At 73.3% G+C, this 53,808-nt stretch carries 61 protein-coding genes and 1 pseudogene (1 of these 62 running past the window's edge); 35 read left to right on the top strand and 27 right to left on the bottom strand.

The genetic code is table 11. From position 1 onward, the window contains the following. The 12 genes from A6F73_RS37805 to A6F73_RS37750 form a co-directional block, all read left to right on the top strand. Positions 1-530, top strand: the 3' portion of a protein-coding gene (locus tag A6F73_RS37805; protein ID WP_063352987.1) for a beta-ketoacyl-[acyl-carrier-protein] synthase family protein. 709 nt of this gene lie to the left of the window's left edge; only the last 530 of its 1,239 coding nucleotides appear in the window; its start codon lies beyond the left edge, outside the window; its stop codon occupies positions 528-530. Continuing rightward, a complete protein-coding gene (locus A6F73_RS37800) occupies positions 527-1,384 on the top strand; it encodes a MaoC family dehydratase (protein ID WP_063352986.1) in 858 nt (285 codons plus the stop codon). Before A6F73_RS37805 ends, A6F73_RS37800 begins: the two co-directional genes overlap by 4 nt. A gap of 7 nt (positions 1,385-1,391) precedes the next feature. After that, on the top strand, positions 1,392-2,939 hold the full coding sequence (locus A6F73_RS37795) for an AMP-binding protein (protein WP_079136662.1): 1,548 nt from the start codon (positions 1,392-1,394) through the stop codon (positions 2,937-2,939). 67 nt (positions 2,940-3,006) lie between these two features. Further along, positions 3,007-3,279 carry a phosphopantetheine-binding protein gene (locus A6F73_RS37790; RefSeq protein WP_063352985.1) on the top strand — a complete coding sequence of 91 codons (273 nt, stop codon included), beginning with the start codon at positions 3,007-3,009 and terminating at the stop codon, positions 3,277-3,279. A 3-nt stretch (positions 3,280-3,282) separates the two neighbouring features. Further along, positions 3,283-4,314, top strand: coding sequence for a hypothetical protein (locus A6F73_RS37785; RefSeq protein ID WP_063352984.1), 1,032 nt, complete (start codon positions 3,283-3,285; stop codon positions 4,312-4,314). Next, positions 4,307-5,212 (top strand): tryptophan synthase subunit alpha, encoded by a 906-nt coding sequence (trpA, locus tag A6F73_RS37780; RefSeq protein ID WP_063352983.1) that lies wholly within the window; start codon positions 4,307-4,309, stop codon positions 5,210-5,212. Before A6F73_RS37785 ends, trpA begins: the two co-directional genes overlap by 8 nt. A gap of 19 nt (positions 5,213-5,231) precedes the next feature. Further along, positions 5,232-5,606 (top strand): ectoine synthase, encoded by a 375-nt coding sequence (locus A6F73_RS37775; RefSeq protein ID WP_063352982.1) that lies wholly within the window; start codon positions 5,232-5,234, stop codon positions 5,604-5,606. Between the two features lie 96 nt (positions 5,607-5,702). Next, positions 5,703-6,848, top strand: coding sequence for an acyl-CoA dehydrogenase family protein (locus A6F73_RS37770; RefSeq protein WP_063352981.1), 1,146 nt, complete (start codon positions 5,703-5,705; stop codon positions 6,846-6,848). After that, positions 6,845-7,570, top strand: coding sequence for a hypothetical protein (locus A6F73_RS37765; protein ID WP_079136661.1), 726 nt, complete (start codon positions 6,845-6,847; stop codon positions 7,568-7,570). The genes A6F73_RS37770 and A6F73_RS37765 overlap by 4 nt, the downstream gene beginning before the upstream one ends. Beyond that, complete coding sequence (locus tag A6F73_RS37760; protein WP_063352980.1) at positions 7,567-8,301, top strand: indole-3-glycerol phosphate synthase; 735 nt, start codon at positions 7,567-7,569, stop codon at positions 8,299-8,301. The genes A6F73_RS37765 and A6F73_RS37760 overlap by 4 nt, the downstream gene beginning before the upstream one ends. Beyond that, positions 8,298-9,230 carry an alpha/beta hydrolase gene (locus tag A6F73_RS37755; protein WP_063352979.1) on the top strand — a complete coding sequence of 311 codons (933 nt, stop codon included), beginning with the start codon at positions 8,298-8,300 and terminating at the stop codon, positions 9,228-9,230. Before A6F73_RS37760 ends, A6F73_RS37755 begins: the two co-directional genes overlap by 4 nt. A 21-nt stretch (positions 9,231-9,251) precedes the next feature. After that, entirely contained in the window at positions 9,252-9,500 is a 249-nt protein-coding gene (locus A6F73_RS37750) for a hypothetical protein (protein WP_063352978.1), read from the top strand. 134 nt (positions 9,501-9,634) lie between these two features. Here A6F73_RS37750 and A6F73_RS37745 read toward each other — a convergent pair whose 3' ends face one another. The 3 genes from A6F73_RS37745 to A6F73_RS37735 form a co-directional block, all read right to left on the bottom strand. Further along, complete coding sequence (locus A6F73_RS37745; protein ID WP_063352977.1) at positions 9,635-11,227, bottom strand: pentapeptide repeat-containing protein; 1,593 nt, start codon at positions 11,225-11,227, stop codon at positions 9,635-9,637. Between the two features lie 88 nt (positions 11,228-11,315). Next, entirely contained in the window at positions 11,316-11,522 is a 207-nt protein-coding gene (locus tag A6F73_RS37740; protein ID WP_063352976.1) for a DUF397 domain-containing protein, read from the bottom strand. Further along, on the bottom strand, positions 11,507-12,346 hold the full coding sequence (locus tag A6F73_RS37735) for a helix-turn-helix transcriptional regulator (RefSeq protein ID WP_063352975.1): 840 nt from the start codon (positions 12,344-12,346) through the stop codon (positions 11,507-11,509). Before A6F73_RS37735 ends, A6F73_RS37740 begins: the two co-directional genes overlap by 16 nt. 118 nt (positions 12,347-12,464) lie before the next feature. Here A6F73_RS37735 and A6F73_RS37730 point away from each other — a divergent pair, with 118 nt between their 5' ends. Then, positions 12,465-12,662, top strand: coding sequence for a hypothetical protein (locus A6F73_RS37730; protein WP_063352974.1), 198 nt, complete (start codon positions 12,465-12,467; stop codon positions 12,660-12,662). A gap of 97 nt (positions 12,663-12,759) precedes the next feature. Continuing rightward, complete coding sequence (locus A6F73_RS37725; protein WP_063352973.1) at positions 12,760-13,227, top strand: NUDIX domain-containing protein; 468 nt, start codon at positions 12,760-12,762, stop codon at positions 13,225-13,227. A 29-nt stretch (positions 13,228-13,256) separates the two neighbouring features. Here A6F73_RS37725 and A6F73_RS37720 read toward each other — a convergent pair whose 3' ends face one another. The 5 genes from A6F73_RS37720 to A6F73_RS37700 form a co-directional block, all read right to left on the bottom strand. Then, the gene (locus tag A6F73_RS37720) at positions 13,257-14,165 is read right to left on the bottom strand and encodes an aminoglycoside phosphotransferase family protein (RefSeq protein ID WP_063353021.1); all 909 of its coding nucleotides are present in this window, start codon (positions 14,163-14,165) and stop codon (positions 13,257-13,259) included. Between the two features lie 110 nt (positions 14,166-14,275). Continuing rightward, the gene (locus tag A6F73_RS37715) at positions 14,276-14,815 is read right to left on the bottom strand and encodes an NUDIX hydrolase (protein ID WP_063352972.1); all 540 of its coding nucleotides are present in this window, start codon (positions 14,813-14,815) and stop codon (positions 14,276-14,278) included. 312 nt (positions 14,816-15,127) lie between these two features. Next, entirely contained in the window at positions 15,128-15,859 is a 732-nt protein-coding gene (locus tag A6F73_RS37710; RefSeq protein ID WP_244293873.1) for a DUF6875 domain-containing protein, read from the bottom strand. Beyond that, entirely contained in the window at positions 15,856-16,521 is a 666-nt protein-coding gene (locus tag A6F73_RS37705; protein WP_063352971.1) for a GNAT family N-acetyltransferase, read from the bottom strand. Before A6F73_RS37705 ends, A6F73_RS37710 begins: the two co-directional genes overlap by 4 nt. A gap of 89 nt (positions 16,522-16,610) precedes the next feature. Next, entirely contained in the window at positions 16,611-17,990 is a 1,380-nt protein-coding gene (locus A6F73_RS37700) for an aminotransferase class I/II-fold pyridoxal phosphate-dependent enzyme (RefSeq protein ID WP_063352970.1), read from the bottom strand. Between the two features lie 258 nt (positions 17,991-18,248). On the opposite strand from A6F73_RS37700, the gene A6F73_RS37695 reads away from it, so the two are divergent. Beyond that, positions 18,249-19,757: a multicopper oxidase domain-containing protein gene (locus tag A6F73_RS37695; RefSeq protein ID WP_063352969.1), complete on the top strand. Its 1,509-nt coding sequence runs from the start codon at positions 18,249-18,251 to the stop codon at positions 19,755-19,757. Positions 19,758-19,821: 64 nt separating this feature from the next. On the opposite strand, the gene A6F73_RS44310 is transcribed toward A6F73_RS37695, so the two are convergent. Both A6F73_RS44310 and A6F73_RS37685 read right to left on the bottom strand, forming a co-directional pair. Then, entirely contained in the window at positions 19,822-21,312 is a 1,491-nt protein-coding gene (locus A6F73_RS44310; RefSeq protein WP_063352968.1) for an FAD-binding protein, read from the bottom strand. Positions 21,313-21,375: 63 nt separating this feature from the next. Further along, complete coding sequence (locus A6F73_RS37685) at positions 21,376-21,756, bottom strand: hypothetical protein (protein WP_063352967.1); 381 nt, start codon at positions 21,754-21,756, stop codon at positions 21,376-21,378. A gap of 279 nt (positions 21,757-22,035) precedes the next feature. Between A6F73_RS37685 and A6F73_RS37680 the strand changes: the two genes are divergently transcribed. Together A6F73_RS37680 and pgm are read left to right on the top strand one after the other, a co-directional pair. Continuing rightward, on the top strand, positions 22,036-22,335 hold the full coding sequence (locus A6F73_RS37680; protein ID WP_063352966.1) for a YciI family protein: 300 nt from the start codon (positions 22,036-22,038) through the stop codon (positions 22,333-22,335). A gap of 128 nt (positions 22,336-22,463) precedes the next feature. Then, a complete protein-coding gene (gene pgm, locus A6F73_RS37675) occupies positions 22,464-24,104 on the top strand; it encodes a phosphoglucomutase (alpha-D-glucose-1,6-bisphosphate-dependent) (RefSeq protein WP_063352965.1) in 1,641 nt (546 codons plus the stop codon). Positions 24,105-24,267: 163 nt separating this feature from the next. Here pgm and A6F73_RS37670 read toward each other — a convergent pair whose 3' ends face one another. Continuing rightward, positions 24,268-24,744: a MarR family winged helix-turn-helix transcriptional regulator gene (locus A6F73_RS37670; RefSeq protein ID WP_063353019.1), complete on the bottom strand. Its 477-nt coding sequence runs from the start codon at positions 24,742-24,744 to the stop codon at positions 24,268-24,270. A 119-nt stretch (positions 24,745-24,863) separates the two neighbouring features. Between A6F73_RS37670 and A6F73_RS37665 the strand changes: the two genes are divergently transcribed. After that, positions 24,864-25,268 carry a nuclear transport factor 2 family protein gene (locus A6F73_RS37665; RefSeq protein ID WP_063352964.1) on the top strand — a complete coding sequence of 135 codons (405 nt, stop codon included), beginning with the start codon at positions 24,864-24,866 and terminating at the stop codon, positions 25,266-25,268. A gap of 37 nt (positions 25,269-25,305) precedes the next feature. On the opposite strand, the gene A6F73_RS37660 is transcribed toward A6F73_RS37665, so the two are convergent. Next, positions 25,306-26,505, bottom strand: a complete 1,200-nt coding sequence (locus A6F73_RS37660; protein WP_063352963.1) for an MFS transporter — start codon at positions 26,503-26,505, stop codon at positions 25,306-25,308. 111 nt (positions 26,506-26,616) lie between these two features. On the opposite strand from A6F73_RS37660, the gene A6F73_RS37655 reads away from it, so the two are divergent. Both A6F73_RS37655 and A6F73_RS37650 read left to right on the top strand, forming a co-directional pair. After that, positions 26,617-26,952, top strand: a complete 336-nt coding sequence (locus A6F73_RS37655; protein ID WP_063352962.1) for a helix-turn-helix domain-containing protein — start codon at positions 26,617-26,619, stop codon at positions 26,950-26,952. A 136-nt stretch (positions 26,953-27,088) separates the two neighbouring features. Further along, positions 27,089-27,802, top strand: coding sequence for an HAD family hydrolase (locus tag A6F73_RS37650; protein ID WP_063352961.1), 714 nt, complete (start codon positions 27,089-27,091; stop codon positions 27,800-27,802). A gap of 145 nt (positions 27,803-27,947) precedes the next feature. Here A6F73_RS37650 and A6F73_RS37645 read toward each other — a convergent pair whose 3' ends face one another. Further along, the gene (locus tag A6F73_RS37645; protein ID WP_063352960.1) at positions 27,948-28,370 is read right to left on the bottom strand and encodes a tautomerase family protein; all 423 of its coding nucleotides are present in this window, start codon (positions 28,368-28,370) and stop codon (positions 27,948-27,950) included. 75 nt (positions 28,371-28,445) lie between these two features. After that, positions 28,446-29,147 (bottom strand): SDR family oxidoreductase, encoded by a 702-nt coding sequence (locus tag A6F73_RS37640; protein ID WP_063352959.1) that lies wholly within the window; start codon positions 29,145-29,147, stop codon positions 28,446-28,448. 145 nt (positions 29,148-29,292) lie between these two features. Here A6F73_RS37640 and A6F73_RS37635 point away from each other — a divergent pair, with 145 nt between their 5' ends. The 3 genes from A6F73_RS37635 (at position 29,293) to A6F73_RS37625 (ending at position 31,174) form a co-directional block, all read left to right on the top strand. Continuing rightward, positions 29,293-29,919, top strand: coding sequence for a TetR/AcrR family transcriptional regulator (locus A6F73_RS37635; protein ID WP_063352958.1), 627 nt, complete (start codon positions 29,293-29,295; stop codon positions 29,917-29,919). 192 nt (positions 29,920-30,111) lie between these two features. Next, positions 30,112-30,600, top strand: coding sequence for a hemerythrin domain-containing protein (locus A6F73_RS37630; RefSeq protein WP_063352957.1), 489 nt, complete (start codon positions 30,112-30,114; stop codon positions 30,598-30,600). Positions 30,601-30,673: 73 nt separating this feature from the next. Further along, on the top strand, positions 30,674-31,174 hold the full coding sequence (locus A6F73_RS37625; protein WP_063352956.1) for a hypothetical protein: 501 nt from the start codon (positions 30,674-30,676) through the stop codon (positions 31,172-31,174). Positions 31,175-31,227: 53 nt separating this feature from the next. Here the strand turns inward: A6F73_RS37625 and A6F73_RS37620 are convergent, their stop codons facing one another. From A6F73_RS37620 to A6F73_RS37600, 5 genes are all read right to left on the bottom strand, one after another. Then, positions 31,228-31,419 carry a DUF397 domain-containing protein gene (locus A6F73_RS37620; RefSeq protein ID WP_063352955.1) on the bottom strand — a complete coding sequence of 64 codons (192 nt, stop codon included), beginning with the start codon at positions 31,417-31,419 and terminating at the stop codon, positions 31,228-31,230. 77 nt (positions 31,420-31,496) lie between these two features. Beyond that, positions 31,497-32,087: a DUF5919 domain-containing protein gene (locus A6F73_RS37615; RefSeq protein WP_063352954.1), complete on the bottom strand. Its 591-nt coding sequence runs from the start codon at positions 32,085-32,087 to the stop codon at positions 31,497-31,499. A 102-nt stretch (positions 32,088-32,189) separates the two neighbouring features. Beyond that, complete coding sequence (locus tag A6F73_RS37610) at positions 32,190-32,381, bottom strand: DUF397 domain-containing protein (RefSeq protein ID WP_063352953.1); 192 nt, start codon at positions 32,379-32,381, stop codon at positions 32,190-32,192. 68 nt (positions 32,382-32,449) lie between these two features. Continuing rightward, a complete protein-coding gene (locus A6F73_RS37605; protein WP_107453209.1) occupies positions 32,450-32,662 on the bottom strand; it encodes a DUF397 domain-containing protein in 213 nt (70 codons plus the stop codon). Beyond that, positions 32,646-33,482: a helix-turn-helix transcriptional regulator gene (locus tag A6F73_RS37600; protein ID WP_159398755.1), complete on the bottom strand. Its 837-nt coding sequence runs from the start codon at positions 33,480-33,482 to the stop codon at positions 32,646-32,648. Before A6F73_RS37600 ends, A6F73_RS37605 begins: the two co-directional genes overlap by 17 nt. A 118-nt stretch (positions 33,483-33,600) precedes the next feature. Between A6F73_RS37600 and A6F73_RS37595 the strand changes: the two genes are divergently transcribed. From A6F73_RS37595 to A6F73_RS37585, 3 genes are all read left to right on the top strand, one after another. After that, positions 33,601-33,801, top strand: coding sequence for a hypothetical protein (locus A6F73_RS37595; RefSeq protein WP_063352951.1), 201 nt, complete (start codon positions 33,601-33,603; stop codon positions 33,799-33,801). Further along, positions 33,801-34,049, top strand: coding sequence for a hypothetical protein (locus A6F73_RS37590; protein ID WP_063352950.1), 249 nt, complete (start codon positions 33,801-33,803; stop codon positions 34,047-34,049). The genes A6F73_RS37595 and A6F73_RS37590 overlap by 1 nt, the downstream gene beginning before the upstream one ends. Positions 34,050-34,124: 75 nt before the next feature. Then, entirely contained in the window at positions 34,125-34,625 is a 501-nt protein-coding gene (locus A6F73_RS37585; protein WP_063352949.1) for an NUDIX domain-containing protein, read from the top strand. A 19-nt stretch (positions 34,626-34,644) separates the two neighbouring features. On the opposite strand, the gene A6F73_RS37580 is transcribed toward A6F73_RS37585, so the two are convergent. The 5 genes from A6F73_RS37580 to A6F73_RS37560 form a co-directional block, all read right to left on the bottom strand. Next, positions 34,645-35,121, bottom strand: a complete 477-nt coding sequence (locus A6F73_RS37580; RefSeq protein ID WP_063352948.1) for a hypothetical protein — start codon at positions 35,119-35,121, stop codon at positions 34,645-34,647. Between the two features lie 259 nt (positions 35,122-35,380). Then, positions 35,381-38,668, bottom strand: a complete 3,288-nt coding sequence (locus A6F73_RS37575) for an LPXTG cell wall anchor domain-containing protein (protein WP_159398754.1) — start codon at positions 38,666-38,668, stop codon at positions 35,381-35,383. A 547-nt stretch (positions 38,669-39,215) separates the two neighbouring features. Next, positions 39,216-39,740: an AAA family ATPase gene (locus A6F73_RS37570; RefSeq protein WP_208869275.1), complete on the bottom strand. Its 525-nt coding sequence runs from the start codon at positions 39,738-39,740 to the stop codon at positions 39,216-39,218. A 36-nt stretch (positions 39,741-39,776) separates the two neighbouring features. After that, positions 39,777-40,439 carry an AAA family ATPase gene (locus A6F73_RS37565; protein ID WP_063352946.1) on the bottom strand — a complete coding sequence of 221 codons (663 nt, stop codon included), beginning with the start codon at positions 40,437-40,439 and terminating at the stop codon, positions 39,777-39,779. Positions 40,440-40,843: 404 nt separating this feature from the next. Further along, the gene (locus tag A6F73_RS37560) at positions 40,844-41,365 is read right to left on the bottom strand and encodes a DUF6328 family protein (protein WP_063352945.1); all 522 of its coding nucleotides are present in this window, start codon (positions 41,363-41,365) and stop codon (positions 40,844-40,846) included. A 225-nt stretch (positions 41,366-41,590) separates the two neighbouring features. Here A6F73_RS37560 and A6F73_RS43785 point away from each other — a divergent pair. Further along, positions 41,591-41,788 (top strand): annotated as a pseudogene (locus A6F73_RS43785) (RNA-guided endonuclease TnpB family protein); the annotation flags it as partial. 38 nt (positions 41,789-41,826) lie between these two features. Here the strand turns inward: A6F73_RS43785 and A6F73_RS37555 are convergent. Next, complete coding sequence (locus A6F73_RS37555) at positions 41,827-42,420, bottom strand: MarR family transcriptional regulator (protein WP_063352944.1); 594 nt, start codon at positions 42,418-42,420, stop codon at positions 41,827-41,829. A gap of 48 nt (positions 42,421-42,468) precedes the next feature. Between A6F73_RS37555 and A6F73_RS37550 the strand changes: the two genes are divergently transcribed. The 6 genes from A6F73_RS37550 (at position 42,469) to A6F73_RS37525 (ending at position 48,639) form a co-directional block, all read left to right on the top strand. Further along, a complete protein-coding gene (locus tag A6F73_RS37550) occupies positions 42,469-43,371 on the top strand; it encodes an EamA family transporter (protein WP_063352943.1) in 903 nt (300 codons plus the stop codon). Between the two features lie 254 nt (positions 43,372-43,625). Then, entirely contained in the window at positions 43,626-44,522 is an 897-nt protein-coding gene (locus A6F73_RS37545; protein WP_063352942.1) for a neutral zinc metallopeptidase, read from the top strand. Positions 44,523-44,698: 176 nt separating this feature from the next. Next, a complete protein-coding gene (locus A6F73_RS37540) occupies positions 44,699-45,073 on the top strand; it encodes a hypothetical protein (RefSeq protein ID WP_063352941.1) in 375 nt (124 codons plus the stop codon). Between the two features lie 341 nt (positions 45,074-45,414). Next, a complete protein-coding gene (locus A6F73_RS37535; protein ID WP_063352940.1) occupies positions 45,415-46,509 on the top strand; it encodes a substrate-binding domain-containing protein in 1,095 nt (364 codons plus the stop codon). An 85-nt stretch (positions 46,510-46,594) separates the two neighbouring features. Further along, entirely contained in the window at positions 46,595-47,380 is a 786-nt protein-coding gene (locus A6F73_RS37530) for an ATP-binding cassette domain-containing protein (RefSeq protein ID WP_063352939.1), read from the top strand. Further along, entirely contained in the window at positions 47,377-48,639 is a 1,263-nt protein-coding gene (locus A6F73_RS37525) for an ABC transporter permease (protein ID WP_063352938.1), read from the top strand. The genes A6F73_RS37530 and A6F73_RS37525 overlap by 4 nt, the downstream gene beginning before the upstream one ends. Before the next feature lie 201 nt (positions 48,640-48,840). Here A6F73_RS37525 and A6F73_RS37520 read toward each other — a convergent pair whose 3' ends face one another. Next, a complete protein-coding gene (locus A6F73_RS37520; protein ID WP_063352937.1) occupies positions 48,841-49,377 on the bottom strand; it encodes a DUF6879 family protein in 537 nt (178 codons plus the stop codon). A 723-nt stretch (positions 49,378-50,100) separates the two neighbouring features. Between A6F73_RS37520 and A6F73_RS37515 the strand changes: the two genes are divergently transcribed. Continuing rightward, positions 50,101-50,982 (top strand): S41 family peptidase, encoded by an 882-nt coding sequence (locus tag A6F73_RS37515; protein ID WP_063352936.1) that lies wholly within the window; start codon positions 50,101-50,103, stop codon positions 50,980-50,982. Between the two features lie 138 nt (positions 50,983-51,120). Here the strand turns inward: A6F73_RS37515 and A6F73_RS37510 are convergent, their stop codons facing one another. Continuing rightward, positions 51,121-52,758 carry an alkaline phosphatase D family protein gene (locus A6F73_RS37510; protein ID WP_063352935.1) on the bottom strand — a complete coding sequence of 546 codons (1,638 nt, stop codon included), beginning with the start codon at positions 52,756-52,758 and terminating at the stop codon, positions 51,121-51,123. Positions 52,759-53,270: 512 nt separating this feature from the next. Between A6F73_RS37510 and A6F73_RS37505 the strand changes: the two genes are divergently transcribed. After that, the gene (locus A6F73_RS37505) at positions 53,271-53,720 is read left to right on the top strand and encodes a hypothetical protein (RefSeq protein WP_159398753.1); all 450 of its coding nucleotides are present in this window, start codon (positions 53,271-53,273) and stop codon (positions 53,718-53,720) included. Positions 53,721-53,808 lie beyond the last annotated feature (88 nt).

Here is a 53,808-nt window from a genome sequence, read left to right as displayed (position 1 = left end):
GCGCCGGCTTCCTCGTCCTCGAACGCCTCGCCGACGCCCGCGCCCGCCACCGCACCCCCTACGCCCTCCTCGCCGGCTACGGCTCCAGCGCCGACGCCTACCACCTCTCCAACCCCCGCCCCGACGGCGCCGGCGCCGTCGCCGCCATGCGCGCCGCCCTCACCGACGCCGGCCTCACCCCCGCCGACATCGCCCACGTCAACGCCCACGGCACCTCCACCGTGCACAACGACCGCGCCGAAGCCGCCGCGCTGCGCACCGTCTTCGGCCCGCACGGCGTGCCCGTCACCTCCACCAAGGGCGCCATCGGCCACCTCATCGGCGCCGCCGGCGCCGTCGAGCTGATCGCCGCCGTGCAGGCCATGAACAGCCGCCTCGCCCCTCCCACCGCCAACCACGAGCACACCGAACAGGGCCTGGACCTCGACGTCGTCCACGGCACCGCCCGCCCCATCCGCGCGGGCGCGGCCCTGTCCAACTCGTTCGGCTTCGGCGGCCACAACTCGACCCTGGTGGTGACCCCGCTATGACCACGACCACACCCGCGACCGCTACGGCGACCGGGCCCGCCCACCGCACCGCCCGCACCAGCACCACCGTGACCGCCGACGCCCTGGCCGCCTACCGCACCGCCGCCCGCACCGGCCTGCCCCCCGCCCCGGACGGCGCCGCCGCCCCCGCCCACCCCTTCGTCCTCGCCCACACCCTCGCCCAGCACACCGTCACCACCCTGACCACGGGCGACACCGGCTTCACCGGCGTGGTCCACCTCGCCCAGGAGATCCACACCCACCACCCCCTCACCGCCGGCACCCACGTCGACATCGACGTCACCGTCACCGCCGCCCGCCGCGAAGCCCGCGGCACCCGCCTGGCCCTCACCACCCACCTCACCGACGGCACCCGCACCCTGGCCCACCTGACCACCTCCGCCCTGCTCGTCGGCGCCACCACCATCGAACCCTTCGGCACCCTGGGCCCCGCCGCCCACCCCGGCACCACCCCCGACACCGAACCCCTCACCCTCACCCACACCCTCACCCCCGCCGACGTCACCGCCTACGCCCACGCCGCCGGCGACCTCAACCCCCTGCACCTCGACGACGACGCCGCCCGCGCCGCCGGATTCCCCGCCGCCATCGCCCACGGCATGCACCTGGTCGCCCTCGCCACCGAGGAGATCACCGACCGCCACGCCGACGGCGACCCCACCCGCCTCACCGCCCTGGGCGCCCGCTTCGCCGCCCCCACCACCCCCGGCACCCCGCTGCGCCTGACCCTGCAGCCCTACGACCGGGGCACGGTGGTGCGCTTCACCGTCGCCACCCAGGCCGGCACCGCCGTCAAGGCCGGCTGGGCCGCCCTCACCCCGGCGGGGGAGTGAGACCCCGATGACCACACCCGCCGAACCCGCCGCGCCCGCCGCGTCCACCGCACTCGCCGCGCCCGCCGTGCAGGCCCCGCCGCCGCTGTCGCTGCCCGACGCGTTCACCGCCCACGCCCGCACCCGGCCCGACGCCGTCGCCCTCCTGTGGCACGAGCGCGCCGTCACCTACCGCGAACTCGCCGAAACCGCCGAACGCGAACGGCTGCGCCTGCACACGCTGGACCTCGCCCCCGGCGAGCCGGTGGGCCTGCCCGCCGCCAAGTCCCCCGAGCAGATCGCCCTCGTCCTGGCCTGCCTGATCGAGCGCCGCCCCTTCCTGCTGCCCTCCCCGCAGCTGGCCCCCGCCCTGCTCGCGGCCCTGTTCGCCCAGGCCGGCGCCCGCCACCTGCTCGCCCCCCTCGGCCAGGACGCCCCCGCCCTGCCCACCCTGGCCCGCCCCGCTCCCGTGCCCACCCTCGCCGCCGGCACCTCCTTCCTGCTCACCACCTCCGGCTCCACCGACCTGCCCAAGATCGTCCCCCTCGCGCAGGCCGCCGTCGACCGCTTCACCGCCTGGGCCCACGACACCTTCGACCTCGGGCCCGGCCGCGTCGTCGCCAACTACGCCCCCCTCAACTTCGACCTGTGCCTGCTCGACGTGTGGGCCACCCTCGCCGCCGGCGGCACCGTCCTGCTCATCGACCCCGCCCACGCGCTCAACGCCCGCCACCTGCTCGCCCAGCTCACCCGCCACCGCCCGCACGTCCTCCAGGCCGTCCCCCTCGCCTACGCCCTCCTCGCCCAGGCCGCCGCCGCCCAGACGGCAGGCCCGGCGGTGCTGGACAGCGTCGAGCACGCCGCGTTCACCGGCGACGCCATCGACGCCCGCACCCTGGCCGCACTGCCCGCCCTGCTGCCCGGCGCCGCGCTCTACAACATCTACGGCTGCACCGAGACCAACGACAGCTTCCTGCACCGCCTGGACCGCCTGGACGCCACCGCCGCCCTGCCGGTGCCCATCGGCACCCCCCTGCCCGGGGTGCGCACCCTGCTCGCCGCCCCCGACGGCACCCCCGTCACCGGCCCCGGCCACGGCGAACTGTACGTCTCCACCCCCTTCCAGGCCGCCGGCTACCTGGACCGCTCCCGCGATACCGGCCGCTTCACCACCCAGCCCGAAGGCGCCGGGCCCGGACGGCGCTGGTTCCGCACCGGAGACCTGGCCGTCCGCGACGAACACGGCCGCCTGCACCTGACCGGACGCGCCGACTTCCAGGTCAAGGTCCGCGGCGTCGCCGTCAACACCGCCGAGGTCGAACGCGTCCTGCTCGCCCACCCCGAGGTCCGCGAGGCCGCCGTCGCCGCCGCCCCGGACCCGCTGACCGGCAAACGCCTGCACGCCGCCGTCCAACGCGCCGCCGGCTCCGCCCTCAACAGCCTCACCCTGCGCGAACACCTCGCCCGCAACCTGCCGCGCGCCGCCGTGCCCGAACGCCTGGCCATCCACGACACCCCGCTGCCCAAGACCGCCACCGGCAAGGTCGACCGCAAGGCCGTCCTGCCCACCGCCTGACCAAGCCACCCGGCCCATCACCTGATTACGCCACCAAAACCCCACACACCCAAGGGAGTTGCGAGCCATGAGCAACATCGCCCAGATCAAGCGGTTCCTCATCGAGGAGTTCCTGCCCGACGTCACCCCCGAGCAACTCGCCGACGACCACGACCTGCTCTCCGACGGCGTCATCGACAGCCTGGGCGTCCTCAAGCTCATCGCCTGGGTCGAGGACCACTTCGCCCTGCCCGTCGACGACACCGACCTCGACCCCAACAACTTCCGCTCCGTCACCGCCATCGACGCCTTCATCACCCAGCGCCGCGCCGTCCCGGCCAGCGCCGTGGCAGGCGGCTGACCCGTGCACCCGGCCCTCACCGCCCTACTCGCCGGGCACGACGTCGACCTGGACACCTGGCGCTCGTGGTGGGACCAGCTGGAGCAGCGCACCCCGGGCCCGGCCCGCGACAGCGACCGGGCCCAGGCCGCGGCCCTGCTGGCCGCCCTCACCACCCGCCTGCCCGCCCCCGACACCCTCGCCGCCTTCACCACCTCCCTGACCGAACGCAGCCCCCACCCCGGCCCCGCCCACCCCGCCAGCGTCAACATCGTCGGCACCGGCGGCGGCCCGGCCACCTTCAACCTCTCCACCGCCGCCGCCCTGACCGCCGCCGCCATGGGCGTACCCGTCGTCAAGACCGGCTCCCGCGCCTACACCAGCAGCGCCGGCTCCATCGACCTGCTGGAGCGCCTCGGCATCACCCTCACCTCCTCCCACACCGCCACCGCCGACCACCTCGCCCGCCACGGCATCGCCTTCGCCGGCCCCCACGTCTACCCGCCCGCCCTCACCCGCCTGGCCCGCCTCCTCTTCCCACTCACCCTCAAACCCTTCGGACGCCTCCTCAACACCCTCGGCCCGCTGCTCGCCACCGTGCCCGTCACCGCCCAGCTCACCGGCACCAGCGCCACCACCGACCTGCCCGCCCTGCGCCACCTCGCCCCCCGCACCCTGGGGCGCGCCGTGTGGCTGGCCACCAACACCGCCGGCGCCGACGAACTCCTGCCCTTCGCCGACAACACCCTGCACACCCCCGACACCACCCTCCACCTGCCCGCCGGCTCCATCGCCCCCGCCGACGGCACCCTGGCCGACCTCGCCCCCCACCCCGAGGACCTCACCGGCCACTTCCTGCAAGCCCTCGCCGGCCGCGCCGGCCCCACCGCCACCCACACCATCGCCCTCAACGCCGCCGCCCTCGCCCTCGCCTCGGGCCGTCACACCCGCTGGCACACCGCCCACACCGCCGCCCTGGACGCCCTGGCCGACGGCGCCCCCCGCGCCCTGGCCGCCCGCCTGCGCGCCGACCACAAGGCCCCCGCCCATGCCTGACACCACGTTCTTCGCCGCCCGCGCCGACGGCCGCCCGCACCTGGCCCTGTTCCTCAACGCCGGAGACCCGCCCGCCCGCCTCACCGACCTGGCCCTCGTGCTGGAGGAGGAAGGCGTCGACGTCCTCGAACTCGCCGTCCCCTTCCCCAACTCGCCCACCGACGGCCCCGTCATCCGCCGCTCCGCCGACCGGGCCCTGGCCGCCGGCACCACCCTGGACACCGTCCTGGACGAACTCGCCACCCTGCGGCCCCAGTTGAAGAACATGAAGATCGCACTGCTCGCCGACTGGAGCCACAGCCTGCGCGCCGCCGACCCCGCCACCTGCGCCCGCGCCATCGCCCAGGCCGGCGCCGACGCCCTGCTCGTCCACGCCCTGCCGCCCCGCCTGCGCCCCGCCTGGCGCCAGGCCCTGCGCGAGGCCGCCCTGCCGCAGGTCGCCACCTGCTACCCGACCTCCACCCCCGAGGTCCTCGCCGCCGCCGCCCGCGACGCCCACGACGCCTACGTCTACCTCGTCGCCCACTACGGCCGCTCCGGCACCACCCCCGCGGCAGGCCACCACACCCTGGCCGCCACCGTCGCCACCCTGCGCGCCGCCGCCCCCGCCACCCCGGTCGCCATCGGCTTCGGCGTCAAAAGCGCCGCCGACCTGGACGCGGTCGCCGCCGCCGGAGCCGACGCCGCGATCGTCGGCTCCGCCGCCGTCGCCCGCATCGAGACCGCCCTCACCGAGGGCCGCGACGCCGCCCAGGCGCTGCGCGCCCTCCTCCACGACCTCCGCCCGCCCGGGCCACCCCAGCCCGCCACGGCCGGACGCACCACCACCAGCACCACCGCCGTACCGCGCACCACCAGCACGAGCACCACCCCCGGCACCACCACCCTCGCCCGCTGACACGAAAGGCAGAACCAGCATGCTGATCCGCGACCTTGACGACGTCCAGACCGTCGAGTGGGGCAACGGCCTGTCCCGCCGCTTCCTGGTGGCCGGCGACAACCTCGGCTACACCCTCACCGACACCATCGTCAACGCCGGCACCAAGTCCCGCCTGGAGTACCGCAACCACCTGGAGGCGTGCTACTGCATCGCCGGCTCCGGCGAGGTCATCGCCATGGACGGCACCTCCCACCCCATCACCCCCGGCCGCCTCTACGCCCTCGACCAGCACGACGCCCACTACCTGGTCGCCAGCCCCCACGAGGACCTGCGCCTGGTCTGCGTCTTCTCCCCGGCCCTGCGCGGCGACGAGGTCCACCAGCTCGACGCCTCCTCCTCCTCCGCCTACTAGGCGAAGACCCCCCCTTCGAGTCACGCGCCGGCGCCCCGCGCGCCGGCCTGCCACCCCGGGCCCCGCACGCGGGCCCGGGAGGAAGGCGGCACGTCCATGATCCGCTGGAACGCCGACCAGCACGCCCTGCGCGAGGGCCTGGCCCGCTTCGGCGACGACCTGAGCGCCGGCCACATCGAAGGCGACGAACAGGCCGCCTTCTCCCACGACAAGTGGCGCCTCGTCCAGAAGACCGGAATCCTGTCCCTGCCCTTCGAGGAACGCTACGGCGGGCTGGGCCAGTCCCTGCTCACCACCATGTACGTCCTGGAGGGCCTGGGGCAGACCTGCCGCGACGGCGGCCTCAACTTCTCCGTCACCACCTCCCTCGCCTCCACCGGCGTCCCCCTCCAGGCCTTCGGCTCACCCGCCCTCAAAGAGGCCTACCTGCCGCGCATCGCCTCCGGCGAGGCCATCGGCGCCCACGCCATCACCGAGTCCGAGGGCGGCTCGGACGCCATGCAGATGCGCACCCGCGCGATCCGCGACGGCGACCACTTCGTCCTCAACGGCGCCAAGACCTTCGTCAGCAACGGCCCCGTCGCCGACGTCATCGTCGTCTACGCCCGCACCCACCCCCAGGGCGGGGCGCTCGGCGTCACCGCGTTCCTCCTGGACCGCGACATGCCCGGCATCAGCACCGGAAACCCCATCAAGAAGATGGGCCTGCGCACCTCACCGCTGTCCGAGGTCTACCTCGACGACGTCAAGGTGCCCGCCTCCCGGGTCCTGGGCCGCGTCGGCGGCGGCTTCCTCGTCCTGGACCACGTCATGAAACGCGAGATCCTCTACTCCTTCATCGTCAACACCGGCGAGATGCAGCACCGCCTGGCCCGCTGCCTCGACTACGCCAAGACCCGCATGTCCTTCGGCAAGCCCATCGGCTCCTATCAGTCGGTCGCCAACAAGATCGTCGACACCAAGATCCGCCTGGAGACCGCCCGCAAGTGGCTCTACGACACGGCCCAGCGCCTGGAGGCCGGCGAGAACGTCACCGTCGACATGGCGATCGCCAAACTCCTCACCAGCGAATCCAACCTCGCCACCTCGCTGGCCGCCGTCCAGGTCTTCGGCGGCAACGGCTACATGTCCGAATACGGGCTGGAGAAGGACGTGCGCAACGCCGTCGCCGGCACCATCTACTCCGGCAGCAACGAGATCCAGTACAACCGCATCGCCGCCATGCTCGGACTCGGCAAGTGAGCGCCCCCGCCCCGCCCCGCCCGCTGCCGCCCGCGCGGCCCCGCCACCTCAAGGTGTGCGGGGCCCGCACCCGCGCCGACCTCACCCTCCTCGCCGAATCCGGCCCCACCCTGGTGGGCCTGTGGCACGGCGTGCCCGGCGGCCCCGCCGAACTCTCCGAACAACACCTCGCCCACCTCGCCGCCACCGCCATCCGCCTGGGCCTGGAACCCGTCCTGGTCACCTTCCTCGACGACGCCGACCAACTCGCCCGCCTCGCCCGCGCCACCGGCATCCGCTGGATCCAGCTCCACGCCTACCAGAACCCCGCCCTCGTCACCGAACTGCGCCACCACCTGCCCTACGCCGTCCTCGTCAAAGTCCTCCACCTCTCCCGCGGCCGCTGCCTGGAACGCCCCTTCATCGGCGCCTTCGAACGCGCCGGCTGCGACCTGTTCCTCCTCGACACCGTCACCGACGACGGCCGCGTCGGCTCCACCGGCCACCCCCTGGCCCCCGCCGACGTCCACACCCTGCTGCCCCGCCTCACCATCCCCTTCCTCCTCGCCGGCGGCCTGAACGCCGCCAACCGCGACACCTACCGCACCGTCACCGACCACCCCCTGTACGCCGGCGCCGACATCGACACCGCCGCCCGCAACCGGGCCGGCGACTTCACCCACGAAGCCGTCACCGCCCTCGCCCACGCCTGGCACCCCCGCCCCAAGGAGGCTCACGTATGAGCGCCCCGCGGTTCCTCGACGCCCTGCTGGCCGCGAGACGCCCCCTGATCATGGAAGTCAAACTCCGCGACCCGCACGGCACCGACCTGCTGGGCCCGCGCACCGTCACCGACCTCGTCACCCGCTACGAACAGGCCGGCGCGCCCTGCCTGTCCGTGGTCACCGGCCGCTGGTTCGGCGGCACCCCCCGCCTGCTGCGCGAGGTCACCGACGCCACCGACCTGCCCGTCCTGCAGAAGGACTTCCTCACCCGCCCCGCCCAACTGGAGGCCGCCGCCGCCCTCGGCGCCTCCGCCGTCCTGCTCACCGCCGCCCTGCTGCCCGCCACCTCCCTGCACCGCCTGGTCACCACCGCCCTCGCCCTGGGCCTGACCCCGTTCGTCGAGATCACCGGCGAACACGAACTCGCCCACCTGCCCCAGCCCGAACACTGCGTCATCGCCGTCAACAACAAGGACATCCGCACCCGCGAACGCGACCGCGGCGACCTCGGACGCAGCCTGCGCCTGCTGCCCGCCCTGCACGCCACCGGCACCCGCGCCCCCGTCTCCGCCTCCGCCATCACCGAACCCGCCGACGCCGCCCGCCTCCTGGACGCCGGCTACGCGGGACTGCTCATCGGCACCACGCTGATGCGCCAGAGCGACCTCACCGGCTGGCTCACCGACCTCGACACCGCCCGGGCTACCACCGCCCGCGCCACCACCGTCCGGGCCGGGGCCGCCGTATGAACCCCCGCCCGAACCCGCGGCCCAACCCCCGGCTCGCCACCCGCTCCCTGGTCCTGGACGCCGGCGGCATCCCCGTCTCCGCCCTCGTCGCCGAACCCCAGGACCGCGCCCCCAAGGCCGTCCTCCTCGCCATCCACGGCCGCGGCATGCGCGCCGCCTACTTCGCCGGCCCCGCCCACCCCGACACCAGCCTGCTCACCCTGGCCGCCGACCTCGGCTACACCGTCCTGGCCCTGGACCGCCCCGGCCACGGCGCCTCCGCCCACCGCCTGCCCGACGGCCAGCTCATCGCCGACCAGGCCGCCACCCTGCACGCCGCCCTCACCGACTACGCCCGCGCCCACCCCGTCGGCGCCGGCGTCCAGCTCCTCGCCCACTCCTTCGGCGGCAAGATCGCCCTCCACCTCGCCGCCCACTGGCCCGCCGACCCCCGCCTGCCCCTGCTCGGCGCCGACATCTCCGGCCTCGCCCAGCACTACGCCCCCGGCGCGTGGGAGCGCCCCGACGACCTCGCCGGCGGCGGCCGCCTCAACTGGGGCCCCCTCGGCCTCTACCCGCCCGGCACCTTCCACGCCGCCCGCACCCTGCTCACCCCCGTCCCCGCCCTCGAATCCCGCGAACTGGCCACCTGGCCCGCCCGCTACAGCGCCCTGGCCGCCCGCGTACGCGTGCCCGTGCGCCTCACCCTCGCCGACCACGAGGCCTGGTGGCGCCTGGAACCCTCCCACCGCACCGCCCTCACCGCCGCCTTCCCCCCGGGCCTGGCCCACCTCGTCACCGCCCACCGCGCCGGCCACAACCTCTCCCTGGGCCACGCCGCCCGCCCCTACCACCTGCGCGCCCTCGCCTTCACCGACGAATGCCTCACCCGCCCCCGGCCCCAGCCCGCCACAGCCGCCCCCGAGCCGGCCCTGGCCGCCGCCGGCTGACCGCAGGACGGGTGGGAGATCGTGGCCACCGCCCGCGGCGCGGTGGCCCTGGACAACCTCGCCCCCATCGCGCTGCTGCTCACCCAGTGGCGCCACAGCGCCGAGGTCCACGCCGACCCCGCCCTGCTCGCCCTGATCACCCGCGAGCCCGACGGCGACCTCGGGCCGGCCGCCATGCCCGAGGCCGCCGAGCGAGCCGCTTCGCCATCGCCCGCGCCCATCGCCCGCGTCCGTCGCCCGCGCCCATCGGCGCGCCGCCGGGGCGCGTGAAGCGGACTGCCCTGGTGCCGCGACGACTTGGCCATCTTCGTGATCAGGGCCTTCTTGCGAGAGATCGCGGCCTGGTTCGACAGCCTCCAGATCCAGCCGCCGGCCTGGTGCCGGTCGACGGCTGACGGACTGACTCAGACAGTCACCTCGGCCGACCGCGCCCGAATTTGCTGGAGGGTCTCGTCGGCGCTTCTCTGTCCGGCCCAGCCCTCGGTGAGGGCGGCGCCGGCGGTGCGGCATTCGCCGTGGAACGTGGCGTATCCGCCGCCGCCCGGCAGCATGAAGTGCGCCTTGAACGCGCTTCGCTCCAAGTTGGTGGTCCCGTGGAACTGAGTGCCCATGAAGTCCGCACGCGCGAACCGGCAGTCACTGAGGTCGAAGTCGATCAGAGTGGCGGCGGAAAGGCTGAGATCGACTCCGTCCCAGAACTGTTCGCGCGGCGGGGAATCCGGCGCCGCCCCGGGGTCGTGAGAGCGGAGGTGGTCGGTGAGGATCTGCTGCGCGGTCCGCCGCAGTCTCAGTTCGGCCACCTGCTCCGCGGTGAGCGCGGCTTCATCGCCGGCCTCGAACGCCAGCGGCGCCCTCAGGAATCCGCAGACCGCGTCGACGATTCCGGCCCGCTGGTCGGCGCGGGCCTGGCCGAGCGCGTCGAGCACGTGCAGTCCGGACAGCCGCACCGCCGGGTCGGCGTCGGCGAGCTGGTGGGCGTAGGGCGCCACGGACTCGTCCGTCACCAGCCGGCCCGGCCCGTTGTCCTCGGGACGCAGCACCCAGCCGAAGGGCCATTGCTGAGGGCTGAACGACTCTTCCGCGTCGTCGACTTCCGAAGCGTCGTCTTCCTCGGCGACAGCGTCCGCGGTCGCGCCGGTGAGATCCACACTCGGCTGGTCGAGATGGACCTGATCGCCGAACCAGGCGTCGCCGAACTCCGCATCCGCCCCGAACCGTGCCTTCCAGAACCAGGCCGGACCGTGGAATCGCGCGCCGTGGAAGGACACCCGATCCCGGAAGCAGGTGCCGTCGCTGCCCTCGTACCAGGTCTGGTAGTCCTCTTGAAGCACGGCGCTCGGCCAGCCGGGATCGGCCTCGTTCGGCTCGCGCCAGGGGATCTGCACGCCGAACGGATCCGGCTTGCCAGAGGGCAGGTCGCCGTCCTCGTCGAACTCTTCGAATCGGGGGTCGTCCTCCTGGACGGACTCCTCACCACGGCCGAACCAGGCCAGATGGTCGAACCGGGCGCCGGCGAAGCCGGCCGGGGAGTGGAACCGCGCCAGCCCGAAGTGGGCGTCTGCGCCGAACCTGACGTCGGCGAACGACGCCTCGCCTTCGAACACGGCCCGCGCGAAGATCGCGTCGTCGCGGAAGTGAGCGCCGTCGAAGACGCAGCGGCCGCGGAAGTGGGCGTCTGCGAAGACCGTCGGCCCGAAGGAGCAGCCGCTGAAGTCGACGTCCGGCAAGACGGCGCCCTCTAGGGCGAAGGCGAGGTGGTCTCCGCCCCGCGCCAGCGCGACAAGAACCGCGACAGCACTGTCGACAGCTTCCACAACGGTGCCGCGCAGGTAGCGGCACACGGCGTCGGCGGCAGGCTGGCGTAGCGCGGGATGTGCCCGGGCGAGTGTCTCAAGCTCCTGCAAGCCGGCGTGGTGCGCGTCGGCACCCGGCCCCGCCAAGCAGTCGGCTATCCGCTGGAACTCCCCGGAGGCGTCCGGTTCCGTCGGTGATCCCATGCCGTCAGACCCTAGCGCAGCACCGCGTTGATCCTTCGGGGGTTCATGTGGCTTCGAGCGGGGAGCCGTCGTAGGTCCAGCGGTAGGCCTAGTCGGTGCCGAATTCGCCTGCGCGGATGGCGGTGACGAAGGCCTGCCAGGCGGGGGTGGGGAAGAGGAGGGCCGGGCCGTGGGGGTCTTTGGAGTCGCGGACGGGTGTCACGTTGGCGAAACCCTCGGCCACCTCGATGCACTGGCCGCCGCCACTGCTGTATGAGCTCTTTTTCCAGCAGGCGTCAGTCAGTTCGACATCCATTCGAGCTTCCTCCGTACCGAGCTGATCGTTGCGAGTGAGTCGGCCTGGTTCATGGCCTCGACTACAAGGCGATCGTAGCTCCTGTCCAGTTCCCTGGTCGGCTGAGAATCCCGGTCGATGTAGCCACGCTGCTCAGTTTCCAGGTAGGCGAGCATTTTGTGGTTCGGCATGGTAAGCAGCGTCACCGGACGAATGAACGGCCGGTTCTCGCCCAGGGAGTACGGCGCCACCTGGATCACCACGTTCGGTCGGCGGGCGAACGCTTCGAGGTGGGTCAGCTGTTCGAGCATGACCTCCCGGCCCCCGATGATTCGGCTGAGACAGCTTTCGTCGAGCACGGCGTGCAGGAACGGCGGTGGTGTCCGGTCCAGGATCTGCTGTCGGGCGATCCGGAAATCGACACGTTCGGAGGCCTGTTCCGGAGAGGTGCTGCCCTGTCGGACGTAACCGGCCTCGATCGCCGCGGCGTAGGCCCGTGTCTGCAGGAGCCCGGGGATGACGTTGATCTCGAAGAGTTTGATCTGCTCCGCGCGGGCCTCGTAGTTGGTGTACTCCGGGAAGCCCTCCAACAACGCGGTGTGCTTGAGCTGCCAGTACATCAGTACCAGCGTGCCGCCGGTCCTGAGCTCCTGGTCGGCCAGCTCCGCCAGCTGCAGGCTCGGCGGTCGGTGCGCAAGTTCGACGTAGGACAGGTGCGATGCGGTGCACCCGACCTTCTTCGCCAGTTGGACCTGGGTGAGCCCAACTGCTTCGCGTGACCTGCGGAGTTGAACTCCGAAGGCGGCCCACGGGGACGAGGTCGGGTCGATGGTCTTCTTGTTCATGGAGCTTCCCCAACTCACGGCTGGCCTGACTGCAAGTCGCACATCACTTCCGATGCTAGATGACGCCGGGCCATCATGTGCACAGAACGTGAAACACTGATTGCGGAAGGTTATTCCCATGGCCGATGCCCAAGTTCCCCGCCTCGACGGCTACGGCGTGCGCTGGGACGCCGGGGCCCGCCTCTACCGGGTCCGCAACGAGGTCACCCGGGAGTGGCTGCGCCAACCGGACGGTGAGCTCAGCGGGTTCAGCTCCTTCTCCGACGCCTGGGGAACGTGGCGCGTCTTCGAGGTCCACAAGCGGCCGGGGGAGTGAGCGCCGGACGCATGACGGCTGAACTCCTCGTCCGCCTCCTGTGGTGGGCGGGCTTCTCTCTCGTACTCCTCGCCGCCCTCAGAAGGTGAACCGCCCGATGCGCGACCCCCGCCTGCTCGCCAAGCCGCCGGTGTGCCGGCTCGGCTGCCTCGTCCTCGTGCGCAACCCGCGCGGCGACGTCCTCCTCGTCGACCCGGACTACATGGACGGGCTGATCCTGCCCGGCGGCGCCGCGAAGCCGAACGAGCCCCCGCACCTTGCCGCCGCCCGTAACCTGCACGTCGAGACCGGGCTCAACCTCCGTCTCGCCGACGTCCTCGCGGTCGACTTCACCCCCGCCGACCGTTATCTGGAGCGCCTCAACCTGGTCTTCGACGGCGGCACCGTGCGCGACGACACCCACCTGACCGTCCCGCCCCGGCACCGCAGCGGCCTGTTCGGCGCCCGCTTCGTCCCCGCCCACGAACTCCCGGACGTCATGGCGCCCTCCCAACTCGCCCGCGTCAGCGAGGCGTTGGCGGGCCGGGCGCTGCCCGTCCTCCTCCACGGACAGCGCGCGACCTGAGGACCGCCGCCCCGGCCGGCCGGGACGGCTCACCGCGCGTCGGCGGACTCCAGGATCGCGGACAGCCGCGCCAGGCATTCGCCGACGAAGCCGGGATAGGTGCCCCAGTAGTACGACAGCCCGCCGACCCCGACGCCGACCGCCCACGCCCGGGCCCGCAGCCACGTCACGTCGTCGAGGCCGAGGGCGTCCCAGTACGCCTGGCGGGCCGGGGTCGGAAGGTCCCACACCGTGGCGTGCTCGGCGTCGGGAAAGCCGACCGACAGGCATCCGAAGTCGATGACCGCGTGCAGCCTGCCCTGCCGGACCAGCAGGTTGGAGGGTTTCAGGTCGCCGTGCAGCCACACCTGGCGGCCGGACGGCCCGGGCAGGGCGAGCGCACTTCGCCACAGGTGCCGCAGGTGCTCGATGTCGAGGTCCAGGCCCGGGATCGTCCGGCACTTCTCGAAGCAGCCGGTGATCGACTCGTCGCTGTCGCGCAGGTCGCCTCCGCGGTACCAGCTGAGCGCGCCGTGGCGGACGGCCCCCATGAGCGGGGCGCGGTGCAGGTCCTGGACGACCGCCGCCAGGTCGGCCCCGAGGGCGGGCCAGTCGGTGACCGACCCCGGGCCGGGCTCCTCGCCGTCGATCCAGCGGTACACCGACCAGGGGAGCGGGAACACGGCACTCGCCGTCCCGGCGTGCACCGGCTCCGGGACGCGGCACGGCAGGTGCGGTGCCAGCCGCGGCAGCCACGTCTGCTCCTTCCGCACGGACTCCGCGCTCTGCGCGGTGCGCGGCAGCCGCACGAGCAGGTCGTCGCCGAGCCGGTACATCGTGTTGTCCGTGCCCGCGCCGGCCGGCGAGACGGACAGGCCGGCCCAGTGCGGCCGCTGCTCCCGGAGCAGGGAGCGGACGACGGCCTGGTCCGCGAAGATCTCGTTCTCGTGAAGGGCCACGGTGCGAGCCTTCACGCCGGGCGCCACCGCCGCCAGCGATTTTCCCGAAACCGCTGCTGTCCGGGTCCCGTCGAAGAGCTGGGACGCCGGCCCGCCCGTACGCCCCCGGGTCAGAGGAGCCCGAGGCGGTCCAGGGCGAGGTAGGCGGCGGCGGTGTCGGTCATCTGGCCCCTGCGCAGCACGGTGGAGCGGAACTCGGGCAGGGGCAGGGTGACCACGTCGATGAACTCGGTGCGCTCCGGGGTCGGCTCGGTGACCTTGGCGCAGCCGGTGGCGTAGAAGGCGAAGCGCAGGGCGGTGGAGTAGGCGTCGTGCCAGTACGGTCCGGCCGTGTGGACCTCGCCCTGGTAGCCGGTCTCCTCCAGCAGTTCGCGGGCGACGGCCTCGGCTGCCTCTTCTCCGGGTTCGATGAAGCCACCGGGTAGTTCGTACAGCACGCGGTCGGGGCCGGGCCGGTACTGGCGGGCGAGGATGACGTGCTGGTCGGGAGTGAGGGCGAGCACGGCGCCGGTTGGGCGCTCGCGTTTGAGGTAGAACTCCTCCGTCCGTCCGTCGGGCAGCTCGAAGTCGACGCGTTCCACGGACCGGCCGAACTTGCTGAACATGGTGGTGCGTTCGATCTCGCGCCATGACGCGGCGGGGTGGGTCATGGCTGGACTGTACGGCTCCGGCCTGACTCCGGGCGCTCGTTGGAGCCGCCCAGGCCTCCGCGCTCGCTGCCGCCGTCGGCTCCGCCCACCTGGCCTCCGCCCTCACCGACATGCGCAATGCGTCCTCACTGGAAGCCAGTTGACGCCTCACCGATCCGGCGGCCCGTTCCCGGCGCGGTCCCTGCTCGGCGAGACAGCCGCAGAGCAGGCCGCCGCTTGTCGCCGGCGAAATGGCGAAGTGCGCAACAGCGAAAAAGGGGGTGCGCGCGGAGCCGGGCGCCGACCCGGCTCCGCGCGCAGGGGGGCCGCGGCTCAGGCGGCGGTCAGGCGGGCGGTCCTGCGGTGTTCCGTCATGCCGGAGACCAGCTGGTCGCGGATGCGGGCGGGGACCTGGGGGGCGAAGCGGGCCAGGTAGTGGGCCAGGTGGGCCTCGTCGTCGACGAGGAAGGGCAGGTCGAAGACGAGGAGCTTGCGCACCGCCAGCAGCGGCACGGGCGCGCGCAGCGGCCTGAAGGAGCGGTTCCACAGGCCCCCCTCCTCGCAGACGGGGTGGAACTGGCCGATCATCAGGCCCTGTTCGACGAACTCGTCCTTGGCCTTGCGCTGCGCCTCGTCCAGCGCGGTGGAGTCGGCCCGGTCCAGGCCCGGCAGCACCAGCAGCACGGTCAGCAGCTCCCGGTCCGACTCCTCCGTCAGGTCGGCCAGCAGCCGCTCGTACCAGGCGCGCAGCTCGCCGACGAGTGCGGGCAGGTCGCCGCCCGCGCGGGTGTCGGCGACGGCGATGTGGAACAGGCCGCGGCGCAGCGAGGGCTGGGTGTAGGGGCAGACGGGGCCGCTGCGCCCGAGGTCGGGGTGGGCGGTGGTGAGGAAGCGCCGGCTCCAGGCGAGGATCTCGGCGGCCTCGGGGTGGTGGTCGGCGGCGCCGGCGTCGATCTGCTCGGCGGAGTAGACGCGCAGCGCGGTGTCGCTGTGCAGGGCGGTGCCGCTGTGCAGCGCGGTGCCGCCGTGCAGCGCGGTGTCGATGTCGAGGGTGTGGGTGGTCATCGGGGGCCCCGCCACACGGGGGTCAGGCGGGGGCCGCCGGCGGGCAGGGCGATGGCCTCGCCGAAGCGGGTGAAGCCGCCGGCGCCGCAGACGCGGGCGCCGCCGGGGGAGCTGGTCTCGGCGTAGGCGGCCTGGCCGTCGTGGTCGACGCGGGCCAGGAAGGCGCGCAGGAGGGCGGTGCCGGTGCCGGTGTGGCGGGCGTCGGGGTGGGCGCCGACGAACGCCAGGTAGTGGTGGGGGCGGTGGCGCGGGTGGCGGCGGGCCTGGAGGCGGGTGATGGCGGCCAGACGGCGGGCGGATTCGGGGTGGGCGTCGGCGTCGACGGCCGCGTCCAGGGCGCGGGCGGCCGCCTGGTCCTGCTCCCCGGGGTGTTCCCACACGCCGGGGGGCAGGAAGAGCAGCGCGCCGACGGGGGCGTGGTCGTCGGGGTGCTGGGCGGTCAGGGCGCCCTGGTGGGCCAGGCACTGGTCGACGTGGACGCGGAAGAAGGCGGGCAGGATGCGGGCGCGGTGGGCGTCGTCGGGGAAGGCCCAGCGGGTGAGCGGGTCGTCGTGGAAGGCGGCGGCGAGCACCCGGGCGAGGGCGGGGGCCTCCTCGGGTCGGGCGGGGCGGACCGCGGGGGCCGCGAGGGCGGCGCCCGGCGGGACGGTGGCGGTGGTCAACGGACACTCCTCGGCAGACAGGCGGCGGGCGGCGGGACAGCAGGGCGGTCGTACGGGGGGCGCACTCGTACAGCGGGGCGACGGGCGGGTCAGGGCCGGGCGGTGGCGAGCGAGGTCAGGCGCGCGTGCAGGGCGGGCAGGTGGTCCTCCGCCTCGGGCTTGATCAGGACGCTGCGCAGCACCGAGGCCCCCTCGGCGTCCGCCGCCGCTGCCGGGTGGCGGCGGGTGAAGTCGGCGGCGTCCACCCGCAGCAGGCTCAGGTAGAGCGGGTCCTGCTCGTCGGCCATGCCCTGGCGCAGCACGTGCCGGCTGGCGGCGTCGACGGCGGACATCGGCGTCCCGCCGGGGGTGGGGTGGTAGGTGACGATGTCCAGTTGCGGGCGCTGGTGGAGGGTCAGGTGCGGGCTGTCCTCGATCAGGTCCGCCCAGGCCAGGGCCGCGCGCCGCCCGCCGGCCAGGACGGCGCCCAGGCCCTGGGGGGTGAGCGGCAGCAGTTGCAGGGTCAGCCACAGGGCGGCGGCCGCGGCGCCGGCGCGCGAGCATTCCAGGCTGATCTCGCCCAGGTGCAGTTCGGCGTCGGTGAAGTAGGTGTAGGGGGAGTCGTGGGCGAAGTGGCGGCCGATGTCGGGGTCGGCGAACAGCACCGCGCCGCAGCCGTAGGGCTGCAGGCCGTGCTTGTGCGGGTCGACGGTGACGGAGTCGCAGCCGGCGATGGCCCGCCACGGCGCCGGGTCCAGGTGCAGGGCGGCGGCCTGGGTGTCGTCGGTGGCCAGCAGGGCGAAGAACCCGCCGTAGGCGGCGTCCACGTGCACTCGCACCCCGTGGCGGCGGGCCAGTGCCAGCACCTCGTGCACCGGGTCGACGGCGCCGAGCCCGGTGGTGCCGGCGGTGACGACCACCGTGCCGACGCGGCCGGTGGCGAGCAGGGCGGCCAGCGCGTCGACGTCCATGCGCCCGTCCGCGTCGGCGGCCACCGCGTGGCCCTCGACGCCCAGGACGTGGCACATGCGGCTGTGCGTGTAGTGGGACTGCGCGCTGTAGGCGACGCCGCGCCCTGGGTGGCTCTGGCGGGCCACGTACAGGGCTTCCAGGTTGGCGATGGTGCCGCTGCTGGTGAGGTGGCCGACGTGGCGGGGCAGGCCGAACATGGCGGCGAGCTGGGCGACGCACTCGCGTTCCATGTCGTTGGTGGCGGGCCCGCCCTCGTAGGCGTGGTTGTTGGGGTTGAAGCGCATCGCCGTCAGGTAGCCGACGACGGCGGCCGGGTGCGGCGGCTTGACCATCTGCCCGGCGTAACGGGGGTGGAAGAACGGATAGTTGTGCTCCAGGCGCTTGGCGAAGCGCTCGAACGCGGCGGCGAAGTCCGCGTCGTCCACCTGGTGCGAGGGGTGCGGGCTGTACGGCCCGAACCGCTCTCCCCACTGCTCGGCGACCTCGGCCGCCCTCGGCAGCCAGTACCGCAGGTCCACGCTCCGGCCCTTCCCTTCGAGGGATCCTCCAGTGTTCTGCGAGCCACGGTGGCCGCCCGCCGCAAGCGGCCCGCAACACCCGCAGCTCACCGCGCGCCCCGCCCGCAACCCGCCCCGCGCGCTCCACCGGGCCTCAGCCGGACCCCAACCGGGCGCAAGGATCCGCTGCTGCAATCACCCCCGGAACCCGCCCCCGCCCCACCCGCCGGGGCCGCACGGGCACACCGCCACACCGGGCCGGCAGCAGGAGGACGCGCGATGGTGACCAGACGCAGGATGATCGGCGCCGCCCTGGCGACCGGGGGAGGGGTCCTGCTCATGCGCACCACCCTGCGCCCGGCCGCCTCCGTGGAGACCGCCGCCGCCGCGGCCGCCCACACCCACCCGGGCGCCACCGCCCCCGCCGCCGAGGCCGACCCGGGCCCCGACGCCGGCCCCACCCTGGCACCGAAGTTCACCGCCGCGATGCCCCTGCCCCCGGTGCTCGCCCCCGTCTCCACCGACGGCGGCGCCGACACCTACGCCGTCACCATGCTCAAGGCCTACGCCCGCATCCTGCCCGGGCACCGCACCGACGTCCTCACCTACAACGGCGCCTTCCCCGGCCCTGTCATCCGCGCCCGCTCCGGACGCCCGGTCGTGGTGCGCCAGACCAACCTGCTGGACGACCCCGTCTCCGTCCACCTGCACGGCGCCCGCGTCCCCGTCGCCTCCGACGGCGGCCCCATGAACCTCCTGGACGCCGGCGCCACCCGCACCTACACCTACCCCAACGACCAGCCCCACGCGAGCCTGTGGTTCCACGACCACGCCCACCACCTGGAGTCCGAGCACGTCTACCGGGGCCTGGCCGGCACCTACCTGATCACCGACGCCACCGAAGCCGCCCTGCCGCTGCCCGCCGGCCGCTACGACCTGCCCATCGCCCTGCGCGACGCCCGATTCGACCCCCAGGGCCGCCTCGTCTACCGCATGGACGACCCCCTCAACCGCACCACCATCCTCGCCAACGGCCGCCCCTGGCCCAAGGTCGAGGTCGCCGCCCGCAAGTACCGGCTGCGCCTGCTCAACTCCTCCAACCTGCGCTTCTTCTCCCTGCGCCTGGCCGACGGCGGCCCCCTCACCCAGATCGGCTCCGACGGCGGCCTGCTGGAACGCCCCCACGTCACCGACACCGTCGACCTCTCCCCCGGGGAGCGCGCCGACGTCGTCGTCGACTTCTCCCGCTACCCGGTCGGCTCCAGCATCGTCCTCACCAACTCCATGCCCCCCGGCCCCGCCGAACACGTCGGCCAGGTCCTGCGCTTCGACATCACCCGCGCCGCCGACGACCCCAGCCGCGTCCCCGCCCAGCTGCGCACCCTGCCCGCCCTGGGCACGGCGGCCCGCGAGCGCACCGTCGTCCTGGAGTACCAGGAGAAGCCCGGCGCCGCCCCGCTGGGACTGATCGACGGCAAGGTGTACGACCCGGCGCGGGTGGACGCCTCGGTGGCGTTCGGCACCTCGGAGATCTGGACGGTCGTCAACGCCAACAAGGACGTCCCGCACAACTTCCACCTGCACCTGGTGCAGTTCCGGGTGCTGGCGCGCAACGGCGCCGCGCCCGGCCCGGCGGAGTCCGGCCTGAAGGACACCGTGCGCCTGCTGCCGGGGGAGAGCGTGCGCCTGCAGGCCCTCTTCGACTCCTACCGCGGCCGCTACCCCTACCACTGCCACCTGCTGGACCACTCCGCGATGGGCATGATGGCGCAGCTGGAGATCACCTGACCACCTTCTATCTGCCCCCCGCCGGGCCGCCCGCCCCCCCGCAGGCGGCCCGGGGGCCCGGCCGTCAGCCGGCGTGGATGCCCTGGCCCGGTGCCAGGATCCCCGCCGGATCCCACCGCCGCTTGGCCCGCTCCACCCGCTCCCACAGACCGCCGTAGTGGCGCCGCCAGTCCGCCCCCGTCATCCCCGGCACCGCCCCGATCAGGTAGCGCTTGCCGCCCAGCGCCACCGCCCGGTCGTACAGCCGCCGGTTGCGCTCCAGCATCGCCGCCGTGTCCGCCCCCGGCGCCGGGAACGCCAGCAGGTCGAAGTGCCAGCCCACCGGCTCCTGCGGCAGCACCGCCAGCGGCGCCCCCACCCGCGCCCGCGCGTACGGGTAGAACAGCAGCAGCCCCGCCCCCAGGTCCTCCGCCGTCAGCAGCGCGGTCGCCTCCCGCATGAACACCCCCACCGTCGAGGCGGGCAGGAACAGGCTCAGCCACGGCTTCGGCAGCCCCCAGAACCCGGCCGCCCGCAGGTACCCCGCGAACGCGTCCACCCGGAACGCGTACTCGCGCCAGCTCTGCTCCACCACCGTCGTCTCGCCCGCCACCCCGTGCAGCCCCGCCAGCAGCGCCTCCCGGTCCACCGCCCGCCCGGCGTCCCCGTAGGCCACCAGCTCCGCCGTGTAGCGCCACCGCTGCCCGTCCGCGCTGCGCACCACGTTGCCGACCTGGAGGTCGAAGCGGCCCTGGGCCAGCACCTTCTCCTGGTCCGCGCGGTAGAGGTCCGCGTCGTCGTAGGCCAGGGTGAACACGGTGGCGCGCTCGCGCGCCGGCACCAGGGCGAGCGTGGCCCGCACGATGATCCCCACCTGCCCGCCGCCGGCCAGCACCGCCTCGAACAGCTCCCGGTTGTGCTCGCGCGAGGCCGTCACCAGCTCGCCGGTGCCGGTCACCACGTCCAGCGACCGCACGGTGTCCGCCTGCAGCCCGTGGCGCTGCACCGCCCCGCCGATGCCGCCCACGCTCAGCGTCCCGCCCACCGACAGGTGCAGGTAGTCCGTCAGGCACGGCGGCATCCAGCCCGCCGCCAGCGCCGCGTCCGTCAGCTGCGCCCAGGTGGCGCCCGCCTCCACGACGGCGCGCCCGGGTTCGACGGAGAGGATCCGCGACAGCCCGCGCGCGTCGATCGCGATGCCGCCGCGGGGGTTGGCCTGGCCGTAGCTGGAGTGCGACTCCAGCCCGCTGTCGCCGGCCGCCGCCTGGTCGCCGCTCTGCCCGTTGACCGCCACCGGGATGCGGTGGCGGCGGGCGAAGGCCACCACCTTCTGGACGTCGCGCACCGAGGCGGGGCGCAGCACCGCGCGGGGCGAGGCGGTGACCAGGTGCCCGAAGTCGGAGGAGAACCGTTCCACGTCGGCGCCCCGCAGGGCCACCGTGCCGTCCAGGGCGGGCAGTTGATCCACGTTCTCGCCCGGCTCGGCGGCCCAGGCGCGGGCGGCGGTGTTCCAGCCGACGACGGCGGCGCCGGCGCCGGCGATCAGTGCGCGGCGGGACAGACCTGAACTGCTCATATCAGCGTTTCTCCGATCAGTCGTCAAATAGGGATTGTTGTACCGCAACCACCCCGCGACCACCTACCTCCCCGCACGCCCCTCCTGCTCCAGCCCCGCCAACGCGGCCGCGATGTACTCCGGCATCCGCATCTGGTAGGCCGGGGCGCCGGCGGGGATGTGCACGCAGGCGGCCCGCGCCTGCTCCAGCAACGCCCGCCGCGCCTGGGGCAGATGGGCCACCCGCGGCGAGTCGGCCGCCGTCCACAGCACGTAGGCGAGCTTGTAGGCGTACACGGGCGGGCTGACCGGGAACAGCGCCCGGTACACCCACAGCCCCTCCGGGGCGTCCAGGACCCACTCGTTGTGGCTCAGCAGCCGCACCCGCGCCTTGAGCACCAGGTCCCTGTGCGCCGTGTCCTTGTGCGCCGCGTCCTTGCGTGCCGCGTCCTCGTGCACCGTCATCCTCGCGTCCCCCTTCGTCCGTTCACCGCCCACCGCCTGCGGCGCCGTACGGCCCGTGCGCAGCACGGCGCGCGCCCCGGCCGCCCTGGGCAGGGGGCCGGCGCGTGGCCGAAGGAGTGGATGCGGACGAGTCTGCGGGCTGCGCCCGCCGCCCGGCAAGGTGTGATCCGGGTGCTCTGCGTCCTACCGAAACCCCCCGCTGAACTGGCACAATGGGGCTCGGTACACGCCGGGATCCCCGGCCGCGAGGCCCCTGCCGTGCGGGGCTAGCCTGGTCGCATGTTCGTACTTGAGCTGACGTACACCGCCCCGCTGGAGCGCATCGACGCCGCCCTGCCGCAGCACGTCGAGTGGCTGCGCGGGCACTACGAGGCCGGCACCTTCCTCGCCTCGGGCCGCAAGGTGCCGCGCGAGGGCGGGGTGATCATCGCGCTGGGCGAGGACCGCGCCGCGGTCGAGGAGCTGACCCGCACCGACCCCTTCGCCCGCGAGGGCCTGGTCGCCTACACGGTGACCGAGTTCCTCGCCACCACCACCGCCCCCGCCCTGGACGCCTACCGCCAGCAGCTGCCCGCCTGAACCCCGGCCCCTGAACCCCGGCCCCGCCGTGCCCCGCCCCGCCTCGCGGTTCGGGGCACGGTCGCGTTCTGGCTACGATCGGTGGCACGGGGCAAGGACGCGTACGGGAAGTTGGCGGGAGAAGACGGATGGCACACGCACGGGCCGGGCAGTTGGCACAGCCGGATGACCTGGTGGATGTGGCGCGGCTGGTGACGGCGTACTACGCGCTGAACCCGGACCCTCAGGAGGTCGGCCAGCGGGTGGCGTTCGGCACCTCGGGCCACCGCGGGTCCTCGCTGGACGCCGCGTTCAACGAGGACCACATCGCCGCGACCACGCAGGCGATCTGCGAGTACCGGGCCCAACAGGGCATCGCAGGACCGCTGTTCCTGGGCGCCGACACGCACGCGCTCTCGGAGCCGGCGAAGGTGACGGCGGTGGAGGTGCTGGCCGCCAACGGCGTGCAGGTACTGCTGGACGCGGCCGACGGCTACACCCCCACGCCCGCGGTCTCGCACGCGATCCTGGCCCACAACCGGCGCAGCCCCCGGGCGCTGGCGGACGGCATCGTGGTCACCCCCTCGCACAACCCGCCGCGCGACGGCGGCTTCAAGTACAACCCGCCCAGCGGCGGCCCGGCCGGCTCGCAGGCCACCGGCTGGATCCAGGACCGCGCCAACGAGTTGATCCGCGAGGGCCTGCGCGGCGTCAAGCGCGTCCCGTACGCGCGGGCGCTGGCGGCGGCGACCACCGGGCGCCACGACTACCTGGGCACCTACGTCGAGGACCTGCCCGCCGTCCTCGACCTGGACGCGGTGCGCGCGGCCGGGCTGCGCATCGGCGCGGACCCGCTGGGCGGGGCGTCGGTGGCGTACTGGGCGCGCATCGCCGAGACGCACCGCCTGGACCTGACGGTGGTCAACCCGGTCACCGACCCGACCTGGCGGTTCATGACGCTGGACTGGGACGGCAAGATCCGCATGGACTGCTCCTCGCCGTCCGCGATGGCCTCCCTGATCGGGCGCCGCGACGAGTACGCCATCGCCACCGGCAACGACGCGGACGCCGACCGGCACGGCATCGTCACCCCCGACGGCGGCCTGATGAACCCCAACCACTACCTGGCGGTGGCCGTCGACTACCTGTACCGCCACCGCGCGGACTGGCCCGCCGACGCCGCGGTCGGCAAGACGCTGGTGTCCTCCTCGATGCTGGACCGGGTCGCCGCCGACCTCAAGCGCGAACTGGTCGAGGTGCCGGTGGGCTTCAAGTGGTTCGTCGACGGGCTCGCGGAGGGCTCGATCGCCTTCGGCGGCGAGGAGTCGGCCGGCGCCTCGTTCCTGCGCCGCGACGGCGGGGTGTGGACCACCGACAAGGACGGCATCCTGCTGGCCCTGCTGGCCTCCGAGATCACCGCCGTCACCGGCGCCACCCCCAGCGCCTACTACCGGGAGCTGACCGAGCGCCACGGCGCCCCCGCCTACGCCCGCGTGGACGCCCCGGCCGACCGCGAGCAGAAGGCCCGCCTGGCCCGGCTCTCCCCGCAGCAGGTCACCGCGGGCGAACTGGCCGGCGAGGCGGTGACCGCGGTGCTGGCCGAGGCGCCCGGCAACGGCGCGCCGATCGGCGGCATCAAGGTGTGCACCGACAACGCCTGGTTCGCGGCCCGCCCCTCGGGCACCGAGGACGTCTACAAGATCTACGCCGAGTCCTTCCTCGGCACCGGCCACCTGGCCCGGGTGCAGGAGGAGGCCCGCGCCCTGGTCGGCGAGGTCCTCGGCGCCTGATCCCCGCGCCCGCGGGTGCCCCGGACCGGTTCCCCGGCCCGGGGCACCCGCGTTTTCCGGGCCCCTCGCCCTCACGGCGCTGTCCCGCGCGCCCCGCTGTCCCTTGACCTCGCCGCCCCTTGACCTCGCCGCCCCGCGCGCCCGTCGCCCGCGCGCCTCGTGCTCAGCCGAACGGGCCCTGCTCGGTGAAGCGCCGCAGCGACCGGGCGAACGCCTCGGCCTCCCCGGGCGGCCAGGAGGCGAGCGCCTCCTCGATGCCGCCGGCCAGGCGCCCGCGCATCACCGCCACGGTGCGCTCGCCCGCGCCGGTCAGGGTCAGCAGGGTGGCGCGCTGATCGTGCGGGTCGGCCTCGCGGCGCAGCAGCCCGGCCTCCTCCAGACGGGTGGCGCGGCGGCTGACCCCGGAGCGGTCCAGGCCGATCTCGGCGGCCAGGTCGGCGGCGCTGCGCGCCCCGGTGCGGGCCAGGCCGGAGAGCACGGGGTAGGTGACCTCGTCCACCGCCTCGCCCAGGCCCTCGGTCAGGCGCCGGTAGAGCGTGGCGCGGGCGGGGCGGCGCAGCAGGACGGCCAGGGCTTGGGCGACGGTGTCCCCGAGGCCGGGGGCGGCCTCCGGGTCGGTCTTGGTCTCGGGGTCGGGGATTTCGGGGGAGTGGTCCACCCCTCGATCATAGCGTGCGCGGCGCACGCGTTCCTGGGGTACGCTCACCCCATGAAGCGTGCGCCACGCACGCATTGCCGGATTCCGAGAAGGGAACCCCCATGCCCGCCACCGCCCCCCGCACCACCATCGCCGCCGCCCTCGACGACCTGCTCTTCACCCCCGGCCTCGACCTGGAGACCGCCGTCGAGCGCCACTTCACCCCCGACTACCGCCAGCGCACCGACGGCCGCTGGGACGACCGCGCCGCCTTCACCGACCACATCCGCCACCTGCGCGCCGTGGTCGCCTCCGGCCGCGTCCAGGTCCACGAGGAACTCCACGACGGCGACCGCACCGCCACCCGGCACACCGTCGACGTCCTCAAGACCGACGGCACCCGGGTCTCCATGGAGGTCTACCTCTTCGGCCGGTACGCCCCCTGCGGACGCCTGTGCCGCATCGAGGAGACCACCCTGCTGCTCGCCGGAGCCGAGGCCGACCGCAACCTCGGCTCCGCCCGCTGAGACCCCCGCCCGCTGAGGGCCCCCGCCTGTTCGAGGATCAGGACCGCGACGGTGCCGGCGCCGGCACCGTCGCCACCTCCGCCGCCGCCGGCGCACCCGCCCGCGCGTCCCGCGTGGTCGCCGCCGCCGTCACCGCCGCCACCAGCGCCAGCCCCGCCGCCGCGAACGGGAACCACCGCCCGCCCAGCACCGCGATCGCCGCACTGCCCGCCACGCCCCCGGCCGCCGTCCCCAGGTACAGCGCACTGCTGTTCAGCGAGATCAGCAGCGGCGCGTTCCCCGGATCGATCGACGCCAGCCGGTGCGGCAGCGCCACCGACACCGCCCACCCCGCCAGCGGCACCACCGCCGCGTACACCAGCGCCCCCGGCATGCTGCGCCCCAGCCAGGGCAGCGCGGCGAACGCGCCCGCCGCCACCGTCGAGCCGGTCAGCAGCACCCGCCGCACCCCGACCCGGTCCACCAGGCGCCCGCCCAGCCAGCTGCCCGCCACCGACATCACGCCCGCCGTCAGCAGTACCAGGCTCAGCCGGTCCGCGTCGCCCCCGGTCGCCCCCGAGACGGCGGTGGCCAGGTAGATGTAGACGCACTGGAAGGCCAGGAAGAACGCCAGCGTGGTGGCCGCCGCCCCCAGCACCCGCCGCTGCCCCAGCGGGGCCAGGCGCGCCCGCAGCCCCGGCGCCGCCACCGGCGCCGGCAGGTCGCGCAGCAGCAGCGCCAGCCCCGCCAGCGCCGCCACGCCCAGCGCGGTGACCAGCCACATCGTCATCCGCCAGTCGCCGCGCCCCACCCAGGTGCCCAGCGGCACGCCCAGCGCGGTGGCCGCCGTCATCCCGCCCAGCACGGTGGCCAGCGCCCGTCCGCGCCGCTCGGGGGCGACCAGGGTGGTGGCCACCGCGTTGGCGGTCGGCGTGTACAGCGCGGCCCCGGCGGCCGCCAGGACCCGGGTGGCCAGCAGCAGCCCGTAGTTCGGGGCGAGCGCGCTGAGTGCGTTGGCCGCGCTGAACACCGCGAGCGCGGTCAGTAGCAGCCGCCGGCGCGGCCAGCGGGCGGTGAGCGCGGCCAGCGCCGGGGCCAGCAGCGCGTAGCCGAGCGCGAAGACGGTGACCAGCTGGCCCGCGGCCGGCACGGACACTCCCAGGTCGGCGGCGATCGGGCCGAGGATGCCGGCGACGACCATCGAGTCGGTGCCCATGGCGAAGGTGCCGAGGGCGAGCAGGAGCAGGCGTACGGGCATGGAAAAGCCCCCCGATTGTTTGACGATAGGGCAACAGTTTGACGCTCGTCAAACACTAGGGATGGGTGGATGATTGTCAAACCATCGACGACCCGACGAGGATCACGCGCCATGACCGAAGACGAGCGGCTGCCCCAGCCCACCACCGCCGACATCGACCTCGTCACGGTCCTGCACGCCCTCGGCGACCCCGTCCGGATGACCCTGCTGCTCAGCTACGCCGACGGCGCCGAACACTCCTGCGCCCCCCGCGACCTGGGCCTGGAGCACCTCCACAAGTCGACCGTCTCCCACCACATGCGCGTCCTGCGCGAGGCCGGCGTCACCACCACCCGCGTCGCCGGGCGCAACCGCTTCGTCAGCCTGCGCCGCACCGACCTCGACGCCCGCTTCCCCGGCCTGCTCGACGCCCTCCTCACCGGTGCGCCTGCCGTCTCCGCCGGCTGAACCCACTGCCTGCAGGGCCCGACCCGCCGCCGTGGGCCCATGACCACCCCGCCCGCTGAACCCCGCCCCCCGGGCCCGCCCGCATGCGTGGGATGCTCACCCCGGCGGGAAACCGGACCGGGAATGGGGTGGCGGCGTGCCGATCAGGGGCGTGCTCTTCGACGTCGACGACACCCTGTTCGACTATTCCGGCTCGGAGGAGACCGGCATCCTCGCCCACCTGCGGGACCAGCGGCTGCTCGACCGCTTCCCGGATCCCGGGGCGGCCCTGGCGCTGTGGCGCACCGTCATGGAGGCCCAGTACGCACGCTTCCTCGCCGGCGAACTCACCTTCACCGGCCAGCAGTACGAACGCGTCCGGCGCTTCCTCGACCACCTCGGCCAGGACGCCGCCGACATGCCCGACCGCGAGGCCGCCGCCTGGTTCGCCGGCTACACGGCCCACCGCGATGCGGCCTGGGCGGCCTTCCCGGACGCCGGGCCCGCCCTCGCCAGGCTCGCACCCGGCTACCGCCTCGGGATCGTCTCCAACTCCAGCGCGGACCACCAGCGCCACAAGCTGCGGGCCGTCGGCCTGCTGCCCTACTTCGGTGACACCCTGGTCTGCTCCGACCAGTACGGCGAGGCCAAACCCGCACCCGGCATCTTCCTCGCCGGGTGCGCCGTCCTCGGGCTCGCGCCGGGGGAGGTCGCCTACGTCGGCGACAAGTACACCCTCGACGCCGTGGGGGCCCGCGACGCGGGACTGCGCGCGTACTGGCTCGACCGGGCCCGCTGCGCCGCCCCGGTCGCGGACGGCGTCCGCGTCCTGCACACTCTCGACGACCTACCTGCCGCCCTCGACGCCTGAACCTGCCTGGATCCGCCAGGACCCACCGCCCGCGGGGTGCCGGGTCGGTGGGTCCTGGAGTGGGAAGTCGGCCTGTCCGACTTCCCACGACGGCGCCGTGCCGAGGCTCCCGCCGGCGGGAGGCCGGCAGGAGATCAGTCGGGGATCAGTAGGGGATCGGGCGGTTCTCGCGGGCCCACAGCTGTTCGGCCTCGCTCTGGGGCGGGGGCGGGGAGATCCCGTCCATCATCCACAGGTCCCGGGGCGTCTCGTCGATGTGGAACTCGCAGTACAGGCCGCGCCCGGTGGTGTGGGGCGCGAGGAGGGCGGCGAGGGCCTCCCGGGTGCGCTTGCGCAGGTCGGGGTCCTCGGTGTGCCGGGCGATGTGCTCGACCACGATCCGCACCGCGTCGTGCGCGGGCTGGTCGCCCACGTGGAAGGAGTCGGCGCCGATCTCGTGGAAGAGCGTCATCACGTAGAACTTCGGCAGTCCGAAGCGGGTGTAGAACCCGGTGATGTCGGCGGCGAGCTGTTGCTTCTGCCCGGGGGTGTAGGTGCCGGGAGGGTGGTAGACGTGCCACAGCGGCATGGGTGTTCTCCTCGGTGTCGGCCGGCGGTGGCCGGCGGTGGCCGGCGGGTTTCGGCGGGTTCGGCGGGGTGCGGTTCAGCGGCGGATGGGGATGGTGAGGCCCTCCACCGGGCCGGGGAGCGCGGACTTGAGCGCCCGGGTGAGGTCGTCGACGAGGACTTCGCGATCGCCGCGCTCGACGCCGTCCAGGACGATGCGGGCCACCTCGGGGGCCGGGATCTTGTCGACGGGCAGGGCCGCCACCATCTCGGTGTCCGCGAAGCCCAAGTGCACGCCGACGACCTGGGTGTGCTGGGCGGCGAGCTCCAGGCGCAGGGAGTTGGTCAGGGACCACAGGGCGGCCTTGGAGGCGCCGTAGGCGCCGGCGCCCGCGCCCCAGGACAGCGCGGAGTGGATGTCGACCAGCGCCCCGCCGCCACGGGCCGCCAGCACCGGCGCGAAGGCCCGGGCGATGCGCAGCGGGCCCAGGACGTTGGTGTCGAAGGTCTCCTGGACCTGCCGCAGGTCGGCGGTGAGCAGCGCTCCCGGGTACAGGACGCCGGCGTTGTTGAAGACGACGTCGACGTCCTGGACGCGCTCGGCCAGGGCGGCCACCGAGGCGTCGTCGGTGACGTCCAGGGCGAGGACCTCCACCCGCGCGTCCTCGCTGGGCACGGGGGTGCGGGCGGTGGCGTAGACCTTCTTCGCGCCGCGCGCCAGCAGTTCCCCGACGAACGCCCGGCCGAGGCCGCGCAGGCCTCCGGTGACCAGGGCGGTGGAGCCGTCGATCACGGTCATGTGCGTGTTCCTCGCTCTCGGAAGGCGGTGCCCGCAGCCGGGGCACCGCAACGTTTAGATTATTACCATCATCTAAACTGGATGGGGAAGCCCGGATGGGAAAGTAGGACCACCACCACCGCAGGACGAGGAAAGGAACGCAGGCATGCCCCGCGTGTCACGGGCCGAGGCCGAACGCCACCGCCAGGAGGTGATCGACCACACCGCCAGACTGATCCGGGAGCAGGGCTCCGACCAGGTCAGCGTCCCCCAGGCGATGGCCGCCGCAGGCCTGACGCACGGCGGCTTCTACCGGCACTTCGCCTCCAAGGACGATCTCGTCGCCCAAGCCCTCACAGCCGCCTTCACCGAACGCCGCGAAGCCATGGACCGCCTCGCCGACGATCCGCCCGCCGACGACCCCGCCCCCGACGCGCCCGCTCCCCAACACCCAAGCCCCCGCGCCGAGTTCCTCGCCCGCTACCTCTCCACCCTCCACCGCGACAACCCCGGCCAGGGCTGCGCCGCCGCAGCCCTGGCCGCCGACGCGGCCCGCGCCGAACCCGGCTCCCCGCTGCGCACCGCCTTCACCGCCGGACTGCGCGACCTGGCCGACGGCTTCCAGCACCTGCCCGACGCCGCCGAACGCGAGAGCGCCCTCGCCGACCTGTCCACCATGGTCGGCGCGCTCCTCCTGGCCCGCGCCAGCGAGGACCCCGCCCTGTCCGACGAACTCCTCGCCGCCGCCCGCCACCGCCTGACCACCCCCACCGCCCCCGCCGGCCCCGCGTAGGGCCGGGGCCGTCGCGCCGCCCCCGGCCCGCCCGCCCGGCCCCGGCCCGCCCGCCCGGGCCCGGGGCCACCGGCCGCTGCCGCGGCGGCGCTTGCCCCGGCGCCGCGGCCCGTGATCGGATGGCGCCAGCATCGCGTGCCGGTGGCGGACAGCGTCAGGCATGGAGGTGTGGAACCGAAGGGGCCGCCTCCCGTGGCTTCCCATGACGGCGACCGCGTGGTCGCCCTGAGCCTTCAACTCTCCCGAGCACACCAGGAACTGCGCCGCCAGGTCGGCCGCATCAGAGCCGGGATCGGACAGCGCCGCCCGGACGACGACGCACTGCGCACCCACTGCCTGGCCTTCTGCGCCGCACTGACGGCACACCACCAGGGCGAGGACGAGGGCATGTTCGCCCAGCTGGTACGCGAACGCCCGCAGCTCGCCGGGACGGTCGCCAAACTCGTCGAGGACCACGAGATGATCGCCGCCATCCTCACCCGGGTGCGCGAACTCGCCGACCACGCCGCCGAATCGGCCGAACCGCCCGGCGAAGGACTGGAAGCGGTCGGGCGCGAACTCGACGGCCTCACGGCGATCATGGAATCCCACTTCGCCTACGAGGAACGGACGATCAGCGAGGCCCTCGACGGCGCGACGCCCGAGGGCAGTTGGCCCGACCGGGTGTTCCGGTTCGGCTGACGGGCGAGCCCCCGGCCGGCGGGGCAGCGGAATCCCGTTGCGAGGTGAGGGCCGTCGCTGTAGACATGCCGCGATGACGATTTTTCATTGCGCCGCCTGCGGCGAGGCCCTCACGGCCGACCTTGAGCCCCTCCCGGCGGTTCCGGCCCGGCACCTGTTCGAGGGCGAGCTCGTCAACGGCCGCCGACAGGCCCCGCCCACCATGCCCCGCGGCCACTACGCCGTCGATCCGCAGCCGTACGGACCGCCGTTCGTCCCGGCCGAGGACCAGGACGGCTGTCCCCCCGCCTACCCCGGCGGCCCGTGCATCAGCGACTTCGACGGAATGGTCGTCGTCTCGGCCGGGCCCCGGAACACCTTCGTCCTGCACCCCGACGACGGGACCGGCCTCACCGGGCACGTGACAACGAGCGGCCCACCCGGCTGCTGCGGAGCCCCCGGCGACGGCCCGCCCAACCGCGCCTGCCGCTGCGGCGCCGTGGTCGGAGGCGAGATGGCGGACTGCTACACCCCCTACGAACTCCACCTGCTGCCCGACGCCGTCCGCCCCGCTGCCCACACCCCCGACCGCTGACGCACGCGGTCACCCGGACCCGACAGCTCCTTCATCCCACCCAGGAGTTGCCACTACCGGTCGTCGAACTCGCCCGCGCGGACGGCGGCGACGAAGGCCCGCCAGGCAGGGGAGCGGAAGCGGAGGACGGGCCCGTCGGGGTCCTTGGAGTCCCGGACGGGCTGCACGCCGGTGAAGCCGTCGGCGACCTCGACGCAGCCGTTCTGCCCGCCGCTGTACGTGCTCTTGCGCCAGGTGATCGCCATCGCGGTTGCCTCCTGCGGGTGGAGTGGGAAGTCGATGGGGATGACTTCCCACTCCGGCGCCGGGTTAGGCGCAGGTGTCAGTGCGGGCCGGTCCGGATGTCGCCGCCCCGGGACCAGAGTTCTTCGACGTGTTCGGCGAAGCGGTCGAACATGCCGTTCTCCCCGCTGCGCCGCAGGTGCATCAGCGGCGAGTCGTGGCCGACGGCGCGGGCGAGGTGAGGCGTGACGAGGGCGTGCTCGTCGAAGCGGAAGACGGAGAGGCCGACATGGTTCGGACCGTCGTCCGGAGCGCTGAACCGGGCCTCGAAGCCCTCGGTACCGGAGAGCTTGGCCAGGTTCTCCAGGGTGACCCTGATCCTGGTGGACACCGTGAGCGCCACGTCCTCGACCTGCTCGCGCTGACGCGTCGTGTCGGAGTCCGGATCCCCGAGGAGAAACCGGACCCGGCAACCGCTCTCGGCCTTGCGCCGCAGAGTCTGAAGCAGCGCGGGCTGCTCCAGCCACACGAAGTAGTTGGTGTACCCCGCGAGGAAGACGTCGGACCTGGCCTCGGCGATCAGCTGCGCCCAGACCGACTGCGGGCAGGCCGAGCGGTACGGGTAGACGGCGAACACCTCCCGGTCGCGCCCGGTCTTGACGTTCGCCCGCACGGTGTTGGGCCAGATCATCCGTTCATCACCCCATGAGGTCGCGGCGGCGGGTTGAACCGGGTGGAGGGGTTGAGAAGGCCCCGCCGCCCCTGGATCGGGGCGGCGGGGCCGGAGTTGCTGCTACCGGACGTCGAACTCGCCGGCGTGGACGGCGGCGACGAAGGCCTGCCAGGCGGGGGAGGGAAAGAGGAGGACGGGCCCGTCGGGGTCCTTGGAATCCCGGACGGGCTGCACGCCGGTGAAGCCGTCGGCGACCTCGATGCATTCGCCTCCGCCGCCGCTGTGCGAACTCTTGCGCCAGGTGGTTGCCATCGCGTTGCCTCCTGCGGGTGGAGTGGGAAGTCGATGGGGATGACTTCCCACTCCGGCGTCAGATAGGCCTAGTTGGCGTCGAACTCGCCGGTGCCGACGGCGGTGACGAAGGCCTGCCAGGCATCGGTGGGGAAGAGGAGAGCAGGTCCGTTGGGGTCTTTGGAGTCGCGGACCGGGACGATGCCGGGGAAGTCGTCGGAGACCTCGACGCACTGGCCGCCTTGTCCACTGCGCGTGCTTTTGCGCCAGCGAGCGCCGGATAGGTCAAGGTGCACTTTCAAATTCCTTCCGTACTAGGCGGATCAGCTCAAGCGACGGGGCCAGAGGCAGCGCCTCGGCTTGCAGCCGATCGTACTCCCTGGCCCAGCCCGCGAGGCTTTCGGCGTCGCGCTCCAGAAGACCACGTAGGTGGCTCTCCGAATAGCCGAGCAGCGAACGATTCGGCATCGTCAGAAGTGTCACCGGGTGTGCGAACGGCCGGTGCTCTCCGAGGCTGAGCGGGGCTACCTGGATGGTCATGTTCGGCCGACCAGCCAGCTCTTCCAAGTGAGCCAACTGGCGTGCCATCACCGCTGGTCCACCGATCGGCCGTCGCAGGCTCCACTCGTCGAGTACGGCCTGGACGTACGGCGGAGACGCTCGGTTGATCAGTTCCTGTCGGGAGAGGAGGAACCGCACTCGCTCGTCGGCTTGCTGCTGCGTAACGGTCCCACGCTTGACGGGTGCCTGTTCGTAGGCCGCTGCGTAGTCCGGAGTCTGGAGGAGTCCTGCGATGACTCCGCTTTCGAAGAGCCGGATGACGGTCGCTTCGGCTTCCTTCTCTGCGTACTCAGGGAAACCCTCTATCAGGATGCTGTGTTCGAGCTGGTCGAGCATCAGGCCGAGCGTGCCGCCGGTGGCGAGGTGCTCGTCCACGAGATCGACGAATCGGCGGCTCGGCGCGCGGATGCCACGCTCGATGCTGGAGATGTAGGCACCGGAGTAGGCGATGACCTCTCCGAGTTCCGTCTGGGTCAGACCGCGTGCCTCGCGTGAACGGCGGAGCTGAATCCCGAGGGTCGCGTACGGGGATGACGCAGGATCAAGCTTCTTACGGTTCATGATGCTTCCCAACTGAACCATGCTGAACTGGCGACTTCAGATGCTTCCCTAGGAGGGGGTCGTTCCGCAAGTCTTTCCCACACAGAACGTGAAGGATCGACAGCGGAAGGTTACTCCCATGGGTGATGTCCAAGTGCCCCGGTTGCATGGCTACGGGGTGCGGTGGGACCCGGAGGGCCGGTGTTACCGGGTGCGGAACGAGACGACGGGGGAGTGGCTGCGTAGCGGCACCTCGGGTGAGCTGGCCGCCTTCTCCTCGTTCTCCGCCGCCTTCAGCGCCTGGCGGGGGTTCGAGGCTCGGCGGCAGGTGGGGGCGTGATGGGATCCGCCCTCAACCGCGCCACCGCCGACCAGCGGCAGCAGGCGGCCGACGTCCTGGACGACCTGACCACCGTCCTCGCCCTGGCCGGGGTGAAGTTGCCGTCGGTGGAGGTGGATTGGGAGCACGGCCGCAGGACCGGCTGCTACCTCATCGGCCTGGGCTGCGCCCGTCCGTCCGAACTGTTGCGGGTCGTCGACCTGCTCCGCAAGGGCCTGCGTTACGAGCGCCTGACGCGTGACGGCTGAACTCCTGGTCCGCCTGCTGTGGTTGGCGGGCTTCTCCCTCGTACTCCTTGCCGCCCTCAGGAAGTGAACCACCCGATGCGCGACCCCCGCCTCCTCGCCAAGCCGCCGGTGTGCCGGCTCGGCTGCCTCGTCCTCGTCCGCAACCCGCGCGGCGACGTCCTGCTCGTGGACCCGGACTACATGGACGGCCTCATCCTCCCGGGCGGCGCCGCCCAGCCCAACGAGCCGCCCCACCTCGCCGCCGCCCGTCATCTGCACGCCGAGACCGGCCTCAACCTGCGCCTCGCGGACGTCCTGGCCGTCGACTTCACCCCCGCCGACCGTTACCTGGAGCGCCTCAACCTCGTCTTCGACGGCGGCACCGTCACCGAGCACGCCGCCACCCACCTCACCGTCCCGCCCCGGCACCGCAGCGGCCTGTTCGGCGCCCGCTTCGTCCCCGCCCACGAACTCCCCGACGTCATGGCCCCCGCCCAGGCCGCCCGCGCTGCCGAAGCGCTCGCCAACCGCGCCGTCCCCCTCCTCCTCCACGGCCAACGCACCACCTGCGACGAGAACCGGCCCCCGCCGCGCTAAACCGCCCGGCGGTGGACGCTCAGCTGACGCCCCGCAGGACACACAGGGTTCCCTGCGGCGCGTGAAACGTCTGCCGCACCTCCCACGCGCCGCTCTGCCCCGCCTTGACGTTCACCGCCGTGTCGCCGAGGGCGAGCACCGTGGCCTTCGCCGAGGTGAAGTAGACGACGATCCGGTAATCCGCGTCCCGGCCGCCGGGGTTCACCGCGGTGCCGGCCGCGCGCCAGCCGTCCTTGGTCGCCTCGCAGGTGCCGATGGCGACCTGCTTGCGCTTCTCCTGGTCGTTGGCGACGGACGACGGCGGCGGCAGCGTCGGCTGCTCCAGCACGGCGATCTCACCGCTGCTCGCAGCGTCCCCGGAGGGCGCCGCCGTAGCGGCCTGCACGTCCTGGCTGCCACCGTTGTGGGGCTGGCGGCAGCCGGACAGGGCGGCGAGGGCGAGCAGTGCGATGCCGACGGCGGCACCCGTTCGGGCCTTGTGCTTCGTTTCGCGCATCTCTTACTCCTTGGGCTGTGGGCGGCGCCAGGAACGATCACACCGGTGTCACCGCGGAGGGGCCCGGCTTGTCTTACCGTGCCGGCGCAGGCGGTGCGGGCTCGGCGGGCCTGGCGGTGGCGGGGGTTCATCCGTTCGGCTGCGGATCGCTCCGTCGCCCGCCCGTCTCGCAGGTGAGGGACGGACGACGGACGGGCGCAGAACGGCGGCGGCCCCCGGAGCCCACGCTCCGGGGACCGCCGCCGTCAGCCGCCGTTTGCTAGCCGCGACGACGGTTGCGGCGCGTCACCAATGCCAGCCCGCCGCCGAGGAGCAGGAGACTCCCCGCCAGCCCGGCCAGGTGGGTGTTCGCGCCGGTGCTCGGCAGGTGGCCGTGCGGCGGCTTCGCGGTCACCGTCGCGCTGGACGGCGGGGAGGTCACCGGCGGACCGGACGGCGGAGTGCCCGTCGCCGTCGCCGTGTTGGTGACCTTCCCGCTGTCGACATCCGCCTGCGTGACGGTGTAGTTGGCGGTGCAGGTCACGGACGTGCCGGGCGCGAGCGAGGCCGCGCCGGCCGGGCAGGTCACCACGGGCGGAGTGCCGCTGCCCGAGAACGCCGTCTCGTTCACCGTCACATCGGTCAGCGTGGCGCTCCCGGTGTTGGTCACCAGGAAGCTGTAGTCGACGACCTGCCCGACGGCCGAAACCGTGGTCGGCGAGGCCGACTTGACCACGGTGAGCGCCGGGGCCGGGGTGTTCGGGACGCTGGTCGAGGACGGCGGGGACGTCGCGGGCGGACCGGTGGGCGGAGTGCCCGTCGCCGTCGCCGTGTTGGTGACCTTCCCGCTGTCGACATCCGCCTGCGTGACGGTGTAGTTGGCGGTGCAGGTCACGGACGTATTGGGGGCGAGGGAGGCCGCGCCGGCCGGGCAGGTGATCGCGGGCGGGGTGCCGTTGCCGGAGAACGCGGTCTCGTTCACGGTGACGTTGGTCAGGGTGACGTTGCCGGTGTTGGTCACCAGGAAGGAGTAGTGCAGCACCTGGCCGACGCCGGTCAGTTCGGTCGCATCCACCGACTTCATGATGGTGAGCGCCGGGTTGGGGGTCGCGGTGACGGTTGCGTTGGAGGGTTGTGAGGTGACCGGCGGGCCGGTGGGCGGTGTGCCGGTGGCCGTCGCGGTGTTGGTGATCGAGCCTGCGTTGATGTCGGCCTGTGTGACGGTGTAGTTGGCGGTGCAGGTCACGGACGTATTGGGGGCGAGGGAGGCGGCGCCGGCCGGGCAGGTGATCACGGGCGCCGGACCGCTGCCGGAGAACGCGGTCTCGTTCACGGTGACGTTGGTGAGCGTGACGTTGCCGGTGTTGGTCACGAGGAAGCTGTAGTCGACGATCTGCCCGACGGCGGTGACCGTGGTCGGGGACGCGGTCTTCATGATCGTGAGCGCGGGCGTCGCGGGGACGGGTGTGTTGGTGAAGGTGCAGACCACCAGCGGGCTGTTCTTGCCCTCCACCGTGGGTGGGAACGGCAGGTTGAAGGTGGTCGCGCCGGTGCCCGAGGCGACCGGGGCGTTGCCGTTGGCCGTGTCGACGCAGTCGTAGGCGGTGGTGTAGTTGGCGAGGCTGCCGGAGGCGGCGGTCTCGGTCAGTGTGTAGGTGGTTCCCGACACGGCGATGACCGGGCCGGCGGGGGGTGTCTGGATGCCGGTGCTGGTGCCGGTCGTGGTGGCGGTGTTGCCCTGGGTGACGCCGCCGCCGGTGATCGCCAGGTTGAACTGGTCGTTCGACGTGGTCGACGAGGCGAACCGGCCGACGATGTTCTTCTGCAGGGCCAGGGTCGGGTTGGTGGAGCAGGCGCCGAGGTCCACGGACAGGAACGCGTTGTTGGAGTACGGCGTGGGCCCGGCCGTGATCACGCCGGTGTTCGGGTTGAGCTGCTCCAGGAAGGTGGTGGTCCCCGAGGCGAACTCGATGTAGAGCATTCCGGCGTTGTCGAAGGCCGCCCCGTTGAACGAGTTGCTGTCCGGGTTGGGCAGGGTGCTCAGCACCGTGTCGGTCAGCGGTACGCCGGTGGCCGACCCGGTGGTGGGGATCGGCCCGGCGACCCGGCCGATGGCGGCGTCGGTGCCGACGGAGGAGAGGACGTAGAGGTTGCCGCCCGCGTCGAAGGTGATGTCGCCGTTGGGGCCGGAGGCGCCGGTGACGGGCAGGTCGAAGGTGGCGATCACGCCGGGGATCGCCGTGTTGGTGGTGGTGTTGAAGCCGTAGAGGGTGGCCACGCCGGGCGTGGTCGCCGTGCCGGGCTCGAAGCTGGCGTAGTAGTAGACGCCGTTGACCGGGTCCACCGCGCCGGAGACGAAGGAGTCGGTGGTGGCGCCGGCGGTTCCCGTGTACGTGGTCCAGGTCTGGGTGGCCGCGTTGTAGCCGTACACATTGACGGACCCGGCGACGGTCGGGGTCTGGTCGACCACGTAGGCGGCGGTGCCGCCGTCGGTGATCCCGAGGGCGTTGGTGAAGCCCGACCCGGCGGGGAGCGTGCTGACCGTCGTCGCGGTCACGCTGGATCCGCCGACGCTGCCGGCGGCCAGGGCCAGCAGGGTGCCGTTCGCGGCGGTGGAGGAGCCGCGCTGGATGGCGTAGATCGTGTTGCCCGTGCAGTCCAGGGGGTCGCCGGGTGCCCGGGGCAGGCGGCCGAGCGGGGCGGCGCTCGGCGGGGTGGCCGCGCTGCTCGGCCCGGCCGGTCCGGCCGCTGCGGATGGCGCGGCCTCCGGGGACGGGGCTCCTGGAGCGCTGCTCCGGCCGGTGGGCGTCGCGGCCGGTGAGGGGTCGGCCTGCGTTGCCGTGGCGCCGGCGCCGGGGTCCTTCCACTCCAGCACGACGAGGCCGTTGCCGCCGTCGCCGCTGTGGCCGCCGCCGTCCTTCGCCGCGTCGGCACTGGTGTTGGCGCTGGTGTTGGTGCTGGTGTCGGTGCTGTTGACGCCCGCGATGGACGGCGCGAAGCCGCCGAAGGCCGCCCCGGTGACGTACTGGCGCTCGGTCACGTGAGGGGCGAGGCCTTGCGACCTGTCTTCAGGACCGGCCCCGGCCCCGGCAGCGTCGGCGCCGCTCGCAGTCACGCTCGTGGCCGAGGCCGTGCCGCCGTCGGCTGCCAGCAGGGTGTCCGCGGTGGTGTGCGACTGGCCCGACCGGATGGTGGAGGCGCCACCGCTGCGGGCCGCCGGGGAGTCCGGGCCGTCGGGACGCGACCGCCCGCCCTGGCCCGGTACCACCGTCAGCCGCTGTCCGGCCGTCACCTCCAGCAGCGCGGTCGCGTAGGCGCCGCCGGCGCCCGGCCGGTTCGCGTGGTCGTGGCCGGCTGCGGCGGTGTCGCCGTCGGCGGCCGCACCCGCACCCCAGGCCTTCGCCCTGATCGAGGAGACCCCGGTGGGGACGGTGAAGTCCTGGTCGCTTCCGGTGTAGGCGAAGGACAGGCAGTCGGTGTAGCCGGCATCGGCCGGGCACGTCTGAGCCGCGTGCGCGGTGGGGGCGGCCAGCAGCGGGACGAGCGGCGCCGGCGCCAGCGTCAGCACGGCCGCCAGCATTCCCGTCCAGCCGCGCCGTGTCGAGCCCGCCCTCCTCGGCGGACGGGCCAGGGCTCTTCCTGGCGTCTCGAAGGCTCGGGCCAAGCCCCAGTGGCGTCTGACTTCGGGCATCGGGGACTCCCCAGGGTGCTCGCGGGACTCTTGGATGACGGCATGAATGCGGCCGTAAGGTGACGAACTGACTATGTCGTCCGTGTTATCCGGGCTGATCCGGCGCGCGGGAGAAGTCATCCCGGCGGCCCATGCGAGCGAGCTGACAATCTGACGGACGGACTGCCGAGTACGGCTGTCGGAGTGACGGCCGACGCCACGGCGGTCACGGCGGTCACGGCGTCTCGCCTGCAAGCGGGGCCCGGCGCGGGGTCTTCCCCTTCGCGCGCTGCCCGCAAACGGACGGCCGGGCGCGGCAGGTCGGCGGAGCCGCCGTCCGCGCGAAGCCCGTCGAAGGCCTGCGGGAATCTGAACTCGCCTGCTGCTGACCAGAGTTGATCCGGAAAGCCGCCGGGCTCACTGGCGAACTGACGGACAGTCGGTTTCAGGGGTTGGTGGCGAAGGCGGCGATGTCCGCCAGCGGCGGCCGGTAGCCGTGGGTGGTGTCCACGTGCAGGTGTGGCACCGGCAGGGACGGCGGGGTGAAGTCGTCCAGCAGGTTGCCCGGGCCGGGCGGGGCGGCGAGGAGCGCGCGGTCGGCGTGCGCGGCGCGGCGCGGGTGCGTCGTCAGGCGGGCCCGGATCCTGGCGCGGGCCACTGCCGGGTCCACCCGGCAGTGCACGATCCGCAGTTCGGCGTGCCCGGCCAGCGGGGTCAGGCCGGGTCGCCACAGCCGGTCCTGGAACGCGGCCTCCGCCACCACGCTCACCCCCGCGCGCACCAGGACCTCCAGGACGTCGAAGAACGCCGCGCGCACCGCCTCGTCGGGGTTCCCGGCCCGGGTGCCCGCGTGCACCAGGCCCTCCTTCAGCTCGTCCCGGCACACCGCCGGGCAGCCGAGGGCCTGTGCCAGCGCGTGGGCCAGCGTCGTCTTCCCGCTGCCCGGCCCGCCGCTCACCACGATCAGCACCTGTGGACCCCTTTCGTCAGGCCAGGTCAGGTCAGCTCAGGCCACGTCAGGCCAGGTCAGGGCGCGGAGCAGGCGGTCGGCGAGGGTGGGGTAGGGGCGGCAGTCCAGGACGGGCAGGTGGTGGGTGCGGGCCTGGTCGGCGAGCCAGTGGGAGTAGCGGGCGCTGACGGCGGCGCGGCGTTCCTGCGGGCCGCAGTCGGGCTCCCGCCGGGCGTAGTTGGCGCTGATGCCGGCCGCGTCGCCCTCGTGCAGGAACACGGCGCGCACGACGCGGCCCTGCCCGGCGGCCTCGGCGGCGGCGCGGGCGGCGGCGGCCGGGGTGAGGTAGTCGCCTTCGACGATCGCGGGCACGTCGACGGTGAGGCGGTTGCGCACCACGCCGAGCAGGGCGTCGTCCAGGGCGTGGGCGGTGGCGATCTGCAGTTCCAGGACGCGGTCGGCGGGCAGCGCGTCGGGGTCGTCGAGGCCGTCGAAGTGGTGCAGGCCGGGGTGGCCCTCGGCGGTGGTGGCGGCGTGCAGGGCGGCGACGACGTCGTCGAACTCGACCACGAACGCGCCGCTGTGCCGGGCGAGTTCGGCGGCGGCGCGGCTCTTGCCGAGGCCGGAGGCGCCGCCGAGCAGCAGGACGTCCCAGGTGGGGGCGCTGCCGTCGCCGTCCCCGTTGGCGCTCCCGCTGCCGTTGGTGTCGTTGCTGTGCATCCGGGCACGGTACCCGCCGCGCGGGGTGGGGCGGTAAGCGGTTTCGGGGGCGGGCGGGCTCTGAGGGGTGAGGGAGGTGTGGGCCTTCCCCGCCTGGCCCCCGGCGCCCGACAGCCGGCCCCGGCCCGGTCCCGTCCGTCACCCGCGCCGCGCCCGCCCCCGGCGCGGCGCGGGTGACGGGAAGCGGGTCGCGGGAGGCGGAAGCGGGCGTCAGGCCTCAGTCGTCAGGCGTCGCGCGGCGGGCCGAAGTCGGCGGCGAGCACGGCGAGCCTGGCCAGCAGGGCGCCGGCGAGCGGGAAGGCGGCGTCGCCGGCCAGCCAGCGGCTCAGCGCGGTCACGTAGCAGTCGAGGACGAGGTCGGCGACGGCGGCCGGGTCGAGGTCGGGGGCGGATCCGTGTCCGGTTCAGTCGTCGTGCAGCGGGCGGCGCACCACCCAGGGCAGGACGAACCACAGCCCGGCGAAGATCAGCGCGACGACGGAGGTGATGGCCAGAGCCGTGGCGGTCCCGAGCACGACGTCCAGGACCAGCAGCACGGCGCCGGTGAGCGCGCAGGCCAGCAGCACCAAGCCCAACTGGGCGATGTGGACGGAGACCTTGACGATCCGCGCCTTGCCGGGGTGGCGGAACAGCCCGCGGTGCAGCGCCACCGGGGTGGCGAACACGGCCGAGGAGATGACGGCCAGCAGCAGGGTGGTGACGTAGACGTCCTGCTGGCCGTCGGTGAGGGTGGCGAAGCGCGGGGTGAAGGCGACCCCGAGCAGGAACGCGAACACGATCTGCACGCCGGTCTGCAGCACCCGCAGCTCCTGCAGCAGTTCCACCAGCCGCCGGTCGGCCCGGGCCCCCGGGCTCTCCGGGCCGGACGGGGACGGGGCGACGGGCGGCCCGGGTTCGGGCTGGGGCGGCGGCGGGGTGCTGGTCATGCGTCACCTTGATGTCGGAGGATGCCCCGGCTTTCAGGTCGGGGAGGAGCTCGGTTTTCCGCGTGGCGGGTCGGGGGCGGCCGTTTTGCCGCTCACCGGGCCGGTGTCCACCGCCCCGGTCCAAGCACCTTTGTCAGACCGTCAGGCTATGTTGCCGGTCATGGCGATCACGGCGCAGGACACGGACGGGTGTACCGGGCATACCCGGTACACCTACCGGCTGCGATGGACTGCGCGCACTGCGATGCGAGAACCAAGCGCGCACTGCCGATGGGACTGCGCACCTATACCTGCACCACGTGCGGAGCCGTGTCCCCCAGGGACAAGAACTCCGCTTACGTGATGCTCAACCGGGCAGGTCTGAACCCGGCTGACGCTGATGGCAGAAGACCTGCCGGGACGCCGTCCCGGAAGGCGGCCTGAGTCACCAATCCACCCGACAGAAGCCGGAATCCCCGGCGTCAGCCGGGGGAGCAGTCAAATTCTGCTGGCCCGCCGCCCGGTGCGGTGCCGCCCGGTTCGGCGCCGTCCAGGCGGTGCTGCCAGGCGGTGAGGAGGGTCTGCAGGGCGGCGGCCTCCTCGGGGGACAGGAGGGCGAGCAGGCGGTGCTCGTTGCGCAGGTGGGCGGTGAACGCCTCGTCGATCAGCCGCAGTCCGGCGTCGGTGAGGGCGACGACGCGCCCGCGCCGGTCGCCCTCGGCGAGGCGGCGGGTGACGAGTCCGGCGCGTTCGAGGCGGTCGATCCGCTTGGTCATCGCGCCGGTGGTGACCATGGTGTGGGCGGCGAGTTCCCCGGGGGCCCGCTCGTAGGGGGCGCCGGTCCGGCGCAGCGCGGCCAGGACGTCGAAGTCGCCCTCGCCGAGGCCGTAGCGGGAGTAGACCAGGGCGAGTTCGCCGGTCAGCCGGGCGGCGAGGCGGTGCAGGCGGCCGATGACGGCCAGCGGGGAGACGTCGAGGTCGGGGCGCTCGCGCCGCCACGCGGCCTGGATCAGCGCCACGTGGTCGGCGTCCGCGCCCGGCGGGGAGGGCGTCCGGGGGTGCTGCTGGTGCTCCATGGGGCCATCCTACCGCCAGTACCTTCCCAGGAAGGTATATTGCCTTCCATGGAAGCCAATCTGCGGTGGGTCCTGCTGACCGCGGTCGCGCCACTCGCCTGGGGCGCCAACTACTACGTCACCCACGCCTACCTGCCCGCCGACCGGCCCCTGTGGGGCGCGGCCCTGCGCGCCCTGCCCGCCGGACTGGTCCTGCTCACCCTGTCCCGCCGCCGCCCGCACGGGCCCTGGTGGTGGCGCAGCGCCCTGCTCGGACTGCTCAACACCGCGGTGTTCTTCGTCCTGCTCTACCTCGCCTCCCAACTGCTGCCCACCAGCACCGCCGCCACCGTCATGGCCGCCTCCCCGCTGGCGATGCTGCTCACCGCCTGGGCACTGGCCGGGCAGCGCCCGCACCGCGCCCACCTGGTCGGCGCGGTGGTGGGCCTGGGCGGGGTGGCGCTCACGTTGCTCGGCGCGGGCGGCGCGGTCAGCAGGGCCGGGCTGGCGGCGTCGGTGGCGGCGATGCTGGTCTCCTGCGTCGGCTACGTGCTGGCCGCCCGCTGGCGCGCGGGCGCGGACCCACTGGCCGTCACCTCCTGGCAGCTGACCGCCGGCGGCCTGATGCTGCTGCCCCTGGCCGCCGCCGCGGAGGGCGCGCCCCCGGCGATGGACGCCCGCACGCTCCCGGCCTTCGGCTACGTCGCCCTGGTGGCCACCGCCCTCGCCTTCGCCCTCTGGTTCGCGGGCCTGCGCCACCTGCCGGCCGGCACGGTCGGGCTGCTCGGCCTGCTCAACCCGCTCGCCGGCGTCCTGCTGGGCGCCGGCCTCGCGGGGGAGGGGCTCGGCGTGCGCCAGGTATGCGGGCTGGCGCTGGTCCTGGCCGGCGTCCTGCTCGGCCGCCCCCGCGGGCCCGCCCGCCCTGCCGAGGTCTCCGTCACGGCCGAATCCGGTACCCGCATCCGGAGTTGACGAATCGTCAGTCCATCGGCCGGGTCGGATGGTGATCCAGGACGGCACACGCGGCCCCGGGGGAGCGGTGCCCGATCGCCACGGCCACGGCCACGGCCACGTCCGCAGTCGCCGCCCGACCCCGCCCCCGCCCGGCCCCTGCCGCCCCCGCCCCCGCTGCGCCGCGCCGGCGCCCGCTGCCCGTAGGCTGGGCGGGCCGTCACCGGCACAGACCGTCACCAGTACTGACAAACACGACAGAAGCGGGCAGGGGCATGCAGTTCGACGACCAGGGCGACCTCGACACCTCGCAGGTGGACGACCGGCGCGGGATCCCGGGCGGGAAGGTCGCCATCGGCGGCGGGGCGGTGGGCCTGATCGTCGTGCTGTTCGCGGTCGTCCTGGGTGTGGACCCCCAGCTGCTGGGCCTGTCCTCCGGCGGCGGCTCCACCACCTCCAACGGCGCGCACACCGCCGGCGAGGTGCAGCAGGCCTGCAAGACCGGCGCAGACGCCAACCGGCGCCAGGACTGCCGGATCGTGGCGGTCACCAACAGCGTGCAGGAGTTCTGGCGCGCCGAACTGCCCAAGCGCACGGGCACCGCGTACCGCAACGCCGAGACGGTGCTGTTCACCGGTCAGGTCTCCACCGCCTGCGGCCCGGCGACCTCCGCCGTCGGCCCGTTCTACTGCCCCGGCGACCGCAAGGCCTACTTCGACCTCGGCTTCTTCAACGAGCTCTCGGCCCGCTTCGGCGCCAAGGGCGGGCCCTTCGCCGAGTCCTACGTCGTCGCCCACGAGTACGGCCACCACCTCCAGAACCTCCTCGGCACCATGCAGAAGGTGGGCAGCGACCGCCAGGGCGCCAACAGCGCCTCCGTGAAGCTGGAACTCCAGGCCGACTGCTACGCCGGGGTGTGGGCGCACCACGCCACCACCACCCCGCAGCCCTCCACCGGGCGGCCGCTGATCGCCTCCCTCACCGACCAGGACATCGCCCAGGGCCTGGACGCGGCCGCGGCCGTCGGCGACGACCGGATCCAGAAGCAGGCCACCGGCCGGGTCAACCCGGAGGGCTGGACCCACGGCTCCTCCGAGCAGCGCAAGACCTGGTTCACCACCGGCTACCGCACCGGCGACCTCGCCCAGTGCGACACCTTCGGCAAGCTCTAGCCCCGCGAGCTCTAGCCCCGCGAGCTCTAGCCCAGCGAGCCGGCGGGCCGGCTCCCGGAGTGCGGCGGCGCGCCCCTGTCGGATGTCAGGGACCGCCGCCGCGCCCGCGTTCCTAGGCTGCTGAGCACCGGCCGGACCCCACGTCAGGCCGCTCACCAGCCAAGGGAGAACCATCCATGCGCAGGATCACCCACGCCGTCGCCACCCTCGCCCTCGCGACCGCGGCCCTGACCACCCTGACCACCCTGGGCGCCGGCAGCGCCGGCGCCGCCGACGGCTCCTGGGCGGGCTGTCCGTACGGGGCGGTCTGCGTCTACCCGCAGAACCAGAACCCGGCCTCGGCCCCGAGCGAGGTGTACTGGAGCTACGGCGCGCACAACCTGAGCAACCAGTACGGCAACCACTGGGTCCTCAACAACCAGTCCGGCGGCGCCCACGCCCACCTGTGCAAGGGCTCGGGCGGCGGCAGCTGCGTCTACGACATCCCGGCGCAGAACGGCGTCTGGTACGACCTGGGCCCGATCAACTCGATCACCCTCGACCGCCCCTGACGCGTCGTTCCCGACGCACTGCCCCTGACGCACCGGTACCACCGCGCACCGGTACCACCGCGCACGGGGGCGCCCGCCGCACGGGGGGCGGCGGGCGCCCCACCTCCCTGACACCCCGACAGGTTGATCGACTCTTGAACGGCGGGCCCCGCAACGGGCGCCGCCGTTCCGTCATTTGGAGCTTCCTCCAGGTTTCAACTCCCCGTCAGTGTTCATGAAGATAACGAGTAGAGGCGCATCGCCCGCAGTCTGAATTTACTTATTGACGTCATGTACGCGTTCAGGTTTAACTCCCCCCACCCCGCCGCAGAGCCGCGGCGACGTCAGGGAGAGGCACCCCCATGAACGCAGCACTGCGTCGCGTCCTCATCGCCACCACCGGCATCTCACTGGCCCTGTCCATGGCCGCCTGCGGCAAGGCGGGCGGCGACAAGAAGGACGCGGCCGCCTCCGGAGACGGCAAGTCCATCGGGCTGCTCCTACCCGAGAACGCCTCCTCCACCCGCTACGAATCCTTCGACCGCCCCTTCGTCGAGGCCAAGGTCGCCGCCCTGTGCGCGGACTGCAAGGTCCTCTACAACAACGCCGAGGGCAGCGCCGCCAAGCAGAAGCAACAGTTCGACACCCTCCTCGCCCAGGGCGTGAAGGTGATCATCCTGGACCCCTACAACGCCAAGTCCACCCAGGGCTGGGTCCAGGAGGCCGCCGCCAAGGGCGTCAAGGTCGTCGCCTACGACCGCCTGGCCACCGGACCGGTCGCCGCCTACGTCTCCTTCGACAACGAGAAGGTCGGCGAACTCCAGGGCCAGGCCCTCGTCGACGCCCTCGGCCCGCAGGCCGCCGACGCCAACGTCGCCATGATCAACGGCGACGAGGCCGACCCCAACGCCGCCGACTTCAAGACCGGCGCCCACAAGGTCCTCGACGCCAAGGTCAAGAAGATCGTCTACGAGCAGTCCGGCCAGTGGGACGCCACCATCGCCGGCCAGAAGATCGGCGCCGCCGTCACCCAGCTCGGCAAGAACGGCTTCCAGGCCGTCTACTCCGCCAACGACGGCATGGCCGGCGCCATCATCACCCAGCTCCACGGCGCCGGCATCAAGGTCCCCGTCGGCGGACAGGACGCCGGCCTCGACGCCATCCAGCGCATCGTCAACGGCGACCAGGCCTTCACCATCTACAAGGCCTACCGCCCGCTCGCCGACTCCGCCGCCGAACTGGCCGTCGCCCTCCTCAAGGGCAAGGACGTCAAGACCGTCGCCACCGCCACCGTCGACAGCGCCACCGACAAGGCCATCCCCGCCAAGTTCCTGGACGCCAAGGTCGTCACCAAGGCCAACATCGCCACCACCGTCGTCGCCGACGGCCTCTACAAGGTCTCCGACATCTGCACCGCCGACTACGCCGCCGCCTGCGCCGCCGCCGGCCTCAAGTAGCCAGCCCGCCCAGCCGCCCAGCCGGCCCCGCCCAGCCGCCCAGCTCGACCCGGGTCCAAGTCCACCACCGCAGAAGAAGGTTCATGTGACAGGCGCACCCGTCCTCCAGCTGCGCTCGGTCTCCAAGCGCTTCGGTGCCGTCCAGGCCCTCACCGATGTCGGCCTCGACGTCCACCCCGGCGAAGTCCTCGCCCTCGTCGGCGACAACGGCGCCGGCAAGTCCACCCTCGTCAAGACCATCGCCGGCGTCCACCCCGTCGACGAGGGCACCATCACCTGGCACGGCGAGCCCGTGCGCCTGACCCGCCCCCAGGACGCCCAGGCCCTCGGCATCGCCACCGTCTACCAGGACCTCGCCCTGTGCGACAACCTCGACGTCATCGCGAACCTGTTCCTCGGACGCGAGAAACGCCGCCACGGGCTCCTGGACGAGGTCGCCATGGAGCAGCACGCCCGCGAACTCCTCGACACCCTCGCCATCCGCATCCCCGACGTGCGCACCCCCGTCGCCGCGCTCTCCGGCGGCCAGCGCCAGGTCGTCGCCATCGCCCGTGCCCTGGTCGGCGAGCCCGCCCTCGTCATCCTGGACGAGCCCACCGCCGCCCTCGGCGTCGAACAGACCGCCCAGGTCCTCGACCTCGTCGAGCGGCTGCGCGAACGCGGCCTGGCCGTCGTCCTCGTCAGCCACAACATGGCCGACGTGCGGGCCGTCGCCGACACCGTCGCCGTCCTGCGCCTGGGCCGCAACAACGGCGTCTTCCCCGTCGCCGGCACCACCCAGGAGCAGATCGTCTCCGCCATCACCGGAGCCACCGACAACGCCCACGCCCGGCGCCAGGCCCGCCACACCGAGGAGGAGGACGCCGCATGACCACGCCCAGCACCCCCGCCGACACCCCCGCGGCCCCCGGCGCCGACCCCCGCCTGCACACCCGGGCCGCCGGCCCCGCCGGCTACCTGGAGGCCGCCCGCCGGCGCCTGGCCGCCGGCGAACTCGGCTCCCTGCCCGTCGTCGTCGGCCTCATCCTGATCGCCGTCATCTTCCAGTCCGTCACCGGCCACTTCCTCCAGGCCGACAACCTCACCAACATCACCCGCTTCATCGCCGGCCCCGGCCTCATCGCCGTCGGCGTCGTCTTCGTCCTCATCCTCGGCGAGATCGACCTCTCCCTGGGCTCCGTCGCCGGCGCCAGCGCCGCCCTCGCCGCCGTCCTCGCCGTGCGCCAGGGCGTCGCCGAATGGCTCGCCGTGCTCGCCGCCCTCGCCGCGGCCACCGCCATGGGCCTGCTGCACGGCCTCTTCTTCGCCCGCGTCGGCGTCCCCGCCTTCGTCGTCACCCTCGCCGGCATGCTCACCTGGAGCGGCCTGCAGGAGTACGTCCTGGGCGACCTCGGCACCGTCAACAACCGCCACGGCGGCCTCATCGCCACCCTCGACACCACCTTCCTCGGCGACGGCGACATCGCCTACGCCTGGGCCCTGGCGGTCCTCGCCCCAGCCCTCTACCTGCTCGCCCACCTGCGCACCGCCCGCCGGCGTACCGCCGCCGGCCTCACCGCCCGCCCCACCGCCGACACCGCCATCCGCACCGGCGCCCTGGCCGTGCTCACCCTCGCCACCGCCTACGCCCTCAACCAGGACCGCGGCCTGCCGCTGCCCCTGGTCGTGCTGGTGGGCGTCGTCGTCCTCACCGACTTCGTCCTGCGCCGCACCTCCTACGGGCGCCAGATCTTCGCGGTCGGCGGCGGCGTGGAGGCCGCCCGGCGCGCCGGCGTCAACGTGGCCCGGGTGCGGATCTCCGTCTTCATGCTGTCCGCGTTCCTGGCCGGCCTGGGCGGGCTGTTCTACGCCTCCCAGCAGGGCTCCGCCGACAAGCAACTGGGCGGCGGCAACGTCCTGATGAGCGCGATCGCCGCCGCCGTCATCGGCGGCACCAGCCTCTTCGGCGGCCGCGGCAAGACCTGGTCCGCGCTGCTGGGCATCCTGGTGATCCAGTCCATCACCACTGGCCTGGACATGGTCCACGCCGCCCAGGCCATCCAGTACATGATCACCGGCGCCGTCCTGCTCGCCGCCGTCGTCCTGGACTCCCTCTCCCGCCGCACCCGCACCGCCGCCGCCCGCACCTAGCGAAGCCCGAAAGACCCGGGCCCCTCTTCCCCGGCCTGGCGCTCCGCCGCATCGCGTGGCGCCAGGCCGGGGAACGCGGCGCCGCCCCGCCTCTCCTTCCCGGCTTCCGGCAACCGGTTGGCGACCACCCCATCGTGTCGATGGGCTGACGCGTTCGCCGCAGGAGGGGCGGGCAGTCCGGTGTTCGCAGGTAAAGGCAGGTCAGACGCTGTACTTGTCGTGCGGGGTGCCACGCTCCCACACGGCCTCGAACGCGCAGGAGACGAGACGAACCGTCGCGGAGTCCTCAAAGAAGGCGAACCCGGGCTCGGCCCAGTCGCCGTACCCCGTGAAGAAGTGGAACAGCACCAGCTTGTCGTCGATCAGCCAGAAGTCGTTCCCCGGCAGCGCGATGTCCGATGCCTGACTCCTCGGCAGCCACCGAACCAGTTCCCCGGCCGCCAGGTTCATCGGGGTGACCGCGTGCTCCCACCGGATGTAGTCGGTCACCGGCTCGGACACGACCCGGGCCCGCCGCATGACCACGCCACGACCGACCGTCTCGCGGACGAGTCCCAGCCACTCGGGCCACCACGACGCTTCGGGGTCCAGCTCGATCCCGCCGGTGCGGGCGAAGCGGTCGATCTCCTCGGCCTCGTCGCCCACGGCGTAGGCGTCACGCATCTCCAGGTGAACCGCGGTCCTCTGAGCGCTCCTCAGCAGCGCGGCGAAGTCGGGCACGTTCGACACGTTCGACAGCCTCCTTCAGGATCGGCGCCATGCGGGCCGGGATCCGGATCACGGACTCATGAGGGGGGATCCCGAGCGGGAATCCCGAGCGTGCGGCCGGGAACCCACCCGGTCCCTGCGATCTTCTCGCAGAGCGCGTCATCGGCCGCCCAGCTCTGCACGATGACCTCCGCCGCCCGTGCCGGGGTCGATGCCCACGAAACCCAGGGCCATGACGATCTCCAACGCCTGCGGAGTTGCGAGGACGCGCACCACCGTCAACCCTGCGAATCAGAATCACAACCCGGCATGCACGACATTGCACGAACCCGGCCAGAGCCGCAGATGAGCCGGACGTATCCCACGGCCGGCGTTGCCCTTGGGCCTGTTGGATTCCAACAGGCCCAGAACACACGAAGGCCCCTAGAAACCGCCGTGTGGTGCCGAGGCGAGTGGAAGTGGAGGGTGTCGGCGGATGGCGGCCCTGAGGTCCGGCCGCCCCGGGCGCCACTCGCATGTCCGCGAGTGGCGCCCGGCTGACCTGGACGAGCCGACCGCGCTGCGCAGGAAGCCGGCGGGGGCGACTTCCTGCGCACGGTGGGGTGTTGCTCATGGGTGGGCGGCTTGGGCTTGGGCTTGGGTGCGGCAGTGGGTGAGGGCGGGTTTGATGCGGGGCCGGGGGAGGGGGTGACGGTGAGGAGTTCGCTGAGAAACCGCTGGGCATCGGGTCGGCCTTGCCCTACGATCGCGCGAATGATCACTCATGGAGCGATAGTCGACACCGCCCTCGCCCGGATCACCGCTGGTTACGTGTTCCCCGAGAAGACGGCGGCCATTGAAGTGGCGATCCGGAACCGGCTGGCGGAAGGCGCTTATGAGGGCCTGGACGAGCGGGGGCTGTGCGAGCGGGTCACGGAGGACTTGCAGGGGGTGTGTCCGGACAAGCACCTGCGGCTGTTGTGGAGCGAGGAGCCGCAGTCGATGGACGAGGAGCCGGAGGACGTCGCCCGGGCCCGGTTCGAGCGGTACGCCCGGGAGAAGAACTACGGCATCCGGCGGGCAGAGCAACTCGACGGCAACATCGGCTACCTCGATCTGCGCATGATTCCCCCGGCCGGGGTGGGCGGTCCCGCGATCGCCGCCGCGATGCAATTGGTCGCTTCCACCGAGGCGTTGGTCATCGACCTGCGGCAGTGCAGCGGCGGCTCACCGGAGGGCGTTCAGCTGTGGTGCAGCTACTTCTTCGCTGACGACGAGGTGCACCTCAACGACATCTACGACCGGGCTACCGACTCCACCCGCCAGTACTGGACCCTCGGGCACCTCGCCGCGCCGCGCTATTCGGACCGGCCGGTGGCGGTGCTGACCAGCGACTTCACTTTCTCCGGTGGGGAGGAGCTGTCGTACAACCTGAAGGTGCTCAAGCGGGCGACGCTGGTCGGGCAGACGACGCGTGGTGGCGCCCACCCGACGGCCCGTATTCCTGTTGCGCCGCATGTGACGGTGACCGTGCCGGCGGCCCGCTCGATCAACCCGGTCACCGGCACCAACTGGGAGGGCGTTGGCGTGGAGCCGGACGTGGCGGTTGCCGCTGAGGACGCGCTGGAGAAGGCACTGGAACACCTTCGCGCGTAGTTGAGTCCCCCGGCTGCTCAGTCCTGAGCAGCCGGGGGGCCTATGCGAGGCAACTGGTGCGGCGCGGTCACGCTCAAGGCTCTCAGCCACCCCCGGGTCCCGCCGCCCCCGTGAGCGGCGGGACCCGGGGGCAGCGGGTCAGGCGGGGTGGATGCCCGGGTTGCCGGCCTGGGTGACGAAGGAGGCGGCGGTGGTGACGGTGCCGCCGGGGCGGGTGATGTGGGAGACGGCGCGGTAGTCGGCGCGGACCTGGTGGCGGTCCAGGGTGAGCGTGGTGTAGCCGCGCCGCCCGTCGTAGAACTTCATGTGCGGGTTGGCCGACATCAGGTTCTGCCAGTTGGACGGCTTCTCCTCGCCGTCGCCGTCGCTGCTGATCGAGGTGCCGACGAACTCCACGCCCACGGTGCGCGAGTCCGGCTTGTCGAAGTCGCGCTTGACGTCCAGGGCGTAGGCGACGTGGACGTCGCCGGTGAGCAGCACCAGGTTCTCCACCCCGGCCCGGTCGACGGCGGTCAGGAAGCGCTCGCGGGCGGCCGGGTAGCCGTCCCAGGCGTCCATGGAGAGCTTGGAGCGATCGGCGGTGGTGTTCTTGCGGCGGGAGAAGACGACCTGCTGCGGCACGACGTTCCAGGTCGCCCGGGAGCGGTGCAGGCCCTCGGCGAACCAGCGTTCCTGGGCGGCGCCCATCAGGGTGCGCCGCGGGTCCTCGCTCTCCGGGGTGGGGTACTGCCAGCCGTCGCCGTTGGCCTGGTCGTCTCGGTACTGGCGGGTGTCGAGGATGTCGAACTGCGCGAGCTGCCCGAAGTGGACGCGCCGGTAGAGGGTGAGTTCGGTGCCGCGCGGCTGCGGCATCCGCAGCGGCATGTTCTCCCAGTACGCGCGGTAGGCGGCGGCGCGGCGGGCGATGAACGGCGCCGGGTCCTGGCCCTTCTCGGGGATACCGGCCGCGTAGTTGTTCTCCACCTCGTGGTCGTCCCAGGTGACGTACCAGGGGTGGGCGGCGTGCGCGGCCTGGAGGTCGGGGTCGTTCTTGTAGAGGGAGTAGCGCAGCCGGTAGTCCTCCAGCGTGGCCGTCTCGTGGTTGAACAGCGCCGGCAGGGTGCGGTCGGTGTACTTGCGGTCGCCGCCCGCCGCGTCGATGCCGTACTCGTAGATGTAGTCGCCGACGTGGAACACCGCGGCCAGGTCCTCGTCGGCCAGGTGGCGGTAGGCGGTGAAGTAGCCGTCCTCGTAGGCCTGGCAGGACACCAGCCCGAAGCGGACGGCGTCCAGCCGGCGCCCGCGCTCCGGCGCGGTGCGGGTGCGGCCCACGGGGCTGCTCCAGGCGCCGACGGTGAAGCGGTACCAGTACACCCGGTCCGCGTCGAGGCCGTCGACGTTCACGTGCACCGCGTAGTTGAACTCGGCGTGCGCGCGGGCGCTGCCGCGCCGCACCACCTTGCGGAACCGCTCGTCGCGGGCCAGCTCCCAGCCCACCCGCACCGAGCCGGCGGGCGGCAGTCCGGCGCCGGGCTCCAGCGGGCGCGGCGCCAGGCGGGTCCACAGCACGACGGCCCCGGGCAGCGGGTCGCCGGAGGCCACGCCGAGGGTGAACGGGTTGCCGGTGATGGCGCGCGGTCCGAACTCGGCGTCCTCGGCGTGCGCGGACGGCAGGTTGACGGTGAACGCCAGCGCGGCGGCGGCCGACGTGACGGTGAGGAAGCGGCGCCGGTCCAGCCGCGCGGCGGCCTCGCGCAGCTGCTGGTCGGGGGAGGGGCGGTCGGCAGGGCGGGTCATGGGGTGAAGGCCTTTCGCTGCTCGGCGGTGTGCGAAGGAATTCGAGTGGACCGCGCGGTACGCCAGGGGTCGGAATTCCGGCAGCCGAGTGATTATCTGATGGGGGACCCGTGAAGGTCCGACAAATACCCCCGGGTGGACGGAAACGGACGCGCGTAGCGCCCCCCGCGCGAACCGGTCCACTTGGCCCGCGACCGCAGACCGTCCCGCCCCCGAACGGGCCCGCCACCGGCCCCGGCCCGCCCGCAGGCCCCGCCCCGCAGTCGGCCGGCAAAACCCCGAACCCGCACGAGGGGACGGCTGCTCCGTACCCGGAACGGGCCGCGCGACCCGGGCCGCCCCGCACTGCACAGGGCCGCTGGCCAAGTCAAGAAAAACCACCCGAACGGGTGGGTCCACTTTTACGCCGGAGCGCGGTCGTGATGTACAACACGCTGGCACCCCAAGCGAGTTGACTGATAGGAATCACCCCGGGGGACCCGCCCATCAGCTCACACCTCTGGGAGGGAACCATGAAGAACCGCTTTGTACGTCGTGCGGGTGTTGTGGTGGCCGGCCTCGCCGTCCTGACAGTCGGCTTCGGCAGCACGGCGGCCATGGCGGCCGCCCCGGCCCCGGCCCCGGTCGCAGTGGTCCAGAACGTCACGCCCGCCATCACGGACGTGCAGACCTGGACCTACGTCACCGGCCCGCTGGAGACCACGCTCACCCTCGACACGACCGCCCGCTCCGCGTCCATCGTGGTGTACGCGAACGTGCCGTTCCTCGGCAAGGTCAAGGTCGGCAGCGCCTCCGGCAGCCTGACCGAGGGCATCACCTTCCACCTGGGCCTGTCGCCGTTCGTCAACGGCACGCAGAGGTTCTACCTGGTCGGCGACGACGTGCACCTGTACTACGACTTCGACGCGCTCGGCAAGCACTACACGGGCGACGTCAAGCTCGGCACGCTCCCGCCGTTCTAGCAGCCCCGCTCCACACCACCGGCGCCGCCCGCCGCCCCCGCGACCCGGGGGCGGCGGGCGGACCCACACCCGCACCAGCCGCCCGGCT

This window comes from Streptomyces sp. MJM8645 (assembly GCF_001625365.1).
Taxonomy (GTDB): domain Bacteria; phylum Actinomycetota; class Actinomycetes; order Streptomycetales; family Streptomycetaceae; genus Kitasatospora.
This window is presented reverse-complemented; position numbering and strand designations above follow the sequence as displayed.

Excerpts from the sequence above, each read along its gene's own strand:
- A6F73_RS37800 (WP_063352986.1), top strand. The coding sequence starts at position 527 with ATGACCACGACCACACCCGCGACCGCTACGGCGACCGGGCCCGCCCAC.
- A6F73_RS37795 (WP_079136662.1), top strand. The coding sequence starts at position 1,392 with ATGACCACACCCGCCGAACCCGCCGCGCCCGCCGCGTCCACCGCACTC.
- A6F73_RS37790 (WP_063352985.1), top strand. The coding sequence starts at position 3,007 with ATGAGCAACATCGCCCAGATCAAGCGGTTCCTCATCGAGGAGTTCCTG.
- trpA (WP_063352983.1), top strand. The coding sequence starts at position 4,307 with ATGCCTGACACCACGTTCTTCGCCGCCCGCGCCGACGGCCGCCCGCAC.
- A6F73_RS37775 (WP_063352982.1), top strand. The coding sequence starts at position 5,232 with ATGCTGATCCGCGACCTTGACGACGTCCAGACCGTCGAGTGGGGCAAC.
- A6F73_RS37770 (WP_063352981.1), top strand. The coding sequence starts at position 5,703 with ATGATCCGCTGGAACGCCGACCAGCACGCCCTGCGCGAGGGCCTGGCC.
- A6F73_RS37760 (WP_063352980.1), top strand. The coding sequence starts at position 7,567 with ATGAGCGCCCCGCGGTTCCTCGACGCCCTGCTGGCCGCGAGACGCCCC.
- A6F73_RS37755 (WP_063352979.1), top strand. The coding sequence starts at position 8,298 with ATGAACCCCCGCCCGAACCCGCGGCCCAACCCCCGGCTCGCCACCCGC.
- A6F73_RS37745 (WP_063352977.1), bottom strand. The coding sequence starts at position 11,227 with ATGGGATCACCGACGGAACCGGACGCCTCCGGGGAGTTCCAGCGGATA.
- A6F73_RS37740 (WP_063352976.1), bottom strand. The coding sequence starts at position 11,522 with ATGGATGTCGAACTGACTGACGCCTGCTGGAAAAAGAGCTCATACAGC.
- A6F73_RS37735 (WP_063352975.1), bottom strand. The coding sequence starts at position 12,346 with ATGAACAAGAAGACCATCGACCCGACCTCGTCCCCGTGGGCCGCCTTC.
- A6F73_RS37730 (WP_063352974.1), top strand. The coding sequence starts at position 12,465 with ATGGCCGATGCCCAAGTTCCCCGCCTCGACGGCTACGGCGTGCGCTGG.
- A6F73_RS37725 (WP_063352973.1), top strand. The coding sequence starts at position 12,760 with ATGCGCGACCCCCGCCTGCTCGCCAAGCCGCCGGTGTGCCGGCTCGGC.
- A6F73_RS37715 (WP_063352972.1), bottom strand. The coding sequence starts at position 14,815 with ATGACCCACCCCGCCGCGTCATGGCGCGAGATCGAACGCACCACCATG.
- A6F73_RS37710 (WP_244293873.1), bottom strand. The coding sequence starts at position 15,859 with ATGACCACCCACACCCTCGACATCGACACCGCGCTGCACGGCGGCACC.
- A6F73_RS37695 (WP_063352969.1), top strand. The coding sequence starts at position 18,249 with ATGGTGACCAGACGCAGGATGATCGGCGCCGCCCTGGCGACCGGGGGA.
- A6F73_RS44310 (WP_063352968.1), bottom strand. The coding sequence starts at position 21,312 with ATGAGCAGTTCAGGTCTGTCCCGCCGCGCACTGATCGCCGGCGCCGGC.
- A6F73_RS37685 (WP_063352967.1), bottom strand. The coding sequence starts at position 21,756 with ATGACGGTGCACGAGGACGCGGCACGCAAGGACGCGGCGCACAAGGAC.
- A6F73_RS37680 (WP_063352966.1), top strand. The coding sequence starts at position 22,036 with ATGTTCGTACTTGAGCTGACGTACACCGCCCCGCTGGAGCGCATCGAC.
- pgm (WP_063352965.1), top strand. The coding sequence starts at position 22,464 with ATGGCACACGCACGGGCCGGGCAGTTGGCACAGCCGGATGACCTGGTG.
- A6F73_RS37665 (WP_063352964.1), top strand. The coding sequence starts at position 24,864 with ATGCCCGCCACCGCCCCCCGCACCACCATCGCCGCCGCCCTCGACGAC.
- A6F73_RS37660 (WP_063352963.1), bottom strand. The coding sequence starts at position 26,505 with ATGCCCGTACGCCTGCTCCTGCTCGCCCTCGGCACCTTCGCCATGGGC.
- A6F73_RS37655 (WP_063352962.1), top strand. The coding sequence starts at position 26,617 with ATGACCGAAGACGAGCGGCTGCCCCAGCCCACCACCGCCGACATCGAC.
- A6F73_RS37645 (WP_063352960.1), bottom strand. The coding sequence starts at position 28,370 with ATGCCGCTGTGGCACGTCTACCACCCTCCCGGCACCTACACCCCCGGG.
- A6F73_RS37640 (WP_063352959.1), bottom strand. The coding sequence starts at position 29,147 with ATGACCGTGATCGACGGCTCCACCGCCCTGGTCACCGGAGGCCTGCGC.
- A6F73_RS37635 (WP_063352958.1), top strand. The coding sequence starts at position 29,293 with ATGCCCCGCGTGTCACGGGCCGAGGCCGAACGCCACCGCCAGGAGGTG.
- A6F73_RS37625 (WP_063352956.1), top strand. The coding sequence starts at position 30,674 with ATGACGATTTTTCATTGCGCCGCCTGCGGCGAGGCCCTCACGGCCGAC.
- A6F73_RS37620 (WP_063352955.1), bottom strand. The coding sequence starts at position 31,419 with ATGGCGATCACCTGGCGCAAGAGCACGTACAGCGGCGGGCAGAACGGC.
- A6F73_RS37615 (WP_063352954.1), bottom strand. The coding sequence starts at position 32,087 with ATGATCTGGCCCAACACCGTGCGGGCGAACGTCAAGACCGGGCGCGAC.
- A6F73_RS37610 (WP_063352953.1), bottom strand. The coding sequence starts at position 32,381 with ATGGCAACCACCTGGCGCAAGAGTTCGCACAGCGGCGGCGGAGGCGAA.
- A6F73_RS37600 (WP_159398755.1), bottom strand. The coding sequence starts at position 33,482 with ATGAACCGTAAGAAGCTTGATCCTGCGTCATCCCCGTACGCGACCCTC.
- A6F73_RS37595 (WP_063352951.1), top strand. The coding sequence starts at position 33,601 with ATGGGTGATGTCCAAGTGCCCCGGTTGCATGGCTACGGGGTGCGGTGG.
- A6F73_RS37590 (WP_063352950.1), top strand. The coding sequence starts at position 33,801 with ATGGGATCCGCCCTCAACCGCGCCACCGCCGACCAGCGGCAGCAGGCG.
- A6F73_RS37585 (WP_063352949.1), top strand. The coding sequence starts at position 34,125 with ATGCGCGACCCCCGCCTCCTCGCCAAGCCGCCGGTGTGCCGGCTCGGC.
- A6F73_RS37580 (WP_063352948.1), bottom strand. The coding sequence starts at position 35,121 with ATGCGCGAAACGAAGCACAAGGCCCGAACGGGTGCCGCCGTCGGCATC.
- A6F73_RS37565 (WP_063352946.1), bottom strand. The coding sequence starts at position 40,439 with ATGCACAGCAACGACACCAACGGCAGCGGGAGCGCCAACGGGGACGGC.
- A6F73_RS37560 (WP_063352945.1), bottom strand. The coding sequence starts at position 41,365 with ATGACCAGCACCCCGCCGCCGCCCCAGCCCGAACCCGGGCCGCCCGTC.
- A6F73_RS37555 (WP_063352944.1), bottom strand. The coding sequence starts at position 42,420 with ATGGAGCACCAGCAGCACCCCCGGACGCCCTCCCCGCCGGGCGCGGAC.
- A6F73_RS37550 (WP_063352943.1), top strand. The coding sequence starts at position 42,469 with ATGGAAGCCAATCTGCGGTGGGTCCTGCTGACCGCGGTCGCGCCACTC.
- A6F73_RS37545 (WP_063352942.1), top strand. The coding sequence starts at position 43,626 with ATGCAGTTCGACGACCAGGGCGACCTCGACACCTCGCAGGTGGACGAC.
- A6F73_RS37540 (WP_063352941.1), top strand. The coding sequence starts at position 44,699 with ATGCGCAGGATCACCCACGCCGTCGCCACCCTCGCCCTCGCGACCGCG.
- A6F73_RS37535 (WP_063352940.1), top strand. The coding sequence starts at position 45,415 with ATGAACGCAGCACTGCGTCGCGTCCTCATCGCCACCACCGGCATCTCA.
- A6F73_RS37525 (WP_063352938.1), top strand. The coding sequence starts at position 47,377 with ATGACCACGCCCAGCACCCCCGCCGACACCCCCGCGGCCCCCGGCGCC.
- A6F73_RS37515 (WP_063352936.1), top strand. The coding sequence starts at position 50,101 with ATGATCACTCATGGAGCGATAGTCGACACCGCCCTCGCCCGGATCACC.
- A6F73_RS37510 (WP_063352935.1), bottom strand. The coding sequence starts at position 52,758 with ATGACCCGCCCTGCCGACCGCCCCTCCCCCGACCAGCAGCTGCGCGAG.
- A6F73_RS37505 (WP_159398753.1), top strand. The coding sequence starts at position 53,271 with ATGAAGAACCGCTTTGTACGTCGTGCGGGTGTTGTGGTGGCCGGCCTC.